Here is a 41,727-nt window from a genome sequence, read left to right as displayed (position 1 = left end):
GGTCGTTTCTGAGAACTCCCGAGGAGTTAGAAGCGAAAAAGGCTGAGCTGTCGGAGATCGATGCTCTCGCCGCAAAAATTTATAACGAACTACTCTTGGAAACCGAGTCCATCCAAGCCAATCAAGCCAGCGATCTTGTTATGGTAAACCGTCCCTCTATTCCCGAAGCTGGGCTTTTCACAAAGCGATCAGCATATTTTTGGCTCAAAACTACATTTAGTCTTGAAATCCACGATTGGGCACCACCCAACGTTCAAGAAGTTCCAGATGAAAAGAAGATGCGTGCAGATCAAAAACGCAACCATCAGCTAGTGATAGCCGCCCTGGTTGACCTATTCTTCGGCGAAAAGCCAGGCCCCGTAAGCGGGTCGATGGAAGACCCCAACGTAGCGGAAATCACGCGGGCGGCGAGTAAAGCGCTGGATCAGCGCGGAGTATCCAACGGTAAGCCCGCTCTCTCCACTATCGAAAGGGTCCTTAGTGAAAGCCTGAGAACACGCAAGGATCACAGCACTACGAAAAAGTGAAATCTGACGTTTCCTCAGTTTGAGATCTGAGGCCGTTTACCGCCATCTAATCCCGTCTCCATTCGATATGCCGAAAAGGAGGCGCCAAAATGGAGACCGACAGCAACACCGAAAACAACACCCCTCGCGGGGTTCACCACAGGATCAGCTACGCTCGCAGCGAGGGTGGCATCACACATACCGCACTGCAGACCGTCACCCCGACGCTGGGGGCCTTTCAAGAAGCACTTTCGCAGCCCCCTGCGGTTGGACCCAAGGACGGGCCCTACTTTGTCCGCGGCCCCCTCAAAGACGGTTGCACAACCCGCAGCGACGCAAACATCGCTCACTCCGAGCTACTCATCCTTGACGGTGACCGTCGTTTCGACCCCACCATCGGAGAGATTCATGAGGGCGCTCCGCCCCCGCAGGAAACCCACGACGCCCTGCGTGTTCTTGGCATCCCGCACGTCCTCTTCACCACGCACTCCCATGGCAGCGAGGAAAAGGGCAATCGCCACCGCGTAGTGATTCCAACATCACCCATGACGGCTGAGGAGGTGCCGCTGGCGGCCCAGTACGTCTGCGAGCAACTCGCCTCCCAGAGCGTGCATCTGTGCAATGTCCGGGAGAACGGCGTGATGTCGCAGCCTTGGTACCTGCCGCGCCGCGCCCATGCAAATCAGGAATACGTATTCCTCAGTCACCTCGACGGCGCACCGTGGGCACCGGCCGCTGGGGCTCTGACGAAGGCAGTCTCGTCGGTGTCGCCACCGGCCGGAGTCGATAAGACCAATTCCAAAGGACCGAAGGATCCTGACTCGGTAGCCGCTCTCTATACCGAGGCCCATCCCGACGCCCGGGCGCAGATCGACTTGTTGCAAAAGCACGGATATGAACTCTGGGGCGTGGAGGAGATTAATGGCGACCCGAGCTACCGGTTCCTCTGCCAGGGATCGACCAGCGGCACTGCGGGCACGGTGCTGTTCCGCCACGAAGACGGAGCATGGCTCGTGCATTCGCACCACGGATCGGACCCCCTCAACGCGGGCGGCAAGAGCCCTCGCGCCCACGACGTCTTCAGCGTATTCACGCAACTGGAACATGGTGGCGACGCAAAGGCTGCCATAGCCGCAGCCCGCCGGGCTCTGGATGACCGCCCTCGCTTGCGGATCAGCGGCGGTCGACTTGATATTAACGTGAGCTCCGCAGTTGCACTTCTGGCGGACATCAATCCACCCATTACCTTCGCCCGCGGAAACGCCTTGGTGCGGGTCGCTCACACGGAAAGCGCAACCACGGAGGACGGTATCCAGGTCCCGGCTGGTACCGCTGCGATAATCCCCTATAAGCAGACGACGCTCGCTCTTGTCCTGAGCCGAGAAATTGCGTGGGAAAAGTGGACCGAAAACCGCGGTTGGGGGCCGTGTGATGCCTGCCAGAAGGTGGTGGCCACCCTATTGGATGGATACGGGCTTTGGGGCGACATCCCAAAACTCCGCGGCATCTCCGAATGTCCGCTCCTGCGTTCCGATGGGTCCCTGCACGCCACTCCGGGCTACGACAGCGAAACGCAGCTGTATGTCGAAGGCTTGAGTGAGGACATAGCCGTTCCCAAGAAGGTTTCGCTTGCCGATGCCCAGGCAGCAGCGGAAGAGGTATTCGCGGTTTTCGCGGAATTCCCCTTTGAGGATCGTGACCTCGACCGCGCGGTGCTCCTGGCGTACTTGCTAACACTGCTCCTGCGTCCCTTGCTGCCAACAGCGCCGCTGACGTGCGTCTCAGCGAACGCGCCCGGCACCGGCAAGGGGCTTCTGGTGGAAGTGTCGAATATCTTGGTCCGCGGGGTCGATGCTGCGCTGATGCCACCCGTCTCCGGTCGGGAAAGCGAGGACGAGATGCGGAAGCGCATCACGTCGATGGTCCTACAAGGGCTGACCAGTCTGAACCTGGACAACTACTCAAAGCCGATCGCGGGCGATAGTCTAAATGCGCTCCTGACGACGAACGAGTGGACGGACCGGCAGCTCGGCAGCAATACCATCGTCAAGCTGCCCGTGTGCTGTACGCTCGCGGCGACCGGCAACAACCTCACTGTTCGCGGCGATATGGTGCGCCGGAGCCTTGTGATCAAGCTCAATGCCGGCGTCGAACACCCGGAAAGGCGCTCGTTCTCGGTCAAGGACCTCCCCGGCTATGTGCGGGAACACCGCGGCAGTCTGCTGAAGGCCCTGTTCACCATTTTAAAGGGCTACCAGGAGTCACGCTGCACGAATTTCACCGATGACCGGCTCGGCCGCTTTGAAACCTGGAGTGAAAAGGTCTGCCATCCCATCCAGTGGCTGGGCCTACCATCACCGGTTGCCTCGCAGGCACGCCTGCGTGCCTCAGACCCGGACGCAGAGAACCTGGCGGCACTGCTGCATGCCTGGCACACCGTCCATTCCTCGGATTGGGTGACTGTCAGCACCCTCGTCAATACGCCGGAAGGCAGCTACAACAACAGTGGCACCGCAAAGGACCATACCCTCCACGACGCCCTCCTTGAGGTTGCCGGAAAAAGCCGTCGGATCGAGAACAAGCTGCTGGGCTGGTACCTCTCGCGCAACGAGGGTCGCATCGCGGATGGCTACAAGCTGGAACGCAGGGGCCGGCAGGGACGCAAGGGTAAACACGCACACGAATACCGCGTCGCGACTGTCTCTGGCGCTCCGTCGCCGGCGGCCACCCTACGGGAGGACGACTCCTAACACCGGGGGTATCGGGGTATCTGGGGTTCTTGTCGGTTGCTTCGGGGACAGTCACGCGGTCTGGGCCGCGTACCGCTTCCCTGCGCGACCGACAGAAACCCCGGCTTCCCCAAAACCCCTCTTCTTAAACAACCAATCCTTTCAATCACCGGCAACACAGGAGAACGACTATGAAACTACGATTGACCCAGAAACACTTCGACCGCCCGCGGCCCTGCTCCCCCGGTAAAAGCAGAGAAGAACTATGCGATACCGTCGTGCCTGGGGTGTACGTGGAGGTACGCGCCGGCTGCCCCGACTGGGCCTCGGTCTACCTGCGCCATCGCAACGGCAGCAATAAGACCGCACACACCAAGCTCGGGACAACCCTCGACCTAACGCTGAAAGAGGCGCGTACAAAAGCTCGGCAGCTGAAGGCTGCGATTGCCCTCGGTGCCGACCCCCAAGCAGACGCCCGGCAGCGCAAGGCTGTCCCGACCTGGAACGCGTTCTTCACCGAGAGCTACCTACCGCATGCCAAGCAGGCCAAGCGCACCTGGAAGAACGATGCGGACATGCACCGGCTTCGCCTCGGCCCCCGGTTCGGTGCAACGCCGATAAACCGCATCACCCGGCAGGAGGTGCAGCAGTTCCACAATGAGCTGCGCGAGGACGGACTGGCCCCAGCTACAGCTGATCATCACCTCAAGCTACTCCGGCACGCTCTGAACTTGGCGGTTGATTGGGGGATGCTCCAAGTAAACCCCGCTGCCAAGGTGAAGCAGTTCAACTCCGAGAATCTGGTCGAGCGTTACCTAAGCGATGAGGAGTTCAAGCGACTAATGCGTGTATTGCGGGATCACGAGAACCGGCCCATGGCTTGCATTGTTTTGTGGCTGCTGGCTACGGGCGCCCGGTCCGGCGAGGCGAAAGCTGCAACCTGGGACGATATCGCTCGGGATCAAACGGTCTGGACCATCCGCTCGGAGCACTCCAAGTCCAAGAAGCGGCGGGCAGTGCCCCTGAACGACATCGCTCGGTCAGTGCTTCAGGAGATACGGGCTTCGGGATGTACTTCTGGCCACCTGTTTGTTGGCAAGCGTGGCCCCTACAAGTATCTCAGCAAGAACTGGGAGCGCATCTGTGAGGAGGCGGATCTTCAGGGACTGCGTTTGCATGATCTGAGGCATAACTATGCCTCGATGCTTGTGAATAGCGGGCACTCGCTCTACGAAGTGCAGCAGGCGCTTGGTCACAGCGACCCTAAAGTGACAATGAGGTACAGTCATCTGTCCAAGGAGAGCCTGCAAGGCGCTGCCAACAGTGCCGGTGATCGCATCAAGGCGGCGATGGCTGAGTAAGTGTGCCGGGGCCCTGCAATGGGGCCCCATGCACATCCCCGAGGCCTTATCGCATACGTCCAGGGCCCGCGGGTACCGGATCGCGCGCTCGCGAGGCCCTCAACACCTGATAGCCTAACCACAGCAATTCGGAGACCTGCCCATGCTTACCTGGACCCGCCGCCTGTTCCTCACGGGCGTAATACTGTCTCTCCTCATCACCAATCTACTGACGCTCACCAGCGTTGCATTCAACGCCGCTCTGTCGGGCGTGATCAGCACTGCCGCAGGCGTTCAAACGGTGGCGGACGTGATGAGCCAGCGCCTGACTGGCAAAGACAAGGTCATAAAGCAACAGAAGAGTGCGGCTGTTAAACGCACCGCAGCCGTCAGGAAGTTCGGCACCCGCCTCAGTGTTCGTACGAAGCGAGTGGCTACCCGCAGCGTTGCGGCAATACCCGCCGAGGCCATCCCCTATCTGGGCATTGCAGCGCTGATTGGAGGGACCGCCTATGAACTTTATGAGGCCTGTCAGAGCATCAAAGATCTGGATGAACTGTATGGCGAGCTTGGTCTGGATGAGGCCGCTTCTGAGGGCGCCATCGCAGCCGCCTGCAATCCGCAGCTACCCAACCCGACGGCGGTGTGGGAGAGCGTCAAGGGGAACACGGATACTTGGCTTGAAAGCGCTGCTGAGCAGGGATAGCAACAATTTTCGCTCCATCTCCTGTGCCCGCTATCGCCTAATTTATATCGCTTGGTCTACACTACTGTCAGGCGCTTTGCCTACCTGGAATCGAGGGAGAAAAATAATGGCAGGAAAGTTTGATCTGAAGAAAAGTCCGAGCGGAAAGTACATGTTCAATCTCAAGGCGGGGAATGGCCAAATCATCCTCACGAGTGAACTCTATGAAAGTAAGTCGGCCGCCGAGAACGGCATTACATCGGTTCAGAAGAATGCCGGTGATGATTCCCGTTATGAGCGAAAGGAGTCCAAAAGGGGCGAGCCTTATTTTGTTCTGAAGGCCACAAATGGACAGGTGATTGGCAAGAGCGAGATGTATTCTGGCAGCTCTGGCATGGAGAACGGTATTGAGTCTGTCAAAAAGAATGGACCGTCTGCTGAGGTTGCCGATAACACTTAATACTTTAACAGTGCAGGCGACTCGATAAAGGCTGTAATGGCGTAGCAAGTAACGGTCGGTACGGCCCAGCAACGTCCCCTACCTTCCTCCTGGACCGCATCACATAGCTACAGTTCGGGCGACAGGGGCGTATCGCGGGCGGGAGGCCAGAGCCTGAGGCAAAATCTTCCTCGCCCAAGTCGGGTATCCCAAATAAAACCACATAAGCGCTCTCCCCGGCACTCCTCTGCCTGGCCGCCTTTCCCCTTTGTAGTAATACAACACTATGAATTTAGCGTTCAATCGTTTCGCCATTCATATTTGACGTTAATAACGAGAGACCGCACTATGACCTGAGTACTGAAATGAGGGAGGAAACCACAATACAATGAATAGATTCACAGGATTCTTGTACGTCGGTCTGATCGCAATGCTGGTTACTGGATGTGCTTCTGTTGGCGATGGTTTCAAAAGCGATCAGGAGACCTTGTCGCGATTAGTTGTAGGCGAGACAACTCCCGAGGAGGCGATAAGACTTTTGGGAACCGACCCATACATTCGACAGAACTTGCCCGATGGATCGCTTGCCTTGCATTGGCAGCATATAAGTGTTGTTTACGTGGGCGTCACTGACAACCGCAGTTTAGTCCTACGCTTTACGCGGGGATCTACGGATGCGCCCTGGCGCTTTGAAAAAGTGCTTAGCGCACAAAACATTGAATTGCCACCGGATATGCCTTTTGGAACGCTTGTTCAATGACCGGAGAGATATATCGCCGGTCATAAGAATGGAGGCTGCGAGCGACCGACCGAGTGTAGGGTGCAGGACATCGTGGGGCAGTGTCGGGAGCGGTACGGGGAGGGAGGTGAGCTGCATCCGGGACGGCTGGATGTAGCGACCGCCGAGTCGACTCGCATACCGAACCGCTGTTCAAGTACCGACACTAGCCGGAGAGAGCAGCAGAAATGGCCAGACTGGAACCACAAGAGAAGCAGGTAAGGAAACTCCACAGCGGACCAATGCGTGCAATTTCTTGCTTACAGGTTTGGCACCGTGAATACTACAGCTTTGAGCCTTGCTGATGATAAGCCGCATTGGGAGAGGTCCGCCGAAATGAGACTCACAACCACAGCATTCCCGAGTATGTTTTCAAGATATTTATGCGTCGGCCTGATCGAAATAACAGTTTCTGCCAGCGCTTCTGTTGGCGATGGTTTTAAAAGCGATCAGGAAACCCGGTAGCGCTTAGTTGTAGGCGAAAAAACTCCCGAGAGTGCTCAAACAACTTTCGGACTCTTCTATCGCTCGCCTACAATCACACGTCGGGTGGGCCGGTGTTTATTTTGGGATCTGCAAAAATGAAGACACAACGAATGCTTGCTTTCGGGTCATTTTTTCGCCTAATCGCCAACCTCGGAACGTCGATCATCATTTTACTGCCAATCGTTAGCCACGCTGAACTTCTGACTAGGGAGTACCGGTTTGATGCAACCTTTGTGCGAAGCAGTCTTAGCGGCCCTCGTTACGAGGTTCACACGGGCAACGTGTTCAGATACACGGAGGATACGGCAACCGGTGACGTAGTCGACGTATATGCAAGGCTTCTTCCAAGCAGTTTCACCCAAACGCCCACAGGCACAACCGGCGTTGCTGACTCCGAGTTCACTTTCGCTGACACTTCGTTTGAGAGGGATTCCATCCGTTTACGCATTGCGGAAAGCGACTGTTTTGATCTAGGAGTGACTTGTACGCCGGTTGCAGGAGGCGGAGCCGAGTGGATTTTCCTACTGGACGAGAGGACCGTTCCTCGCATGGGCTACAAGAGACAAAAGCCTTGCACGATAAATGCTTGCGGGGGCGTGCGGTACGTATACTTGCCCATCGGTGATCCGATAGTGTCTGCGCCTACGCCTAGCGTTAGTATCGAGCCAAGCTTTCTAGACTTTGGTGAGATTGAGCTTGGCGCAACCAGCAATGAGCTTTTGGTTACCGTCACCTCTCACGGACTTCTCGATGCAAACATAATCTCAGTCAATGACCCAATAGACGGATTCACACTAGCTTCCAGCTCCTGCGGCTCACCGCCGACTCTTCTACCATCCGGCTCTAGCTGTACACTCGCTTACATTTTTCGGCCTATCCAAAATGGGGATTTTCAATCCACCATTGAGATAGTGAGCGACAGCCCTACAAGCCCGGATACAGTGCAACTTCTTGGCGCCGGGGTCTCCGCTGGCCTAGCCCTTGCTCCAGAAGTACTCAATTTCGGCGAGGTTCGCCTAGGCGAAACGAGTAGTCTACAAGTCGCAGATTTAACGAATGTCGGAACGACTACGCTCACGCTGACAGGCTTTGATCGCTTCCCAGAGTTTTCGATCGATTCCGGCTCAACTACTTGTGCGCCAAGCCTGAACCTGGCTCCAGGCACTAGCTGCAGCGTTGGCATTACCTTCGCTCCTTCAGTTGAGGGCCCGGTGGCGAGGGGGTCGTTGCTCGTCAGCAACTCGCCTGACAGCCCAGATACGCTGCTACTCATAGGCAACGGCGTAGTGTCATCGCTGGATCCGGCCGCAGACAATATAGACTTTGGGGAGGTCAAAGTCGGTGATACCAGCGACTCCGAACTACTAGCTCTTCGCTCCGCTGGCAGCGCCACGCTTAACGTGCAAAGTATTTCTACATCTGCAGACGAGTTCACATTCACGGGCGGCACCTGCGCTGCGCCTCCCTTCGCGCTCCAACCTGGCGAAGAATGTGAGTTGACTTACGACTTCACGCCGCCGAACTCAGGCGCTTTTAATGCAAACATCGCGATCATTAGCGACGATCCCACGGGACAGACACTAATCCCGCTTTCCGGAAAGGGCGTTACGGCTGGAGCGGCACTCTCTCCCGGCTTACTAGACTTCGACCGAATAGTGGTCGGCCAATCTTCGGACCCGCAATCAGTCGATATCCGAAACGTCAGCTCAGTCGATTTGACGATTTCCGAGGTAATAATCGGGTCAAACTTTTCAATCATCAACGAGGACTGTGGGCTTGGCGCACTACCTTCATCGCTCCCTGCTTCCGCGGCGTGCACAATACAGGTTGTCTTTAACCCTGGATCTGCGGGACAAGTCGCGCAAGAGTTGCGCATTCTGAGTGATGCCAGCGGCAGCCCTGACGTCGTTGCCCTTGTGGGAGATGGCTATCTACCGCGCCGAACCTTTTCCGGTCCTTTACCCAGCGGGGCAGTTGGGACCATTAGTTTCACTACTTCTGACCCTGCGTGTGCCTTTAACCAAGACCCTACGTTCCTGACGGAGGGCAGCGCTCCACAGCCACCTGATAGCTTTACGCCAGTGGACGGCATCGTTGATTTCAGAATAAGCGACTGTGCCCCAGGCGTGACTGTCGATATACGATTCGACTACGGCAACCCTCTGCCGTCTGGAGTTGGTTACTGGAAGGCAGACAGCCCGTGGCAGCAGATCCCGGCCACTGTTTCCGATAGCGTGGTGAGCTTCAGCATCACCGACGGTGGACCCTTCGATGAGGACGGCCTTGTCAATGGCGAGATCGTCGACCCCAGCGGCGCGTTACAGCCCGCCAGCAGTGCTCCCGGCGGGCCGTCGCAAGGGCCTCAGGCCATCGCAGTGATGAGTCGCAGTCAGGTGTCACTCTTGGCGATTATGGTCATACTTTTGGCAAGTGGGTTATTACGGCAGCCGGTACGCATTCACTCCCGCTGAAGACGGGCTTTCGGCTATGGTTCGGTGTTCGGTTTGCAGAAATCCGTTAGCAATCTTCGGCTTACGGCAGCGGCAGCTGCAGAGCCAGGGCCCTGTAATGGGGCCCCATGTATATCCCCCTAGAGCCCCTTCCATAGCAACAGGGCCCGCGGGTACCGGATCGCGCGGGCGGGAGGCTATGATGCCTAATGAAGGCGGTGTGACGACCAGTGGTTGACTTGGTTCTGCCAAGTTAACTCAGGCAGAATGCAGAAATCCGCTCGTTCATCTCAAGTAACCGCTCTATTCCATTCTTCAAACGCACTTGTCCTGAGATCGCGATAATGCTGAGCTCGCACAAGGTGTCTGCTTAGATTGAAGAGATTAGACACAGCAGCGTGGGCAGTAACAAATTGCTGCGCCTGCTTCATCGACTTGAATCGCCGCATTGCTCGCTCCCGTGCCCGGGTCGCCTCGTGTGATTGTTCAGCCCGATTATTCTCGTACTGCTGGGTGCTGTGCACCGTCTCGGGAATCAACTCTCGGTGAGCAACTCCATAGCTTCGTAACTTATCAGTGACGATCTTCCTGGGCTCACCGCCGTGACTGCGTAGCAACCTTTTGAAGAAGCGCCTTGCAGCAGCACCATCCCGCTTTGCCTGTAGAAATACATCAACCACCTCACCGTCCTGATCGACTGCTCGCCACAGGTAGTGTTGCTTGCCATTGATCTTGACGAAGACTTCATCGATATAGAAGGTGTCGCCATAGCCTCGGTGTTTTCGTTTCAATCTCCGCGCATACAGAGCGCCAAATTTGATGCACCAGAGGCGGACTGATTCGCGAGTGACTGCGATGCCTCGCCCCGCCAGAAGATCTTCGATGTCACGATGGCTGAGGTTGAAGCGGTAATAGAGCCAGACAGCGTAGGAAATGATGCCGGGTGGAAATCGGTAGCGCTTGTAGGTATTCATGCGCCGAGTCTACCGAAATCGGTCAGTTAACTTGGCAGTACCTCATTGGCGTATCAGGTAATCCGATTGACGCGCTTCGTCATTCAATCTCTCTCAGACCTCACGCATTATTAACAGTGTCGAAGCCGGTCCTCTACTTCAGCAGGATAGATTTTCCCAAACAAAGCACCTAATGCGGAACGGGACTGCCCGAGAGAAAGCCTAAAAAATCATCTTTTAGAAACCCCAAAGGACGCTAATTTTTAAATGATCACTGAAGCAAAAAACGCAGGACCCGCTGCCAAAATTGACAATAAATTCTTCAGCCTGCTTTCAGCCCCACTTAGGATGCTCTGGTGGGCAGTCCGCCACCCTCTGCTGTCAATGATCCTGCTGCTCGCACTCTTGTGCAGCGCACTCATGACATCTCTTCAGTTCTCAGGGGCTGCACAAGAGCATTTCAGCAACGCGGCGCAATATTTCGGAATCAGTACCGTTGCTCAAGTCCTGACAAACTCAGCCAACATAGCAAATTCAGAACTCATGGATGTGAAGTCTAAGCTGAATCTTGAAAGCAGAAAGCTTCAACAGGTGACCGCAGAACTCGACTCAACGAAGGCGAAGCTCAAGCAGAAGGAGACAGGCATTACTGGCTTCAAGACTAAAGCCCAGGCGATTACTCGACAACATAATGTCCGAATGACCAAGGTCGCAATTAAGACCGCGGCTGGAGAGGTTATGGCTTGGGTACCGGTCGTCGGTGATGTTGCAAGCATGGGATTCGCTGTCGCTGGAACCGTCGAGATGTGCCGGATGTTCAAGGAACTTGAGGTCGCCGCGACTGAGTTTGGGATGCCGATAACCCTTTACTCTGGGACATTTTGTGAAGCTCCGGCTGAGTTTACGGTTAGTCTCCTGGCAACGCAGTACAACATAATCACTGACTCCCTCACACGGTCACTTAATGATCAAGCAAAGGTAAGGGAGCGTTATTGGAGCAACAAACTTTTCAATTGGCTTGGTAATTGAGATGCCGACCCTTTCAAATGAACATCAGAAACAACTCCAAGAAGCAAAGTTGCTGCTTGAGAATCCCGGGGTTGCCTCAAAAATATCAAACTATATTGGCGCTCCTATTGAATTGGGTTTAGACCAGCTCCCAGTGAGCTGGAACGAGGGCTTACAGGATGTTGTAGAGACCGCATTGCACAGTGCCGCTGATGCAGCCATTTTCACGATCGAGGATACCCCGGGCGTTGCATCCTCAAACAATTGGCACAAGTTTGGCGTTGCGGCCAGTGGTGGTGTCGGCGGGTTTTTTGGGCTTGCGGCTATAGCAGTCGAATTGCCGATATCGACCACCATCATGCTTCGTTCAATGGCAGACATCGCGAGAAGCGAAGGAGAATCTGTCGATAACTTAGCGACAAAAATTGCTTGTATTGAGGTTTTCGCCCTCGGGGGCACATCCAAACAGGACGATGGAACAGAGCTTGGTTATTACGCAGTACGAGCGGCCCTGGCCAAAGCCGTTTCCGAGGCAGCGCAACATCTATCGCGTGCAGGAGTAACTCAAACCGGCAGTCCCGCACTGGTCAGGCTTATTGCCCGCGTTTCTCAATATTTCGGCGTGCAAGTTTCGCAGAAGATAGCGGCTCAGGCGGTCCCAGCGATAGGCGCTTTTGGTGGAGCGATCATTAACACTGTTTTCATCGATCATTTCCAAGATATGGCAAGGGGCCACTTTGCGGTTAGGAGACTGGAACGAATCTATGGGCCAGAGCGTATTGAGGATGCCTATTTTCGCTTGCCGGCTCGCCCGGAACCCTGATTCCAATGTTGCGCCATCGTACCTGATCCCCTTCGGCGCTGAGGGCATCGCTGCCCTCCCCCGGGACCTGCGGGGCTCTTCGGCGACCGAGGTCATTATCAGCTCAACTCCGACTCACATCGAGAAATGCTCGACCTTCAACGGCGCGCTGTACTGCATCCAGGAAGCTACCGAGGGCGCCGGGGATAGCCCCGCAGCCCCGGCTGAACGATGCACGACCTACCACGGCGCTCTCCACTGCATCGCGGAGGATGTCTGATGCCCGCCTTGACGCTCCTTGGCGCTATCGTGCTGTCCGCGGGAGCCACGGCGGTTGCTATAGCGCTGCTGGGACCCGACGCCTCCGAGCAACAGCGGGAGTGTGTCGAGGCGCTGGTGGAGGCCCTAGAGCCCCGGACGAAGCGCGGGGTGCAGGCGATCGTGGGGCAGTGTCGGGAGCGGTATGGGGAGTGAGCCGGGCTGCCGGAAAGCGGACGTTGGCGGGGCGACGCACGGGCTTCCGCTTTCGACCCACTTCTGCCGGTCGGGTTGGCGTTGCTGGAGTCGGCTGTCGCCTATCAAGGGACATTAGACGAAAATAATCTGCGACCTGCTTTCGTCTCGCAGCGGCGTCGTTAGAAAAACCTTGTTTGACGCAATAAGTCATGCTTTTGGCGTGAATGGTGTTTTGCACCCGAAATTTTTCTAATATCCTGTGCTACTCAAGATTGCATAGATGGCGTGGAGTTGAGGAGCTCTGATTTTCATAGATGAGTCAGTCCGCGCGGTTGGTCAAAAAACTAGTACATTTAGAGAGGGGGATTTAGAGTGGCGTACATTAGGTATTTATTTTTAGTCTGTTTTGTAGTTCTGGCTGGCTGTGCCGGTCCGAGCGACGTTGCTAACCGTTACTATGCGGACGAGCGTTACCCTGCAGTGTCACCAGAGCAAGTACAAGTTCTGACAGAGAATCCGGATATTCCTTACGAAGTTATTGCAGAGTTTCAGTCGAGGAGGGAGCAACCGGCAGATGTTCAGCGTAAAGCTGCCGAAATCGGTGCTGATGCGGTGATCATTACTCTTTTCGGTGGGAATCACAGCTTGACCGCTGAATGGACTCAAGATGGTCGGGATATGGATAAAACGTTCTCACGTATCGTGGGTGTTGCTATTAAATTCTATGAGGAGAAATAGAGAAGATGAAAAACTTAGCTATAGTACTAGGTATTGCTTTCCTGGTTGGTTGTGCATCAGCAAAGGTAGATGTGACTAAAACGGGGAAGGGTTACTATGAGCCTACCAAGGCATCCGTCGTTCAGATACTCAAGACAGTGCCAGAAAAGAGTTATGTTGAACTAGGAACCGTAACAGTCACCGGGTTCAAGAGTGGTGATGTAGCGAAAATGCATAACGCAGTAAGGGCTGAGGCAGCTCCGCTCGGCGCTGATGCTGTTGTTCTCACTGGCGAGGGAATGACTCCTGATGGCTGGGGTGGAATGACCCGTTGGGCCACTGGTGTCGCGATACACTACGACACCGAGTAATACTAAGTACCACCGAAGTTGTTACATCATGGGTTGCCAAGCGGCAGCCACAATAAGCCCTCCCAGTGAGGGCTTTTTAGTGCCGGAGATTTACGAGTGCGAATGTCCCTTATGAGGTGACAGTAGCAGCTGATTCGGAGAGCCTCAAATTTCCGCTCCTAGCCGATAGCGGACATATGAGGTCGCTTTGGCGGATGTCCGCTAACGACCCACTCCGGACGGTCGGCAACCTTGAGAGCCAGCTTGTTTTTTGCACGCTACGGGAGCGAACATTTAGGCTTCCGCCCCAATTGGCGCTGATTTATACCAAGATCGACTTCCAATCAAATTCAGTCGCGTGCGCTCTGATTATCCTGCGAAGGATGCAGCCAAGCCAACTTTCCCCCTTTGTTGAGTCAGCGCTCACACAAAGAAATGTTAGCGCAGTCTACGCATCGATTGCTCAAGTACAGTAGATGTTCCAAACCTGCCAAAAGTCAGCTACCTCCTCCTCCAAGAACGTGAGCTCAGCTGAACCCGCTGAAATGAACTTTTGCCATCCCGAGTAGCCCGAAAAGCTGTTTTTCGCGTTCACCTCACCACATGTCATCGGCGTGCCATCTGACCCCCTGTTGAAATAGACGTTGCGAAATTCTGCCGACTTGGGGTCCTTAAGCTTGGCCCTGACCGCGTCCTTTCCCTTGTTCATCCAAGATTGCTTTCGCCACTCTTCATCTCTTTTTGGTGACTCCTGCTCCGCTACCAAGGCGAGCGCCTCTGGATTTTTGGAACTTGTATCCTCCGAAGCGTGGGTGACAGTTACTGGTTCGGCTTGGCTATAGCCCACTCTAGTCAGCGCGGACGAAACCTCTTTCTCAACCTCAAGGCCGTCGCAGTTATTGATAAAACCATCGCATTTATAGGCCGTCCTAGATAGGCGATAATAGATACTCGCGGCGTCTGTATATCCCAATTCCTCCGCTGCTCTCCCTAGGTAGAAATAGGCCAAATCTGCCTCAAAGCCTACTCTAGCTACATTTGCGACCAAGTCTTCCCAACGCCGTTGTGCGTAGAGATTTTTGCTGGTGGATCTACTATAGCCCCAGGCCCCTGAGCAAGAAGTTTCGCATTTGAGTCGGAGTTGCCCACTGCTAAATTCTTGGCTTATGTCTTTGTACCGTACAGTAGAATCAAGCGTCGTCGCACAACCGCATAAGAGGAATATAAGAACTGCAGAAGTAAGACGTCGCAGGAGCAATATAAAAATGCAGGGATGCATTCGTTTTAACCCCCCATTGTTAGCTAAGGTGCTCCTAAGTATAGGGATCTAGGCAGACTAACGCGATGCACCAAAGACAGAGTTATTGCAACTTTTGATTGAGGCCATCCGTACCGACAACTGACAGTTAGGGGTTTATTGCTAGCAAGTCGCGGCACTGGTTGGGCAGCTCGTTCACTATCTGCCCGGGCTCCAGTCATCGGTGCAACGACAGCGGCTTCTGGCCGTTTTCTGCCTGTCAGTACCCACCCGATGAATGTCCGCTTTCGGGGACGAGCAACACTGCAGCCACCCGTTCGGCTCTGGTTCGGTGTTCGGTTTGCGGAAACCCGTTAGCAATCTTCGGCTTACGGCCGCGATACCCACAGACCGACCTCGGATCGGTTCGGTCCTAGTTCGGTATCGGTGCTGAAGGAATAGCGTGAGCAGAAAATCCCTTACATTTCTTGCCCTTGCCGCACTCGACGCGACCTCTCCCCCATCCTCATAATCGATTGGTCGTAGGTTCAAGTCCTACCGGGCCCACCATCTTATTGATGGTGTATACCGCAGACATGGTTTACATCTGATACCGGGCACATGGTTTACACCGTTGCCGGTAAAAAGGGATTGGTGGCGGGCTCGACCCTTCCACAATCCTCGTCAAAGAATCCTAGATCAAAATCCATAAAGCTGACCAGCCAAATTTTGTCAGCAACTTCGCGTACCCCCACGACCTGACCGCTGAACACGATGCTGAGGTTGATCTTACGGTGGCCCATGCAAATGCGTCCGCACTTGGTGACCTTCACAGCTTTGTCGTGGAATGGGTACAGGGGCTCTTCGGCAGGCCGGTATTCCCGCACAGAAGGTGTAAATACTTCTGCAGGATATTGCCCGCCAAGTGCCTGATGGGGCCTCTCGTTGTTGTAAACCTCTATAAATCTGTCGAAGCGACCCTGCTGTTGTAAGAAATTGAAGGAAGCAGGCTTCGTTGCTTCTTTCTTCAGTGTCAGATGCATACGCTCATGACGCCCGTTTTGCTCTGGGTGGCCTGGCTTGATGCGCTCAATGTTAATGCCTAGCTTAAGCCACCAGATTGACAGCCGGCTCAGTCCGAAGAATGCGTTGGGCGAGGCAAACGGGATGCCGTTGTCGGTCCGAATGGCCTGCGGCAAACCATACTCCTTGAAGGCGTGTTCGAAGACATTGAAGGCAAGTGCCGACTTGGTGGAGTCGAGGCCTTCGCAGGCTAGGAGATATCGTGAGCGATAGTCAGTGATCGTCAGTGGGTAACAGTACTGACGGTTACCCAGTAGAAACTCACCCTTATAATCCGCACACCACAGCCCGTTCGGTACGGTAGCTTCACTCAGCGCTGTGCCCTGCGCTTTTCGGCGCCGACGCTTCTGGCGCTTTACCAGACCATTACGATCGAGAATGGCGTGCACCGTGCTCTTGGCCGGCGGATTCACCATCGGAAATTGCTTGATCAGCTTCTCTCGGATCTTGGGCGCGCCCCAGGACGGGTACTCCCGCTTGATCGCGAGAATTGCTCGCTCGATCTGAAACGGTAGTTTATTAGCATGCCTGTAGGGCCTTCGGCTCCGATCCTCGAGTCCCTTGGGGCCTAGCTCCTTGTATCGATTGTAGATCTTGTAGCCCGTGGGTCTGGAAATTCCAAACTCCTTGCAAAGGGCTGACATCTGCTCGCCATCAAGAAGACGAGCTACGAACCTGAGTCGTTCATGCCCATAAACAGGGGCAGGCCCTCCATCGGTTTACACTCCTTCCACGGCATCGGGAGTCCTCCTCCAAATGCCTTAATGTGTAAACCATGTCTCCGGTATATTGTGTAGCCTATGTCTCGCTACTCACATGATTTTTATAGGTTTTCTATAAGGTTCGCCAGCCGACTCCGAGCGCTGACTCATAGACTTGAGTCGGTAGGTGAATTGTTTCCAGCGCGGATAAGATAACATCGTTACATCGACCACTCCGGGGGCACCCATCGAGGTCACGCCATGCTGAATCGCGATCTGCTTATCATCCGGTACAAGAAGCCCTTCGTCGACTGGGTCAACGAAGCCGATCCTGACTCGGATGGGCTCCTGGTGACCCTGGACAGCGCGAACGAAGACTCGCCGGCCTACTTGATTCACGACTGCGCCAGTGAGCACTTTGAGGAATGGCTGGAGTTGTGCTACCTCCCAGTGTTCGAGAACCTTCTCCACGAGTGGTACGTCGATCCGACTCTCTGGCCGCAAGACCGGTCATTGGAACTTTTCAAGAATTGGTGCGACTTCCGCCTGCACAGTCTCATTCAGGATTGTGTCGATGGCCCGTTACTGGATGACGAGATTGCGTGAGACCGTCCCTTTTGGAGAACCCGCCGCAGTAGTAATCCTGCGTGGGATATTTTTGTTCTTTCCTTTAAACGGGCTTCGCAAATTCAGGTTAATGAATGCCGGTGTCCCCCGTTTATGATGAAGAACCCTTTACTTGGTAATACCTTGCCGGAGACTTATTCCACCTCAACCACTTTGGGCATGTCATACGTTCCGTCCACGATCGGAGCGTATGGGCCATAAAAGCGCGCGGTAAAGCGAAACCCTTTGGCCGCCGCCGGAAGCCAGTTCTTGGCCTTTTCCGGATCAGATGGCTTATCGTTCTGGATATAGATCACCAACTCGCCATCCTTGGCCGTGAGTTCACCCGATTCCAACATGAAGCTGTTGATAGTGTAGCGGTTGATCTCATTAGCCACGAAATACCCGTCGGAGCTGTAGATTGGGATAGACCAGAACTGCGTGACAGGCGGTAGATCGTTCATGTCGAAGGTTAAGGTGTATTTGTTCGCGCCAGACAGCGGCTTGCCTTCGGAATCGGTGAACAGGAACGCACCACCATGTGAGATGTTCTTGTCTGGTGCCGCCCAGGCTGCATCGGCAATGATCGCGCGGTCCATCCAGCGGGTTTCAAAGCCACCATCATTGCGCACAACTCCCCAGCCATTCATATTGATCATGTTGGTCTTTAGCGTCTTGCGGACGTTTTCAAACCCGGCCTTGAACCCGGCCTCGATTGCAGTTTGCTGGTCGGCTGTCAGTTCGGCCCAGTCAAAGCTCAGGCCCTTGCCGATGTTGAATGTCTCAAGCTGCTTGAGCATGTCGGCCTCCATGACCGAATCCTTCAACGTTGGCATGGTCGGATCGTTCAGGATGACACTGAGCAGGGTGAAATATTGCTCGGCGGTCTGTTTGTCGACCTGGCCGAACTGATATTCAGGCAAACCATCGGGAATGAGGAAATCGCCCTTGACGATTTTTCTGTCGGCCTGAGGGATACCCTTTTTGCCATTGGCCAGCCAGTCGGCTAGTGGCGTGATGGTCACCTGATCCTGATATCCGTTGATGATATTAATCTCAGCATCGGTCCCGGTTTTGTTGGCCATCCGCACAACACCATAAGCGGTGAAGGCCGGCCATTGCACGATGTCGGTGGTCGGGAAATCGGCGGGGACATTACCGGTAAAACCTGGCGGCACCAGAATATATTTGCGCGCCTGGGTACCATTGAAGGGCGAGCCGACGATCATCCGGAAAATGCCGTACTGATCCATGATCTGGACACTGAAATAACGGTCGGTGATCTCGGGCACTTCGATAACGACTGGACCCGCGCGTAGATCAAGAAAACCGGCGCCATAAAGCGTGGTCGCGTTCGGCGTTACCACTGGGTAGTCGGGCGTGATCTGCTTACGCACCCAGGAAAACTGGTTCAGGCCTGCATAGACGATGTTGTCCTCGGTATCATTCTGGGTGTATGTCCAGCGCTGACCATAATAAATCGCCTGTTGCAGGCCATAGATATAGGCCTGCTCGGCCACGGCTTCGGCCTCTTTAAGCGATGGCGCTTGGGCGCTCTGCGCGCTGACCGCGACACCTATAAACGAAGTGGCAACAGCCAGATTGACAATCATTCTTTTCGCCGATTGCATCAGCACCCACTTACGAGGTGTTCCGAGGCCACCAAGAATGCTGGCGCTTGCAACGACGTCCGGGTTATCCGACTGTTTCATGAGTTCGTCCCTTTGATAATTGACAGGTTGATTTTCATAGTGATTTTGGTGTGGTTAATTTCTATCGGGTTGGTTCAGTCGGTCACCAACTCGATTTCGCCGGGTCGCCAGCTCTGGTCGATCCAGGACTCGAGCGGGCCGTACATGCGCAGGATCGTGAACCAGCTCTTGCCCGGACCAGTCTGGAGCCAATTGCCCTCCTTGCCTTCGGGCGGCTCTGGCGCAAAGTAGAGATCATAGGAGCCATCCGGATTTTTTCGGATACCTTCGTCCTGGCTGCCGACGGTGGGAAACGTCTGACTGGTTTGCAGCAGTGAGCGCGTCTGGGTGTCGTAGAGCGTGACCGCCCAGAAGTTGTTGACTGGCACATTGGACGGCAGCCGAAGTCTGTAGGTCTTCGCGCCGTCCAAGGGCTTCATGTCCGCATCCAGATAGGCCAGGGCGTAGTCGGAGCCTGCTCCCGGGGTCGTCGTCGCCATGGCAGGTGTAACGCCAGTCGCGTTGAAGTAGAACAGCGGTCGCGCGTCCATGCCCATCGCTCCATCTGCTTCAAAGGACGTGTTCTTGTTGGCGTAAGCCATCGTCCAGGCGCTGTTCGTGTCGGGATAGATGAAGACACCATCGATTCGCGGCTGGTAGGTAATGGCGCGAGCGGTGGCGTTCCCAATTGTCGCCGCTTCGTTCAGCAGCTTTTTCATGCGGGCATCGGGGTTGAACGGTTTGCCTTTGACGATGCCGATTGCGGCCAGTTGTCCGCGCATTTCGGGACCGATCGCATCGATCGGTTCGACCTGGACCAGCTCGCTGAGATCCTCGAAAAAGCTAATGTCACGGGTGACGATGGTGCTGTAGCTCTTGCCGGAAATATTAATGAACTCGGTGGCAGGAGGGTCGCCTGCTTTGGCGAGCGGGTAGATTCGGAGCTTCGACTTGATGTTCGCAACCGCGGGCTCCAGCCCGTTGGCGATGGAGCCGCGCAGGAACATCAGATTGTTGTAGGTGGGGAGCTTGACGGTAAAGTATCCCTCAGGCTCCTCACCGCTGTAGCCCGGAGGAAGCAACAGATACTTGCCCCCCTTGCCCATGTCCGGGCCGATCACGCCGAGGTTGGCGATGAAGCGGAACCAGGCATCATCCAGGAATCCCAACATGCCGGGAGGCAGTTCGACAACCAGCGGTCCATCGGTTTTCAGGTCCAGGTAGGTAAGCGCATACAGGGTCGACGTGTTGCCGGTCAGATAGAGCGATGCAGGCTTCAGGAGCTGTTCGGTAATGGTGACCTTGTTGGATGCATCGGCACCTATGCCGGCATTGCCGATACGCATGGCGTTGAGTGATGCGGCTCCATGGTTGTTCAGATAAACCTCGACGCCCCGCATCCGGTCGAGATTGTCGTATAGCTTGTTGATCGTGGCATCGGTCGGCACGCCGTCGAAAAATTCTAGCGTGCCGATGCTTGTCTCGACCTTTGCGGGAATCGAGATCGCGTCCAGTTCGGCGTCTGAGACCTGTGCAGACGCCGCAACTCCAGCAAAAAATGCAAGAAATGCAGTTACGAAAAACAACCGGCAAATCATGACCCTTCCCCTGAAATATGACGCTGCATGATTATTTGACCAACTCGATCTCGCCGGGGCGCCAGCTCTGGTCGATCCAGGACTCGAGCGGGCCGTACATGCGCAGGATCGTGAACCAGCTCTTGCCCGGAACACTCTGGAGCCAATTGCCTTCTTTGCCTTCCGGCGCCTTCGGACCGAAGTAGATGTCATAGGAGCCGTCGGCATTCGCGGTCATGCCGTTGGTCTGACTGCCGATGGTCGGATATGGCTGCCCGGTCTGGAGCTGCGAGCGAGTCTGGGTGTCGTACAGCGTGACCGCCCAGAAGTCCTTGACCGGAACATCCTTGGGTAGAGTGAGCTTGTAGGTCTTCGCACCGTCGAACGCCTGCTGGTTGGCGTCAAGAAAGGCCAGGGCGTAATCCGAACCCGCGCCGGCCTTCGTGGTAGCCATCGCCGGCGTCACGCCACCTGCATTGAAGTAATAGACTACCCGTGCATCGAGATTCATCGTTCCGTCCGCCTCGAAGCTCGTATTCTTGTTGGCAAAGGCGGTGGACCAGACGCTTTCTGGATTGTCCGGATATATCCGCACGCCGTCGATACGGGGTTGGTAAGTGATGGCACGTGCTGTGGCATTGGCCAGTGTCGCAGCCTCGGTCAGCAGCTTTTTCATGCGCTCATCGGGGGCAAATGGCTGACCTTTGGCGATCCCTATTGCCGCAATCGAGCCGCGCACTTCGGGGTCGATCGCATCGATCGGTTCTTCCTGAATGATCTGGTTCAGAATCTCGAAATAGCTGTAGTCACTGGGGAAAACGGTATTGAATGCCTTTTTCGATACGTTTTGAAATGCGGTTTCGACCGGGCTTGCATCATCTTTCAGCGGATAGACCTTGAGGTTGGCGGTGATGTTCTTGACGGCAGGATCAAGCCCCTTCGCGATCGAGCCACGCAGGAATAGGAAGTTCCGGTTAGTCGGGGGTTTGAGCAGGAAATACCCGTCAGGTATGTCGCCAGTATAGCCCGGAGGCACGACAAGGTATTTGCCACCCTTGCCCCGATCCGGCCCGGTGACGCCCATGTTGCCGACAAACCGCTGCCAGGCGTCGTTGAGAAAACCCAGCATCCCGGGCGGGACCTCGATTACAGTTGGGCCATCCTCGGCAAGATCGGTATAGGTATAGGCGTAGAGCGTCGACGTGTTGGCCGTGACCACGAGGGTCTGGGAATCCATCAACTCCGCAAAAAGGGCGATCCGGTTCGCGCCCCTGGCGCCGGCATCGGCCAGGCCCTCGCGCACGGTGTACATAGACACAGCACCGATATTGTCGAGGAATACCTGCATGCCGCGCATGCGGTCGAGATTGTCATAGACGGTAGCGACGGTGTCGTCGGTCGGAACCCCGTCAAAGAATTCCAGCGTACCGATCGCGGTCTGAACCTTGTCGGGGATGGAGATCGCCTCGAGCTGATTAGACGTTACCTCCCCATACGCAGGGGCGACGGCGGCGGCTAATGCTATTACCGTTATAGCGGTTAGGCGTATCATCAGTGGACTCTCCTCGGACAAACATCACTTTTTCTGAAGGGCAGAACTGCTGCGAAATTACATTTTTCAAAGCCAAAAGCCATTTTGCCGGAGTTACGGCTACCACCGTGATCCATTCTGCAAATGAACTCCTACTGAGGTTTCGGCACTGATCGGCAGAAACCAAACCTGTTAATAGACTGCACGAAGTTTACATTGTAATGTGGACCTTTAGTAGCTGCTGGCCTTAGAGAACGCTTTGTCGCTTCCTAGAAAGCAGGGTTCGAACTAAGCGCTACTCGCTGCGTAACAATGGAAGCGAACTTTTGTATTGGAGATAAACAGTGATGAATAAAAAGATAATTGCCGCGTTAATGCTACTCAGCTTCGCTCAGGTCCCAGCCTACGCAAATGGAGATGACCGGCAAGAGCGACGTGAGGAACGCGGCCGTTCCGATGAAAGACAAGACCGGCGTGACTGTCGGCAAGATGAAGGCCGAGTTGGCAAAGACAAGCGCGACTGCAAGCAAGAGGAAGTTCGCGACGGGGTCCGCGGCAAACAGGGCAAACGTCTCGGCAATGACAAAGACGATAACGACGACAAAGAACAAAAAGAAGACGATTAACAAGATAGGCCACAAAAGGGTATTGGCAAATTAACTTCGCTAATTCGATGAAAATCTAGTCCACTACCTGAAGCCACAGCTCGGCTCGGTTCTGCCAAGTTAACTCAGGCAGAATGCAGAAATCCGCTCGTTCATCTCAAGTAACCGCTCTATTCCATTCTTCAAACGCACTTGTCCTGAGATCTCGATAATGCTGAGCTCGCAGAAGGTGTCTGCCCAGATTGAAGAGATTAGACACAGCAGCGTGGGCAGTAACAAATCGCTGCGCCTGCTTCATCGACTTGAATCGCCGCATTGCTCGCTCCCTCAACCTGGTCGCCTCATGCCCATAAAGCGGGGCAGACTCTGTGATTGCTCAGCCCGGTTATTCTCATACTGCTCGGTGCTATGGATCGTGTCAGGAATCAGTTCTCGATGAGCAACACCATAACTACGCAGTTTGTCTGTAATGATTTTCCTGGGCGCTCCTCCGTAGCTTCGCAACAGGCGTTTGAAGAAGCGCTTAGCTTGTAGATACCCGTCAACGACTTCGCCGTCCTGATCAACTGCCCGCCAAAGATAATGCTGCTTACCGTTGATCCCCACGAAGACTTCATCAATGTAGAAGGTATCGCCGTAGCCACGGTGTTTTCGTCTCAATCTCCGCGCATAAATAGTGCCGAACTTGATGCAGGGCCTACCCCATGAGCGTAGCGAGTGCTTTGGGTACCAAAGGCGAATCGCTTCGCGGCTGACAGTGATGCCGCGCTCAGCCAAGAGATCTTCAATATCCCGGTGGCTTAGATTGAAGCGGTAGTAGAGCCAAACTGCATAACTGATAATTTCGGGTGGAAATCGGTGGCGTTTATAAGTATCCATGCGCGGAGTCTACCGAACAGGGTCAGTTGACTTGCCAGTATCGTTTATGAGCATTCATCACCGAATGATCTCATTTCAGTGGGTTAACCTGTCAGTACCGGGGCAATCGCTGGCTGCTCTAGGAGTAGGCTAGAAATCTCGACAAACCAGGGCGAAAGCGCTAGCGAACAGCGGCTTGTATGCTAGCATCAAATTTTTTGGAGATGCAGTCGATGGCCAGTCGTAGAACCTTAAGCAAGCTCGTATTTTTATTGGGTTTTATGACCCTCTCAAGCTTCGTTCTCGCAGCGCCGTTTACAACGACATATACAAGCACTATCTTAGGGTCGGAGTCGGTGGGTCCCTTTAATCAGGGCGAACAGTTTACGATCTCAATTGTCCTGGATAACGGCGGAACCACGGCAATTTCCCAAACTTGGACACCTGCTGAAGTAGTGGCCATTTCTTTCATCATGAATGACGCACCAAACGTCATCACCACAGTATATTCTCCTGTAGTGTTCAGTAATTCCCCTACCGGATCGTTTGTGACCGACGCAGGGGGCGTTTTGACGGCGTTGCCCGAGCTGCAAGATGTCGATCCTGGCGGTCTTGCCGTTCCTGGATTTTCCACGGTAGCGTCAACCAATGATCCGGCTACTCCGGGAGCTTTTTTTATTAATGGCGACAATCCAGTTTATTACAATTTAGACGGCGACCGAGCAGGTATGACGAATGCTGCCAACAATGTTCTAGCAGCTAACTGGTCGAGACCTGCCGCGCCGGTAGCGGCACCGACAACGCAAACCATCAACGGCATCGTGGGTACCGCCATCACAGCCTCGACCACTTTGACGGCCACTAACTTCGCCGGCGATGTCACCTACGCAGTGAGTCCAGCATTACCTGCTGGCTTGTCACTCGACACCACCACCGGTGTCATATCCGGCACACCAACCGCCACCCAGGCGTCCACTGACCACATCATTACCGGCACAGGTGCCACGAGTGGCAGTGCTACAACCACGGTCACCATCACAGTGGTAGAAGTATCTGAGGCCCTCTCTACCTTCACGGCGAGTACGTCATCAGTAGTCGCCGGTAGTGAGGCAGCACTGACCGTAGCCGTTCGGGACACCGCTGGAGATCCAGTGTCTGGACTCCCCGTCACACTGGCCGTTGAGAATGCGTCCATAGACGCCTCCCTAGTCAGTATCACCACAAGTCCAACTGACACTGATGCTAGTGGCGAAGCCCTATTCACCGTGGCCAGTAGCGTCGCTCAGGAGGTGGAATTCCGTGCAACCTTCAACCCAGATTTATTTGTATCGGTCACTTGGACTGCAACGCCAGTCCCCAGTATGCCCTTCTTCGGCCTACTGGCCCTAGGCGGCCTGCTGGGTCTGTTCGGAATACGCCAACTTAAGGCGTAACGGCACCGGCAGAATCCGAGAGCCCAGCAGTGACCCTGTTGGGCTTTTTCTTTTCAGGGGAGCGCTGTGTCCCTTCCTGCCACATAGGTTTTAACAGCCGACTGCGGGTCGGTGGGTGCCTGCGTGGGACATCGGTGTTCTATCCATTAAACGACCTTCGCAAATTCGGTGCAATGGCTGCCAGTGTGCCCCGTTTATGATGAAGAGCCGGCCAGTCGTTGACAAGTGGTGTGACAACCTGCTTCGCTACTCAGAAATGAAATAACGTTGGGCGGAGTCAAGTGATGGGTATGTCAAAGGCAAGATATTTCCTGACAGGTTTAGCGCTGTGCGCTGGTTCTGCTTTCGGCGTCACTGATACTTACACTTATACGGGAGCGGCAGAAACCTTCGTCGTTCCTACAGGTGTTACCTCCGTCACTATTGAGGCATGGGGTGCCCAGGGAGGTATGAGTGACCCTGTTACAGACAACCTTGGCGGCTATGCCAAGGGTGATCTCTCCGTTTCACCGGGGGATGTTCTAAATATTTATGTTGGTGGACAGCCCTCTGGCGAGCAGGGCGGGTTCAATGGGGGCGGGGCCGGCGATAGCCTTGGGGCCGGTGGGGGTGGTGCGTCTGATGTGCGAACTGCCGGCAATACCCTTAGCGACCGTGTAATTGTAGCCGGTGGCGGCGGTGGCGGCGGTGAGTGGAATGGGCAAAATGTCATCGGAGGCGTTGGCGGTGGGTTGACTGGAGGAGATGGATCCAGACTATCGTTTAACCCTGGAGGTGGCGGTGGAACCCAAACGGCTAGTGCGAATGGTACTTGTCGCTCTTTGAACAACCCAATTGTGGCAGGCGGTTTTGGTTTTGGAGGTACTACAGCAGGCGTCGGTTGCGGCTGTGAAGGCTATGGCGGCGGCGGCGGCTGGTATGGCGGAGGCGGCAGTGGTAACTGTCGTGGCGGTGGCGGCGGATCGTCCTACATACAGGGTCTGGCCAATGGCTCCACTACTGCAGGCGTCAGAGCAGGAAATGGCGAAATTCAGATCACCTATACCGCCTCGGCATCCTCACCCGTAATAGGGCTCGCCAAGCAAGCGGGTGCGGTAAGCAGTGTTGGAAGCGGGGTTTATCAAACAGACATCACCCTGATTGTTGAAAATCTTGGTGATGTGGCGCTGAGCAATGTGCAGGTTGCCGATGTTCTCTCCACGACATTCCCCGCTCCTGCAACCTTTACCGTGTCGTCTGGTCCGATCGCGACCGGAACCTTGACCACCAATGCGGGTTTTGATGGGGATGGCGACACTAATCTTTTGATGGCCGGGTCTTCAAGCCTGGCAATTGGTGCGTTCGCGCAGGTTTCTTTTACGGTACAGTTCTCACCTAATGGCCTGTCGGGACCATTTTCCAATCAAGCGGAAGCCAGCGCCGAAGGCCCATCCAACACAACCAACGACACCTCTGACGATGGTGTGGACCCCGATCCGAACGGAAATGGCAACCCAGATGAAGCTGGCGAGAATGATCCAACGCCAATAGTTATTCCCTCTCCTCCAGATCCGGATTCTGATGGTGATGGCGTCTTTGATTCGGTAGATGAGTTCCCAGAAGATCCAGTTGAAAGCGTCGATAGTGATGGCGACGGTATTGGGGATAATGGCGATGCCGGGGGTAGTGGTGTCGGAATTGTATTGAGTGGCGTAGACCGCACTTGCGCATTCAATGGTCCCGTTACTGGGTCAGCAGTCTCGACCGTTGGTGCTCCTGGCGTTCCATTCCCAACGCAGCTCGCCTTCCAAATTGATGGGTGCGGTAGCCCGGTACAGATCTCAGCGAAATTTGGAAATCCGTTGCCAGCGGGAAGCGTTGCCTACAAGCGAAGTGCGGCGGGTGTATGGACCGCGATACCGGGTGCTGTTGTCAGTGGCGATACGATCACCTACTCCATCGAAGATGGCGGCCCCCTGGACTCGGACGGAATCGTCAATGACTCAATTACGGATCCGGTGACGGCAGTAGTCCCCTTTTCCACACCGATTCCAGCACTCCCTGTGTGGGCGTACATGATTTTGGCAATGTCAATGCTTTTACTGGCGTTTCGTTTTCGTAGGCAACGGAATGTTTTTCGCTGACTTCTGGCGCCTGGCTGGCGGATACCCCATGGTCCGCGAAGGGCGTCAAAGGGGCTATCTGGGCGCCTGATGAGATAGCCGATCTGTTGCTTGCCAGCGTTTAGGGGTCAACCTCCAGTTCGGGAAGGTACCGTGTCAAACCTGCGTGGGACATCGGGTGTTCTCTCCATTAAACGAACTTCGCAAATTCAGTTTAATGAATGCCGGTGTCCCTTTTAATGATGGAGAGCCAGCACAATTTGGCAATGCAGGTACGGCATTGACGGCACATGGCAGCGAGTCTCTACGAAGAAACGCAATCGTGATGAAGCCATTGAAAGTGCGAAGGAGTTATACCTCGAGGCGAAGATACGGCAGCGCGATAACCTCCCGACTATCACACGGCGCTTTAGCGATATCGCGAAACTCGCCATCAAGCGCATGAACGATGAGATCGCACTAGGGAACGGCAAAAACAGTTACTCGGAGTACATACAAGCAATCAACCTATATCTAATACCGACCTTCAAACACCAAAAGATCACGAGTATCGACGAACAAGCACTTCAAGAGCTTAACGCGAAACGTGCGGCAATCATGCAAAAAGCACCTACTCGCAGCACTATCGCCTCTCATAACGCCGCTCTGAATAAAGTTTTTGACGAAGCCGTGATAAGGGGCTTTTTGACGAGCTCAAATCGACCTCCACTGAAAGCTGTTGGTGTAACAAGGAAAAGGCGACCAGACTTTTCATTGGAAGAAATCAACCTCTTACTCGAAGGGATAGAGGAATGGATCGCTGCGGCTACGAAAGAGAAAAGCCTCGAGCTACGACAGCTGCTAGGGGATTATATCGAGTTACTGCTAGACACAGGCGCAAGACCAGGTGTCGAGCTAATGCAGCTTAAATGGAATCAGATTAAGTACCACATAGCACCAGAAACCGAAAAAACTAGTGATGCATATACAGCCGCCGAGCTAGGCGAAGAAGGTGTAGACGCTCTTAGCAGCGACGAATATGACAATGCGCAAAAACAACAACACGACATCAATGCGCACCTCGAAATAAACGTTAGCGGGAAAACGGGGAGGCGGACAATCATAGCGAACAAACGAAGTATCAAAGCTTTGACACGCATCGCTCGTAGGAACTTTTCTGGAAAAGGTCGTGTTCTACACCCCTTGTCGCACGTGATTCGCGCGGACAATGAACATTATGTAATTCGAACCAAGACTGGTATCGAACCAACGTCATTTGCAAAGCTATTCGATTCGCTACTTTAATTTATGGAATTACGAATTTTTCCGATTACAAACCAAAAGCGTGTGCTATACAGCTTACGACACACATATGCGACATTTGCTCTGACATACGACAAAGTGCCTGTGCATACATTGGCTGTACAAATGGGGACAAGCGTCATAATGATTGAAAAACACTGCAGCCACTTAAAAGTACTAAATGCGAGAAAGCAGCTTCGCGGCACGGAAACATATAAGCTTATTGGGAGTAGCGCTCCAATAAAGGAATAGTTGCTAAAGCAAGAAAAGAAGAACGGTTGAACATAAAGCACTACGCGAAGGACATTTAGTCGACACATCGAAATGCAAGAGACTCGCCGAACCCCTCTGCGCAAGCATTAACTGATAAAAGGTGAGCAAACCTCATAGAGGCCGGGCAACACTGTAAGATATCGATATAGACGCAGGCCTCAGTGCGCTGCTTCGGTTCTTGATTGCAATCTCGATATTTCAGGTTTAATCGCTTCATGGAGCGTTGGGGCAGCACCAAAAGCTGGCACATACCGTTCTATCGCGAATTGATTGTTGTGGAAAAACGCCTGAGTAGGCGCAGAGGAGTAATCATCAATGAGTAATAAAATAACGAGACGTGACTTCCTCGACGGCATCGCGCTGTCAGTAGCCGGTGCCGCGCTCGCCCCTTTTGCATCACGGGCACAAACTTCAACAGTAAGACCGGGCACCGCCGCATACTACCCGCCGATACTCACCGGTATGCGCGGCAGCCATGATGGTTCCTATGAAGTCGCGCATGCGCTGGCGAGAGAAGGCAAGCGCCCAGTAGCCTACCAGCGCATCGACGAGGAATTCGATCTCGTGGTTGTTGGCGCCGGTATCAGCGGCCTCGCTGCCGCGTACGCTTACGGAAAGCGAGCGGGGACCGGTGCGAAAATCCTGGTGCTCGACAATCACGATGATTTCGGCGGTCACGCCAAGCGCAACGAGTTTCATATCAAGGGGCGAATGCTCCTGAGCTTTGGTGGCAGTATCAATCTTGAAGAGGCCGCAATGAGTGAGGCCGCTCATGGACTGCTGGAGGAGATTGGTATTGATTTTGAGGCGCTTCAGCACGCAGGCCCTGACAACTATTTACTCAGTAATGGTACCGCGCCCTACGGCCTATACCTCAGCGAGGCGCAGTACGGAAAACCGCAGCTGATAAACGAGGCCTGGGCAAAAGCACTATTGGACGAAGGTGATGTCACCGCGGCGATTGAATCCCTGAATATTCCCGCCAGCGACAAACCGGCGCTGGTCAGTTTAATCTCGGGGGACTCAAATTTTCTTCCCGGTCTGGATATAGCGGAGTTGGACCATTATCTGCATCAGACGAGCTACGCTCAATTTCTTACGGAAAAGGTTGGACTATCGCCACTGGGCGCCAGGCTTTATGAACCGATCATTCGAGCTATTTTTGGCGTCGGTATCGAGGCAGTGTCCGTCAGCGAAGCACTGAAGCTGGGAGCACCCGGGCTTTATTCGGTGGGGCTGCCTGACTCGATGGTAGCGCCCGATGATCCCGAGAGCGAAAACGCCGCCCGCAACCCAATGTTTCCTGATGGCAATGCCTCAGTCGCCCGATTGCTGGTAAGAAAACTGATCCCCTCCATCGCATCGGGTGATTCCATGACCGATATTGCCGCGGCGAAATTCGACTACTCGCAACTTGATGCCGACACGTCCCTTGTGCGTATTCGCCTGAACAGCACCGCTGTACATGCTGTCAATGTCGATGGGGACGTGGTGGATGTCTCGTACGTAACGGAGGGCAAGGCTTATACAGTGCGAGGCAGGCGTTGTATTCTAGCGGGTTACAACGGAATGATTCCCCACCTGTGCCCCGAACTACCCGAAGTGCAAAAGGGGAATCTCACCTACGGCGTGAAGGCGCCCTTCATTTGGGCCAACGTTTTGCTGAAGTCAGGCGCTGCCATCAGGCAGGGCGGTGCCTCCGTTTACCAGTGCCCCGGTAGTTTCTTCGAGCTTGTATCCCACGCCCCTCCGGTGACGCTCGGCGATTACCAGCCACCCGACGACCAGGAAGAACCTATGGTGTGTTTTATGGGTCATGTGCCAACACCCGAGGGAGATCCGGGGCAGTCGGCGAGAGAGCTTTACCGGCTCGGCAGGCATCGGATTCTCGCCACACCGTTCTCCGACTACGAGTCAGAAATACGCGCTCAACTCGATGGGATGTTCGGCCAATTCGGCTTTAACGCCAACACCGACATTGCGGCGATAACAGTCAATCGCTGGTCGCATGGTTACGCCTATGAGTATCTGGATCTACACGATCCCAAGTGGGAGCCAGGGCAGGCACCCCACGAAATTGGCCGGAGACCTATTGGTCGAATCAGTATCGCCAATTCCGACTCGGAAGCTTATGCCTACGTTCACGCTGCGATTGATGCCGCTTTACGTTCGGTGAATGAAGTCCTCGGCTAAATTTGCGAAGCGCTAAGACACGGTGTTGCTACCAGCCTGGCGTTTTCAGGGTCATCCACCGGCTCTTCGCTAGCCTTTACTGCGGCACAATGTGCCGGGTTCGTTGCGGTAAAAAGTGTCCTTTGTGCGGCGTTACGCAAGAGACGGTCAAGCTGTAATAAATATTTGATCGCACGGCTTCATGAACCTAAGCCGTTGTTCATTAACTATCGATCATTAAGAAGGGTTACAAAAATGGCGAGCAAAAAGTTAGCGCACAAATCTGCCGTTGTCGTCGTGTTTTTAGCACTACTAACACTAACTCCTACCATTTCGCACGCGAGCTATGCGATCTATGTCGGCAAAAACCTTACAGATGATGGCAGTGTGCTTATAGGCGGATCGGGAGACGAGGTATCGAGTCACTGGCTTGAGGTTGTTCCGGCCGATCGCTTTCCGGCGGGTACCACAATAAAGGTTGGGGTCGACGAGACCGCAAATATGCCGGGGAAATATATTCAGATTCCTCAAGCGTTGCGGACCTTTCGCTACCTCACGATGAATTATTCGGACTATGAGGGCTTTCCTCCTCCCATAACCAATGGAGGATTGAACGAAAACAACGTTGCTGGTCGTGACGTCTGGTCGCCTTCACGCCCAGAGCTCATTGCGATGACGCCAAACCCCCAGACAGGGCCGAGCTACAGCGATTTGTCTCGCATTGCGATGGAGCGCGCCCGCTCCGCTCGCGAGGCAGTTGAGATCGTGGGTAAGCTGATTGATGAGTATGGGTACTCAACGTATGGCGGCAATTCCCACATGTTTGCAGATGAAAATGAAGGCTGGGTCCTGATTAATTTTGCAGGGGGGAAGGGATTATGGATCGCACAACGACTTGGGCCAGATGAAATCCGCGTTTCATACCCCGGTGACATAGGAAACATCCCACTGAACTTTCAAGAAGACCCCAACTACATGGGATCTCAAAATTTCATTGAATTCGCCGTTGAGCAAGGCTGGTTCGATCCTGATGCGGGAGAGCCATTCAATGTAACGGCGGTCTACGGAGAGGATTTTGCACAATATCCGAGGGACGAGTTGGAGCAGGAACTTAGGCAGTCCGCCCCAATCAGTCTAAGGCAAATGTTAGATGCGGTACGCGATCCGCGCCTCTCAAAAGACACAACAGGTTACGGTCAGGTTGCGCATCTTCGTGCGGGCGTGCGACCAGAGAATCGAACCCTTTGGGTGGCGGCGACTGGGTCGATAACCACTCCCTTCGTTCCCTACCGAATTGGCGTTCAGAGCATTCCCATGGAGTTTGGTAAGCATCGATATCTGACCAAAGGCGAAGCCACTCGATTTGTAACGCCCGATTGGCAAATTCAGGAAGCAACGGAATTTGCCGGGCGCTCCTTCAAACGCCTCATGTACTTTACTTGTGACCACCCTGAAAAATTCCTTCCGGAAGTGACTGAGGCACTCACTGCATTTGAAGATCAGCTCATCGCAGATACGGTCTCTGTGGAACAGACTTCAAATGCTCTTTTCGACAGCGGACACGAGGAATTGGCACTTAAGTATCTCACTGAATACTCTGATAAAGCCGCCAGCTCTGCATTGGCGCTTGGCAATGCCCTCCTAGGCAGCATTGAGGCAAGAACTCGGCTGTTGTTTGGGCTGCGATCGCCAGAAACAAATGAACTGAGCCGACTCGATTACGATAACGGAATCGTAAAGTGTGAGTAATATCGAAGTCGCACCAAGGAAGCTTGGCTTTTTTCGGTTCAGACAAGTTAACTTTTCCAGACCAGCAGTTATTGGCCTCCAGAGTCAAGCAACCGCCCTACTCCATTCATTGAATGCACTGATCCTCAGATCCCGATAATGCTTTGCCTTGACCAAGTGCCTTCCCAAATTGAATAGATTAGACACGGCAGCATGGACACCGAGAAATCTCTGAGCCTGCCTTACCGACTTGAAGTTACGCATCCCCCGCTCCCTCACCCTGGTCGCCTCATACCCATGAAGCGGGGCAGACCCTGTGATTGCTCAGCCCGGTTATTCTCATACTGCTCGGTGCTATGGATCGTGTCAGGAATCAGTTCTCGATGGGCAACGCCATAGCTGCGTAGTTTGTCTGTCACTATTTTTCTTGGCTCTGTTCCGTGGCTTCGTAACAGGCGCTTAAAGAAGCGTTTGGCTGCCACCCCATCACGCTTCGCTTGAAGATACACATCAACGACCTCGCCATCTTGGTCTACAGCTCGCCACAGGAAGTGCTGCTTACCGTTGATTTTCACGAAGACTTCATCAATGTAGAAAGTGTCGCCGTATCCTGTGTGATTTCGTTTCAGCCGGCGGGTATAAATGGCCCCAAACTTAATGCGCCACAGTCGGATCGCCTCGCGGCTGACGATGATTCCTCGCTCAGCCAGAAGGTCTTCAATATCGCGGTGGCTTAGATTGAAACGAAAGTACAGCCAGACGGCGTAGCTGATGATGTCAGGCGGGAATCTGTGGCGCTTGTAGGTATTCATCTACGGATTCTACCAATTACGGTTACTTTACTTGGCAGTATCATAGTAAAGCCAGACGGCGTAACTGATGACGGCTGCAGGGAATCGGTGTCGTTTATACGTATTCATGAGCCGATTTTATCAATTTCGGGCTGTTAACTTGTCAGTACCTGTTCGACCTTAAGCCGTTTCCGCAAAATCAGTTTGATGAATGCTGGTGTCGCCCTTTAGAGATGAAGAGCCTAACCCCCACATGTGCCAGCCAGGGCAATAAACCAACAAGCAGCAGGAACGCCCATACAGGCAAGGCCGGAATAGATTCCGGAGGATGGCTGACGCCTACAAGACGCCCGGCACCCGCGGGGTCGACAATGGTTCCGTCAACCGTCCCATCCTCATCGTCAGCGCCACCGTCGGTGAGGGAGTAGCTTACAGATGTAGCACCAAGTGATGTCGCCAGGGCACGCCAGGGCGCTCCGACCTTCCAGACCTGTGTGCCATCCGGCACGGGCACGCCATAGTCGATAGTCACGCTTACGGACGCGCCAGGCTGGCAGCCCCCGATGGTGAACCGCGTCAGGCCGTCGAGCAACTCCAGGCTGGCTGGTGCCCCCGCGGCCGCGCTTGCCGGAATAAACTGGGGCGTACCGACAAACGCACAGCGCGGATCCTGAGTAATGAAGCTAAGGGTTCCCGTTGTACCCGACGGCAGCGGTCCGCTGAAACTGCGGATCAGATCAACGCCAGCCCCCTGCAGCGAAAGCGTGACCGGGCTGCCCGCGGCATTGGTGCTGATATTAATGACCTGGCTGGCTGATCCCGTTACAGCGGGGCTGAAGGTGTAGGCGAGAGAGCAGTTTGAACTCGAAGCCAGGGTGAATGGTACGGATCCGCAGCTTCCTCCCGTGAGCGCGAAGGGCGCATTGGCAGACGTGATGCCGGCGATATCCAGCGGCGCAATGCCCGTGTTTGACAGAATGACCGTCTTGACCGTACTGCGGCCGCCGCTTTCCACATCGCCGAAGTCGAGAACGCTGGCGCCTATCGTAAGCTCCGGAACATTGCCCGGCGCCGGGGCCCGCACCGGCAACGAGGCACTAATGTCTGCGCTCTCTGAAGGATCATAGGTGACCGTCGCGACCGCCTCTATCGTGGGCGTAAGCGAGAGGGTTCTAACCTCAACGACCAGAGATGCCACCCCGTCTGAAGGGGAAAAATCGCCCAGATCCCAGCTAACCGTTCTAGCGCCTGCATCGATAATCCCGCCGGAATTTGCCGTAAGGATATCCACGTTGTTGGGCAACTGTTCAACCACCGCTAGACTGGTCGCGGGCGCGCTGCCAACATTCGCCAGTTCGACATCGAACGCCACGATCTCACCAAGGAGCGCTTCGGAGGCCGGGGAGCCGATGCCGCCGATCAGCAGCGGGCTGCTTGAGACCCGGACTCCGGTCGCATCGGACACCGCCGCCGCGTTGTCTGCATCGAGGCCGACGAGGCTCGACAGGGTCGCACCATTGAATGCTATGTTCGGGGCGGTTACGGTGAAAGAGCGGGTCAGCGTGTCGCCCGCTGCGAGGGTGCCGATGGCCCATCCCACAAATTCCGTGGTGTTGTCATACGCGCCGCCATCGCTGGCGAGGACAAAGCTTGAGGAGGGCGGCACGGAAGCCGCAAGCTGTACTGAGGTGGCGTCGGCGTTGCCTGAGTTCGACAGCGTTACCTCGAAGACGGCGCCGCCGCCGGCCGGCACCGGGTCGGGCGTCGCCTGAATGCGGACCTCAAGCTCAGCCTGACTCTTCAGTTTGGTCACGAGAGAATCACTGACCGGCGCGGTGCCCGAAGCCCCAATGCTCGCCTTGGCAATCACGCTCGTATCTCCAGGCGTGCCAACGGGCACCTGCAGTAACAGCTCAACGAAACCCGATCCTCCGACCGGAATGTCGCCGAGATCCCAGGTTACCACTGCACCCGTTTCACTCCCACCGTCAGAGGCAGATACAAAGTCCAGAGGTGAGGTCACAGGGCTCGTCAGCGAAACATCCGCCGCAACCGCATTTCCCGTGTTCGAGTAGGACAGGGTGTAAACGAGGGTGTCTCCGGGCGAGGCGCCTGCCGGTCCATTCAGGGACAACGCGAGTCGAGGGCTACTGCTGACCTCAACCACCGACACAGCAGAAACATTCGCCGCGTTGTCCGCCACTGCCGAAGCCGTATTGATCAGCTCGGTACCGTTGGGGATGCCTACTGCCACAGGGACGCTATAATCGAAGACTTGGGTAGCTCCGGGCGCCAGGCTCACGACGTTCCAGGTGATCGTGCCTTTAGCAGCATCATATCGCCCCCCTTGGCCGATCACCGATGGTGCACTACCAGGCGATAACTGATCGATTACCCTGGTATTTCGCGCCACATCACTGCCCCGGTTGGCAAGCTGAAGTGAGTAGCCCACAGTTTGTCCAGCTAATACGACGCGCTCCGGGTTACTGGATACAGTGAGTGCCAGATCAGGATTACTGCTGACATTGGCCGTCGACTGCGCGGTTTGGCTTTGAGTGCCTTTGGCAAGAATCGCCGAGGTGTTTACCAACTTAGTACCATCAGGCAGGAGCCCATTGACCTGGACCTTTACCGTCTGCGAACCCTGAGCGCCCGCCGCCAGATCACCGAGACTCCACCCGACGCTGTTGGATGACTGGACGTAGTTGCCATTGCCCGAGGCGGTGACAAAGGTCACGTCGCCGGGGAGGATGTCGAAGATCACGGCGTTGGGGGCGATGTCGGTGCCCGAGTTACCGTAGCTAATCTTGTAGGTAAGCGTGTCCCCGGGCTGCACATCAAGGGCCGATGCCTGCTTACTGATCTCCAGTACGGGCTCGCTGGCCACGAGGGTGAACACAGCGTCGCTGACTGCATCGACGCCATTTGCAAGCGCATAAGCCGCGTTGAGGAGCGCCGTGCCGTTGGGCAATGGACTGTCGACGGCGACGGTGACCTTTATCGACCCCTCCCCCCCCGCGGGCAGCTCTCCAAGATCCCAGAAGGCGAGCCCGTTGGACACCGACGCTGGCGCGGGAGATGCCGAGACGATCTGGGCTTGGTAGGGAAGGTCATCCACGATGACCAAAGGGGTAGCGACGTCAAACCCCGTGTTGCGATACGTGAGTGTGTAGGTGAGGGTCTCACCGGCTTCGACGACGTTGGCCGATGCCGTCTTCACGATCTCGAGAGCTGGGCCGCTAACCACTGTGGCAACGGCATCAGCGACGATTGGAGAAGGGGCCTGCTGATCAAAGGTGATAGCCGCTTCATTGATAAGTTCCGTACCGTCGGCTACTGGCGTGTCCACCGAGGCGTTGAGCGAGACAGACCCACTTTGCCCCGCCGCAAGATCAGGCAAGTTCCACGTCACTAAGGACCCCGATACCTGCCCGTTACCACTGTCGCTGACCAGCGTGAGTCCAGCAGGGAGGGTATTTTGGAGCTTCACTCCCGTCGCCACCCCCGTCCCGATATTTTCATAGCTAATCGTGAATACCGCGTACGCCCCAGCGTCCACAAACGCCTCAGCCGCAGCCATTTGAAGATTCAGAAGCGGATTGGTGGTTACCGTTACCCCGACAGGTTCCGCGGCGACGTCCGCCACCTCGTTGCTAGTAAGGCGGGCGCCATTCGGCAGAAGGACACCATCCGACACCGAGCCCACTTCAACCTCCACTACCAAAGAACCACCGGTGTTTGGTCTGACAGTTCCGATATTCCAAGTCACAACCTGACCCGCCGTGATGCCGCCGCCCGTTGCAGAGACGGGGTTCAACCGGCCATCCAGAGTGTCGGTGATCACCACCCCCGTTGCGTCAACAGCACCATCGTTCGCATAGTTAATCGTATAAGTGAAGACTTCTCCCGGCTCCACAACGTCAATCGAGGCGGATTTCTCCAGGGTGAGCGCAGGGAGAGGAACGGGCGGATCAACTTCTACCTCCACAGGAGGCGTTTTTACAGGGCTGGTACACGACTTATTTCGGTTGCCGCTTCTAATACTTGCCGCCGCGACAAGCAGGCTGGAAGGAGGTGTACCAGCACTGATCCGAACTGTAACCTTTTTCTTCACGATTCTGTTTGGCGGAACGCTCCCCAAACTCCAGGTCACCCTGCTACCCGTGACTTGGCCAGTCGGCGCTACAACGTCGGTAACTCCACTCGGGAGATCAAGCATCAGAGTAGCCTGCGGGCAGGCGCTCCCCACCTCCCGAAATGTCAGGTAGTACTCAAGGTTTCCACTCGCGGTTGCCGACCCAGGATCGATAGCAGTTAGGCGGAGACCTGGTGGAGGGAGTGGTTCTGACGCGAAACGATTCGCGTGGGCCCCGGCAGAAAAAACCAAGAGCAGGACCAGAAAGACACGTATAGCCATCGTTTCACACCATTACACGACAGATTTCAACAGACCACCTGTGTGCGATTTATGTTTACGCAAGTATTGCATCGTAATCGCCCGAAACCTTATACCGCAAAATAGCACACGCCTCAAAAGTCAGACACATGCGCACCGCAACGATGGTCCATCATTATCCGAAGCATAGGCGTTTGAAGAAGCGTTTAGCAGCAGCGCCGCCACGCTTCGCTTGTAGATACACATCCACCACCTCACCATCCTGATCCACTGCTCGCCACAGGTAGTGCTGCTTATCGTTGATCTTTACGAATACTTCATCGAAGTAGAAGGTGTCCCCATAGCCTCGGTGTTTTCGTCTCAATCTCCGCGCATAAATAGTGCCGAACTTGATGCAGGGCCTACCCCATGAGCGTAGCGAGTGCTTTGGGTACCAAAGGCGAATCGCTTCGCGGCTGACAGTGATGCCGCGCTCAGCCAAGAGATCTTCAATATCCCGGTGGCTTAGATTGAAGCGGTAGTAGAGCCAAACTGCATAACTGATAATTTCGGGTGGGAATCGGTGGCGTTTATAAGTATCCATGCGCGGAGCCTACCGAACAGGGTCAGTTAACTTGCCAGTACCTTTATAGGTAGTCATCAGCCGATTCTACCAACCCGGCCCGGTTAATTTGGCAATACCCCTGGTGCAGCTTTCTGACACTCAGAGTTAGTTTTTGCAGTTATTGCAAAATATGCGTCAGCTGGCAATAATCCGTTTGAAAGGAGAGTCCAACCATGAAGCGAATTGTAGTCACCTGCCTACTTTGTATCAGCTGTTTACCGGTTTTTGCCGGTGTAACCATCACGCCTATCAGTACTGAGCGTATCGATGAGATAGCTGAGCAAACACTGCAGCAGTATGGGATTCCGGGCGTGGCTATTGCTGTGGTACAGCCCACAGAAGACGCCTATACCATGGGTTACGGGGTGCAACGCTTCGATCGAACAAAACCAGTGGATGAGAGCACACTGTTTGGTATCGGTTCTATTTCCAAGGCCTTTACCGGCACCGCATTGGCTCAACTGGTCGCCCAAGGCAAATTAGACTGGCGCGATAGCGTAATAGACCACCTTCCCAACTTTCGAATGGCAGACCCCTGGGTAACACGCGAGTTTCAGGTGCGTGACTTGCTGACCCACCGCTCCGGTCTGGCGCCTTATGCCGGTGATCTCGTGATTCTCACCGAAACCAAATCCAACCGCGAGAACATCTACAAAGCATTGGCCAATTTGCCAGCTGCTACCAGTTTTCGCACAGATTTTGCTTACGACAATTTGTTGTATGTCGTGGCCGGCGATTTAATTGAGACGCTTTCGGGTAAAAGCTGGGGAGATTATATCGACCAGCATATTTTCTCCGCGCTCAATATGGAGGCATGCGCACCGTCCCATGCGGATATTCCGGCCAGCGCCGAGGTAGCCCGTGCCCATGCGGTGGCCGACGGCAAAATGCAGCTTGTTGACCTGCCACTGCCCGAAGTGATCCAAGCCGCTGGTGGTATCTATTGTGATGCCGTGGGCATGAGCCAGTGGCTGCAGTTCAATTTGGGAATGAATAAGAAGGCGCAAGAATCACTGCTGAGCGAGGATGGTATTCAGTCATTGAGAGAGCCAATCACCCCCATGACTGTCAGTCCTGACAACATTCGCTACGGAAACAGCAGTTTTTCGGCCTATGGGCTTGGCTGGTTTTTGCAAGATAGCTATGGCGCATTACAGGCACAGCACGGTGGGGGCCTGCCCGGTATGGTGAGCTATATAAGCGTGTTCCCGGAACAGGGTCTGGGCATTATGGTGATGACGAACCGCGGTTCAGGCGCTGCCAGAGCCATTGGTAGGCAGCTGGCTGAAGAGGCATTTTCAGCCAAACCCAGAGACATCATTACGGCATTGGCTCCCGCTCCCGAGGACACGCATCAAACGGAGGTACAAGGAGGCACTACTTCAAAGAAAAAGACTGAGGGAGTGCGCCCAGCACAGGCGCTAGAGGAATATGTCGGTGTTTATCGAGATGCCTGGTTTGGGGACGTTGTTGTCACCTTACGCGAGGGACAGTTGCATCTAAATCTTGGTTCAAACGATCTGTCGGGCCCCGTGGAACATATCAGCGGCGATCGATTTTTAGTCCACTGGGCCAATCGTGGACTACAGGCGGATGCCTATATTAATTTTCAGCAGAGCGCTACCGGCGGTGTCGCGTCCGCCACTATGAAAGCGGTGTCTGCAGCTACAGACCCCTCATTTAACTTCCATGATTTGAAGTTGATACGAGTCGAGAAGTAGGTGAGCAAGCGATCAAAGAAGCAGGGAAGCACAACCACACCGAGCCACTCTGTCGGCGAGCGATTACGTGAACTGCGCAAGCAACGCAAACTTACCCTGGAAGCGCTGTCAGAGAAGTCAGGAATTTCCATTTCATCCTTGTCCAGAATTGAAAACACCCGGCTATCGTTGAATGTGGAAAAAATCCATACGTTGGCGGAGGCTCTGGATGTTGCGGCAGAGGTTTTTTTAGGCTCGAAGCTTTCGACAACTTTGCCGGTAAAGCCAGTTGGCGAGCCGCGGCTAAGCATTGATAGGCACCGAAGCCGAGACTCCATTCGAGAAGCAGAATTATCGCAACAGTTTCTGTTCCCCGATATTCACGACAGTAAGTTGGACTGCATTGTCTTTGAGATTGATCCAGTGTCCATTTGGGAGTCAGAGTTCGTGTCCCATCCGGGAGAAAAAGTTCTCTATGTCATCGAAGGCGATTTGCTCATCTACATTCAGGGGCGTTCTCCGGTGTTGTTAGAGTCGGGTGATAGCCTGTTTATGGACGGACATATCTGGCATTCAACGGTTGCTGCAAATAGTAAGCCTGCCAGGGTGTTCACGGTTTACAGCCCAAACGGGTTACCTCCGACTGCCGCTGGAGCCAACTCCGGTGATTTCGAATCCCGGCGTTTTACCGCCGATGAATGGTCCGAGTTGAACGCCTAACCCGGCTCTGAAAATTTTTCGGTATTAGCAAATTGCTTGCTATAAGTGCAGCAGTAGTCACAAACAAAGATTTATGGTGGGAGCCAGATAAGGTGAAACTTTCCGCTGAGAAGCGATTTATAGAACTGAATGGGTCGTTTCGGGTGGCCTTTGGCACCTTGAACGGGCTGGACATCGTCGCGGTTGAAATACGAGATGGTGAGCATGTCGGTCGAGGGGAATGTTGCCCAATGGGGATCTATGGCCAGCATGCAGACCAGACATTGGCCGAAATCAAGGCGGTTATCCCTCTACTGGAGGCAGATAACTACAGCCGAGAGTCTCTTCAGAACCTACTCCCCGCGAAAGCCGCACGCAACGCTATTGACTGTGCGCTGTGGGATTTAGAGGCCAAACGCAGCGGCAAGTCGGTCTGGGAATTGGCGAATGTTTCACCTAAAGCGCGTTTGGATTCTGATGTTTCCATCGGCATTGGAACACCTGCTGAAACTACTGCAAAGGCCATAGACTTGCGCGGTGCAAGTTGCATCAAATTAAAACTGGGTGGCGAAGATGACCTGGGCTGCGTACGAGCAGTTCGAGACACACTGCCAGACACGCCTTTATTTGTAGACGTCAATTGCGGTTGGAATCTGCAGCAACTCAATGAACTTTCACCCCAGTTACATCAGTTGGGTGTGTTTATGATTGAGCAACCTCTGGCCATAGGCCGTGATGAAGAACTAGACGCCTATACAGGACCCGTCGCGTTGTGTGCCGATGAGTCCTGTCACGATCGCAGCGACCTGCCTCTTTTAAAAGAACGTTATCAGTACATCAATATCAAACTGGACAAAACCGGCGGCCTCACCGAGGCCTTGTCGCTTGCCAACGCCGCCAAAGGTAGCGGTTTCAGACTTATGGTGGGCTGCATGCTGGGAACCGGTGTTGCCATGGCAC

Annotated in this window: 29 protein-coding genes and 3 pseudogenes; 22 read left to right on the top strand and 10 right to left on the bottom strand. The window is 54.6% G+C overall.

Going from position 1 to position 41,727, the window contains the following annotated elements:
* The 7 genes from NOR51B_RS06755 to NOR51B_RS06725 all read left to right on the top strand — a co-directional run.
* The coding region (locus NOR51B_RS06755; RefSeq protein ID WP_040481888.1) for a hypothetical protein at positions 1 to 527 on the top strand (527 nt) is incomplete at its 5' end.
* A gap of 89 nt (positions 528 to 616) precedes the next feature.
* Positions 617 to 3,256, top strand: coding sequence for a hypothetical protein (locus NOR51B_RS06750; protein WP_009020073.1), 2,640 nt, complete (start codon positions 617 to 619; stop codon positions 3,254 to 3,256).
* A gap of 170 nt (positions 3,257 to 3,426) precedes the next feature.
* Positions 3,427 to 4,596: a tyrosine-type recombinase/integrase gene (locus NOR51B_RS06745; RefSeq protein ID WP_040481887.1), complete on the top strand. Its 1,170-nt coding sequence runs from the start codon at positions 3,427 to 3,429 to the stop codon at positions 4,594 to 4,596.
* A 142-nt stretch (positions 4,597 to 4,738) separates the two neighbouring features.
* Entirely contained in the window at positions 4,739 to 5,281 is a 543-nt protein-coding gene (locus tag NOR51B_RS06740) for a hypothetical protein (protein ID WP_009019610.1), read from the top strand.
* 106 nt (positions 5,282 to 5,387) lie between these two features.
* Positions 5,388 to 5,720, top strand: a complete 333-nt coding sequence (locus tag NOR51B_RS06735) for a YegP family protein (RefSeq protein WP_009019266.1) — start codon at positions 5,388 to 5,390, stop codon at positions 5,718 to 5,720.
* 367 nt (positions 5,721 to 6,087) lie between these two features.
* Positions 6,088 to 6,459 (top strand): hypothetical protein, encoded by a 372-nt coding sequence (locus NOR51B_RS06730; protein ID WP_040481886.1) that lies wholly within the window; start codon positions 6,088 to 6,090, stop codon positions 6,457 to 6,459.
* 599 nt (positions 6,460 to 7,058) lie between these two features.
* Positions 7,059 to 9,434: a choice-of-anchor D domain-containing protein gene (locus NOR51B_RS06725; protein ID WP_009020134.1), complete on the top strand. Its 2,376-nt coding sequence runs from the start codon at positions 7,059 to 7,061 to the stop codon at positions 9,432 to 9,434.
* A 269-nt stretch (positions 9,435 to 9,703) separates the two neighbouring features.
* On the opposite strand, the gene NOR51B_RS06720 is transcribed toward NOR51B_RS06725, so the two are convergent.
* Positions 9,704 to 10,387, bottom strand: coding sequence for an IS6 family transposase (locus tag NOR51B_RS06720; RefSeq protein WP_009021312.1), 684 nt, complete (start codon positions 10,385 to 10,387; stop codon positions 9,704 to 9,706).
* A 246-nt stretch (positions 10,388 to 10,633) separates the two neighbouring features.
* On the opposite strand from NOR51B_RS06720, the gene NOR51B_RS06715 reads away from it, so the two are divergent.
* The 5 genes from NOR51B_RS06715 to NOR51B_RS06690 all read left to right on the top strand — a co-directional run bounded on the left by NOR51B_RS06715 (position 10,634) and on the right by NOR51B_RS06690 (position 13,720).
* On the top strand, positions 10,634 to 11,395 hold the full coding sequence (locus NOR51B_RS06715; protein WP_009019601.1) for a hypothetical protein: 762 nt from the start codon (positions 10,634 to 10,636) through the stop codon (positions 11,393 to 11,395).
* Position 11,396: 1 nt separating this feature from the next.
* Positions 11,397 to 12,197 (top strand): EcsC family protein, encoded by an 801-nt coding sequence (locus NOR51B_RS06710; RefSeq protein ID WP_009020770.1) that lies wholly within the window; start codon positions 11,397 to 11,399, stop codon positions 12,195 to 12,197.
* Positions 12,198 to 12,407: 210 nt separating this feature from the next.
* Entirely contained in the window at positions 12,408 to 12,650 is a 243-nt protein-coding gene (locus NOR51B_RS06700; protein WP_230198420.1) for a hypothetical protein, read from the top strand.
* A gap of 354 nt (positions 12,651 to 13,004) precedes the next feature.
* Positions 13,005 to 13,370 (top strand): hypothetical protein, encoded by a 366-nt coding sequence (locus NOR51B_RS06695; RefSeq protein ID WP_040481883.1) that lies wholly within the window; start codon positions 13,005 to 13,007, stop codon positions 13,368 to 13,370.
* Between the two features lie 5 nt (positions 13,371 to 13,375).
* Positions 13,376 to 13,720 (top strand): hypothetical protein, encoded by a 345-nt coding sequence (locus NOR51B_RS06690; protein WP_040481882.1) that lies wholly within the window; start codon positions 13,376 to 13,378, stop codon positions 13,718 to 13,720.
* 442 nt (positions 13,721 to 14,162) lie between these two features.
* Here NOR51B_RS06690 and NOR51B_RS14925 read toward each other — a convergent pair whose 3' ends face one another.
* Together NOR51B_RS14925 and NOR51B_RS06680 are read right to left on the bottom strand one after the other, a co-directional pair.
* On the bottom strand, positions 14,163 to 14,747 hold the full coding sequence (locus tag NOR51B_RS14925; protein ID WP_050759427.1) for a PI-PLC domain-containing protein: 585 nt from the start codon (positions 14,745 to 14,747) through the stop codon (positions 14,163 to 14,165).
* A gap of 815 nt (positions 14,748 to 15,562) precedes the next feature.
* Positions 15,563 to 16,663, bottom strand: a complete 1,101-nt coding sequence (locus tag NOR51B_RS06680; protein WP_009019470.1) for an IS481 family transposase — start codon at positions 16,661 to 16,663, stop codon at positions 15,563 to 15,565.
* 318 nt (positions 16,664 to 16,981) lie between these two features.
* Here NOR51B_RS06680 and NOR51B_RS06675 point away from each other — a divergent pair, with 318 nt between their 5' ends.
* A complete protein-coding gene (locus tag NOR51B_RS06675; RefSeq protein WP_009020591.1) occupies positions 16,982 to 17,326 on the top strand; it encodes a hypothetical protein in 345 nt (114 codons plus the stop codon).
* A 155-nt stretch (positions 17,327 to 17,481) separates the two neighbouring features.
* Here the strand turns inward: NOR51B_RS06675 and NOR51B_RS06670 are convergent, their stop codons facing one another.
* The 3 genes from NOR51B_RS06670 to NOR51B_RS06660 all read right to left on the bottom strand — a co-directional run bounded on the left by NOR51B_RS06670 (position 17,482) and on the right by NOR51B_RS06660 (position 22,146).
* Positions 17,482 to 19,038, bottom strand: coding sequence for a DUF1254 domain-containing protein (locus NOR51B_RS06670; RefSeq protein ID WP_009019418.1), 1,557 nt, complete (start codon positions 19,036 to 19,038; stop codon positions 17,482 to 17,484).
* 74 nt (positions 19,039 to 19,112) lie between these two features.
* Complete coding sequence (locus NOR51B_RS06665) at positions 19,113 to 20,615, bottom strand: DUF1254 domain-containing protein (RefSeq protein ID WP_009020603.1); 1,503 nt, start codon at positions 20,613 to 20,615, stop codon at positions 19,113 to 19,115.
* Positions 20,616 to 20,646: 31 nt separating this feature from the next.
* A complete protein-coding gene (locus NOR51B_RS06660; RefSeq protein ID WP_009019809.1) occupies positions 20,647 to 22,146 on the bottom strand; it encodes a DUF1254 domain-containing protein in 1,500 nt (499 codons plus the stop codon).
* A gap of 326 nt (positions 22,147 to 22,472) precedes the next feature.
* On the opposite strand from NOR51B_RS06660, the gene NOR51B_RS06655 reads away from it, so the two are divergent.
* Positions 22,473 to 22,751 carry a hypothetical protein gene (locus tag NOR51B_RS06655; protein ID WP_154647627.1) on the top strand — a complete coding sequence of 93 codons (279 nt, stop codon included), beginning with the start codon at positions 22,473 to 22,475 and terminating at the stop codon, positions 22,749 to 22,751.
* Positions 22,752 to 22,887: 136 nt separating this feature from the next.
* Here NOR51B_RS06655 and NOR51B_RS06650 read toward each other — a convergent pair.
* Positions 22,888 to 23,609 (bottom strand): annotated as a pseudogene (locus tag NOR51B_RS06650) (IS6 family transposase).
* A gap of 212 nt (positions 23,610 to 23,821) precedes the next feature.
* Between NOR51B_RS06650 and NOR51B_RS06645 the strand changes: the two are divergent.
* From NOR51B_RS06645 to NOR51B_RS06625, 5 genes are all read left to right on the top strand, one after another.
* Complete coding sequence (locus tag NOR51B_RS06645) at positions 23,822 to 25,021, top strand: putative Ig domain-containing protein (RefSeq protein ID WP_040481880.1); 1,200 nt, start codon at positions 23,822 to 23,824, stop codon at positions 25,019 to 25,021.
* A 290-nt stretch (positions 25,022 to 25,311) separates the two neighbouring features.
* Positions 25,312 to 27,144: a glycine-rich protein gene (locus NOR51B_RS14920; protein WP_230198419.1), complete on the top strand. Its 1,833-nt coding sequence runs from the start codon at positions 25,312 to 25,314 to the stop codon at positions 27,142 to 27,144.
* Between the two features lie 420 nt (positions 27,145 to 27,564).
* Entirely contained in the window at positions 27,565 to 28,407 is an 843-nt protein-coding gene (locus NOR51B_RS14915; RefSeq protein ID WP_009020515.1) for a site-specific integrase, read from the top strand.
* Positions 28,408 to 28,992: 585 nt separating this feature from the next.
* Positions 28,993 to 30,870 (top strand): FAD-dependent oxidoreductase, encoded by a 1,878-nt coding sequence (locus tag NOR51B_RS06630; protein WP_009021339.1) that lies wholly within the window; start codon positions 28,993 to 28,995, stop codon positions 30,868 to 30,870.
* Positions 30,871 to 31,104: 234 nt separating this feature from the next.
* On the top strand, positions 31,105 to 32,598 hold the full coding sequence (locus tag NOR51B_RS06625; protein WP_009018955.1) for a C69 family dipeptidase: 1,494 nt from the start codon (positions 31,105 to 31,107) through the stop codon (positions 32,596 to 32,598).
* An 84-nt stretch (positions 32,599 to 32,682) separates the two neighbouring features.
* Here NOR51B_RS06625 and NOR51B_RS06620 read toward each other — a convergent pair.
* The 3 genes and pseudogenes from NOR51B_RS06620 to NOR51B_RS06610 all read right to left on the bottom strand — a co-directional run.
* Positions 32,683 to 33,389, bottom strand: a pseudogene (locus tag NOR51B_RS06620) (IS6 family transposase).
* A gap of 178 nt (positions 33,390 to 33,567) precedes the next feature.
* Positions 33,568 to 37,356 carry a choice-of-anchor U domain-containing protein gene (locus NOR51B_RS06615; RefSeq protein ID WP_230198418.1) on the bottom strand — a complete coding sequence of 1,263 codons (3,789 nt, stop codon included), beginning with the start codon at positions 37,354 to 37,356 and terminating at the stop codon, positions 33,568 to 33,570.
* Between the two features lie 595 nt (positions 37,357 to 37,951).
* A pseudogene (locus NOR51B_RS06610) lies at positions 37,952 to 38,347 on the bottom strand (IS6 family transposase); the annotation flags it as partial.
* 194 nt (positions 38,348 to 38,541) lie between these two features.
* On the opposite strand from NOR51B_RS06610, the gene NOR51B_RS06605 reads away from it, so the two are divergent.
* From NOR51B_RS06605 to NOR51B_RS06595, 3 genes are all read left to right on the top strand, one after another.
* Entirely contained in the window at positions 38,542 to 40,089 is a 1,548-nt protein-coding gene (locus NOR51B_RS06605; protein ID WP_009019593.1) for a serine hydrolase, read from the top strand.
* Positions 40,090 to 40,788 carry a helix-turn-helix domain-containing protein gene (locus NOR51B_RS06600; RefSeq protein WP_040481879.1) on the top strand — a complete coding sequence of 233 codons (699 nt, stop codon included), beginning with the start codon at positions 40,090 to 40,092 and terminating at the stop codon, positions 40,786 to 40,788. It abuts the gene before it with no gap.
* A gap of 92 nt (positions 40,789 to 40,880) precedes the next feature.
* The coding region (locus tag NOR51B_RS06595; RefSeq protein ID WP_040481878.1) for a dipeptide epimerase at positions 40,881 to 41,727 on the top strand (847 nt) is incomplete at its 3' end.

Origin of the sequence: Luminiphilus syltensis NOR5-1B, assembly GCF_000158175.1 — a bacterium.
GTDB classification, from domain to species: domain Bacteria; phylum Pseudomonadota; class Gammaproteobacteria; order Pseudomonadales; family Halieaceae; genus Luminiphilus; species Luminiphilus syltensis.
The sequence above is the reverse complement of the archived record's forward strand: the minus strand, read 5'-3'. Positions and strand labels throughout refer to the sequence as shown.

Coding starts and splice junctions, on each gene's coding strand:
- NOR51B_RS06750 (WP_009020073.1), top strand. CDS start 617: ATGGAGACCGACAGCAACACCGAAAACAACACCCCTCGCGGGGTTCAC.
- NOR51B_RS06745 (WP_040481887.1), top strand. CDS start 3,427: ATGAAACTACGATTGACCCAGAAACACTTCGACCGCCCGCGGCCCTGC.
- NOR51B_RS06740 (WP_009019610.1), top strand. CDS start 4,739: ATGCTTACCTGGACCCGCCGCCTGTTCCTCACGGGCGTAATACTGTCT.
- NOR51B_RS06735 (WP_009019266.1), top strand. CDS start 5,388: ATGGCAGGAAAGTTTGATCTGAAGAAAAGTCCGAGCGGAAAGTACATG.
- NOR51B_RS06730 (WP_040481886.1), top strand. CDS start 6,088: ATGAATAGATTCACAGGATTCTTGTACGTCGGTCTGATCGCAATGCTG.
- NOR51B_RS06725 (WP_009020134.1), top strand. CDS start 7,059: ATGAAGACACAACGAATGCTTGCTTTCGGGTCATTTTTTCGCCTAATC.
- NOR51B_RS06720 (WP_009021312.1), bottom strand. CDS start 10,387: ATGAATACCTACAAGCGCTACCGATTTCCACCCGGCATCATTTCCTAC.
- NOR51B_RS06715 (WP_009019601.1), top strand. CDS start 10,634: ATGATCACTGAAGCAAAAAACGCAGGACCCGCTGCCAAAATTGACAAT.
- NOR51B_RS06710 (WP_009020770.1), top strand. CDS start 11,397: ATGCCGACCCTTTCAAATGAACATCAGAAACAACTCCAAGAAGCAAAG.
- NOR51B_RS06700 (WP_230198420.1), top strand. CDS start 12,408: ATGCACGACCTACCACGGCGCTCTCCACTGCATCGCGGAGGATGTCTG.
- NOR51B_RS06690 (WP_040481882.1), top strand. CDS start 13,376: ATGAAAAACTTAGCTATAGTACTAGGTATTGCTTTCCTGGTTGGTTGT.
- NOR51B_RS06680 (WP_009019470.1), bottom strand. CDS start 16,663: ATGTCAGCCCTTTGCAAGGAGTTTGGAATTTCCAGACCCACGGGCTAC.
- NOR51B_RS06675 (WP_009020591.1), top strand. CDS start 16,982: ATGCTGAATCGCGATCTGCTTATCATCCGGTACAAGAAGCCCTTCGTC.
- NOR51B_RS06670 (WP_009019418.1), bottom strand. CDS start 19,038: ATGAAACAGTCGGATAACCCGGACGTCGTTGCAAGCGCCAGCATTCTT.
- NOR51B_RS06665 (WP_009020603.1), bottom strand. CDS start 20,615: ATGATTTGCCGGTTGTTTTTCGTAACTGCATTTCTTGCATTTTTTGCT.
- NOR51B_RS06660 (WP_009019809.1), bottom strand. CDS start 22,146: ATGATACGCCTAACCGCTATAACGGTAATAGCATTAGCCGCCGCCGTC.
- NOR51B_RS06655 (WP_154647627.1), top strand. CDS start 22,473: ATGAATAAAAAGATAATTGCCGCGTTAATGCTACTCAGCTTCGCTCAG.
- NOR51B_RS06645 (WP_040481880.1), top strand. CDS start 23,822: ATGGCCAGTCGTAGAACCTTAAGCAAGCTCGTATTTTTATTGGGTTTT.
- NOR51B_RS14920 (WP_230198419.1), top strand. CDS start 25,312: ATGTCAAAGGCAAGATATTTCCTGACAGGTTTAGCGCTGTGCGCTGGT.
- NOR51B_RS14915 (WP_009020515.1), top strand. CDS start 27,565: ATGAACGATGAGATCGCACTAGGGAACGGCAAAAACAGTTACTCGGAG.
- NOR51B_RS06630 (WP_009021339.1), top strand. CDS start 28,993: ATGAGTAATAAAATAACGAGACGTGACTTCCTCGACGGCATCGCGCTG.
- NOR51B_RS06625 (WP_009018955.1), top strand. CDS start 31,105: ATGGCGAGCAAAAAGTTAGCGCACAAATCTGCCGTTGTCGTCGTGTTT.
- NOR51B_RS06605 (WP_009019593.1), top strand. CDS start 38,542: ATGAAGCGAATTGTAGTCACCTGCCTACTTTGTATCAGCTGTTTACCG.